Genomic DNA, 57,671 nt, shown 5'->3' with positions numbered 1-57,671 from the left:
AGGAGCAGGGAGTGTCGCTGACCGCGCAGGTCAAGTCCGAACTGGTGAGGGTCCCGGTGGGGAGCTCGGAGACCAGGAAGGCGGAGGTCGCCGCAATCCTGAGGTTCGCGGGAACCCTGCAGGTCCTGTCGGGCCGCCTGGTGATCGAATCGGAGGTCGACTCCGGAGACATCGCCGACCGCCTGGCCGCCGAGCTCGACTCCCTTTTCGGCGTCTCCTGCGAGATTCACCCGATCGGGGGATCCGGTGGCAGGGCCGCGCGGAAGTTCGTCATCCGGGTGATCGACCGCGGCGCCGATCTCGCCCGCCAGCTCGGACTGGTCGACGGTGCCGGGCGCGGGGTCCGCGGCCTGCCGGCCGCCGTCGTGGGCGGCCCCGTCACCGCGGCCGAGGCCGCATGGCGGGGCGCGTTCCTCGCTCACGGCTCACTCACCAAACCCGGCCGGTCATCCGCCCTCGAGGTGACGGCGCCGGGTTCCGAGGCGGCGATGGCCCTGGTCGGCGCCGCGCGCCGACTCGGCGTGACGGCCAAGGCCCGCGAGGTCCGCGGGGGCGACCGCGTGGTGATCCGCGACGGCGAGGCGATCGGGATCCTGCTCGCCCGGATGGGAGCCACGACCACCCGGGACGTCTGGGAGGAGCGCCGCTCGCGCGGCGAGGTGCGTGCGACCGCCAACCGGCTCGCCAACTTCGACGACGCGAACCTGCGGCGTTCTGCGCGCGCCGCCGTCGCGGCGGCCGCCCGTGTCCAGCGGGCGTTGGAGATCCTCGGCGAGGACGTCCCGGATCACCTGCTGGCCGCCGGCGAACTCCGGGTTCAGCACCGGCAGTCCTCGCTCGAGGAACTCGGTCAGCTCGCCGACCCGCCGATGACCAAGGATGCCGTCGCGGGCCGGATCCGGCGCCTGTTGTCCATGGCGGACCGCAAGGCATCCGAACTCGGTATCCCGGACACCGAGTCCGTCGTCACCGAGGACATGCTCGACGACGCCTGACCGCCGGTAGGACCCTGCACAGCGCCGGACGGCGGCGGGTAGTCTGGGTCACGTCCCCGGGCTGTACCCGGCCCCGGTGACGTCCAGCGTTCTCGCACCACCAATAAGGAGACATCGAAGTGACCGTGCGCGTAGGCATCAACGGATTCGGACGTATCGGCCGCAACTTCTACCGCGCGGTGGAGGCTCTCAAGGCCGAAGGCAAGACGGACATCGAGATCGTGGCCGTCAACGATCTGACCACGAACGACATGCTCGCTCACCTCCTCAAGTACGACTCGACGCTCGGTCGTCTCGGCAAGGACGTCACCTTCGACGACTCGTCGCTGACCGTTGGTGGTACCAAGATCGGCGCCCTGGCCGTCAAGGAGGGACCCGCCTCCGTGCCGTGGGGCGACTACGGTGTCGACGTCGTCGTCGAGTCGACCGGCATCTTCACCGACGCCGAGAAGGCCCGCGGCCACCTCGAGGGTGGCGCCAAGAAGGTCATCATCTCGGCCCCCGCCTCCGGCGAGGACCTCACCGTGGTCATGGGCGTCAACGACGACCAGTACGACGGCTCGCAGACCATCATCTCCAACGCCTCCTGCACGACGAACTGCCTCGCCCCGGTGGCCAAGGTCCTGTCGGACGAGTTCGGCATCATCAAGGGCCTGATGACCACCGTCCACGCGTACACGGCCGACCAGAACCTGCTGGACGCCCCGCACAAGGACCCCCGTCGTGCCCGCGCCGCCGCACTGAACATGGTGCCCACCTCCACCGGTGCCGCGAAGGCCGTCGCCCTGGTCCTTCCCGAGCTCAAGGGCAAGTTCGACGGCTACGCCGTGCGCGTCCCCCTGCCCACCGGCTCGCTCACCGACCTCACGGTCGAGCTCGAGAAGAAGGCCTCGGTCGACGAGGTCAACGCCGCCGTCAAGGCTGCCGCCGAGGGGCCGATGAAGGGCATCCTCAAGTACACCGAGGACCCGATCGTCTCCTCGGACATCGTCACCGATCCGCACTCGTCGATCTTCGACGCGCCGCTCACCAAGGCTATCGACGGCCAGATCAAGATCGCCTCCTGGTACGACAACGAGTGGGGCTACTCCAACCGCCTCGCCGACCTCATCGGCCTCGTCGGCAAGTCACTCTGACGGGTCGGAAGACCGAGAAGAGCCACGAGCACCACCACCGGGCCCGGCCCCGGGACGTCCACAGCGTTCCGGCCGGGCCCGGTCCGGCATCACCCACCACCCCGACCACCACACAGCACCTCCCGGAGGAGTCCACCCCATGGCAGTGAGCACGCTCAAGGACCTGCTCGAGGCCGGCGTCGAGGGTCGCAAGATCCTCGTCCGCTGCGACCTCAACGTCCCGCTCGACGGCAACACCATCACCGACGCCGGACGCATCACGGCCTCGCTGCCCACACTCAACGCACTGCTGGACGGGGGTGCCGCCCTGGTGATCACCGCTCACCTCGGACGCCCCGGGGGCCAGGCGGATCCCGAGTTCTCGCTGGCGCCGGTCGCCGAGAAGCTCGGAGACGAACTGGGACGGTACGTGCAGCTCGCGGGTGACGTGGTGGGCGCCGACGCCCGCGAGCGTGCGAACGGGCTGACCGACGGAGACGTGCTGCTCGTCGAGAACGTCCGCTTCGACCCCCGCGAAACGAGCAAGGACGAGTCGGAGCGCGCCGCGTTCGCGGCCGAGTTGGCCGAGCTCGTCGGGGAGGACGGGGCGTTCGTCTCCAACGGCTTCGGTGTGGTCCATCGCGCCCAGGCCTCCGTCTACGACGTCGCCAAGCTGCTCCCGGCCTACGCGGGCGATCTGGTCCAGAGCGAGGTCGAGGTCCTGGCCGACCTGACGGGCGATCCGCAGCACCCCTTTGCCGTCGTGCTGGGTGGCTCGAAGGTCTCCGACAAGCTGGCCGTCATCGAAGCACTCGCCCCGAAGGTCGACACGCTCGTCATCGGTGGCGGCATGTGCTTCACCTTCCTCGCGGCGCAGGGCCACGGAGTGGGTTCGTCACTTCTCCAGGACGAGATGGTCGACACCTGCAAGGACCTGCTCGCCAAGTTCGGGGACGTGATCAGCCTGCCCGTGGACGTCGTGGCCGCTGACGGGTTCGCCGCCGACGCGTCGCACGCCACCGTGCCCGCCGACGCGATTCCGGACGGCAAGATGGGCTTGGACATCGGACCCGAGTCGGTCGCCGCCTTCGCGGAGAAGCTCTCCGTCGCCAAGACCGTGTTCTGGAACGGCCCCATGGGCGTATTCGAGTTCGAGGCGTTCTCCGCCGGCACCCGCGGCGTCGCCGAGTCCATCATCGAGGCCACCAGGAATGGCGCGTTCTCGGTCGTCGGCGGGGGCGATTCCGCGGCGGCGGTCCGCACCCTCGGCCTGGGGGAGGAGAACTTCTCCCACATCTCCACCGGTGGCGGCGCCTCGCTGGAGTACCTCGAGGGCAAGGAACTCCCCGGGGTCACCGCGCTCGAGCGCGGCAACTGACACCGACCGTCGACAACAGGAGAGAACATGGCACGCACCCCGCTCATCGCCGGCAACTGGAAGATGAACCTCAATCATCTCGAGGCCATCGCCCTCGTGCAGAAGGTCGCCTTCGCGCTGCCCGAGAAGTACCTCGAGAAGGTGGATGTGGCATTCATCCCGCCCTTCACCGATATCCGCGGCGTCCAGATCGTGATTGAGGGCGACAAACTCGGCTTCGCCTACGGCGCGCAGGACGTGTCGGTCCATGAATCCGGGGCGTACACCGGCGAGGTCTCGGCGGCGATGCTCGCCAAGCTCGGTTGCACCTACGTCGTGGTCGGGCACTCCGAGCGTCGCGACTACCACGCGGAGTCCGATGAGCTCGTCGCCGCCAAGGCCGCGGCCAGCCACAAGCACGGTCTGACGCCGATCGTGTGCGTCGGCGAGAAGCTGGACGTCCGCGAGGCCGGTCAGCACGTCTCGTACGTGGTCGACCAGCTCAAGGGATCGCTCGCGGGCCTCTCCAGGGAGCAGCTCGCCGGCACCGTGATCGCCTATGAGCCGGTCTGGGCCATCGGCACCGGAAAGACCGCCTCGGCTGCGGACGCCCAGGAGGTGTGCGCCGCGATCCGCGCCGCACTGGCCGAGCTCGCGGACAACGAGATCGCTGAGAAGATGCGCGTACTGTACGGGGGCAGTGTCAACGCCTCGAATGTCGGCGAACTGCTCGAGCAGGCGGACGTCGACGGCGGCCTTGTCGGCGGCGCGTCCCTCAAGCCGGATGAGTTCGCGCAGCTCTCGGCGATCGCCGCCGGCGGCCCACTGCCCTGATAGATTCTCCCCGGCGCGTCCGGCCCTCGGGCCCGGGCGCGCCGGGATTCGCCATGAACATCCGACCGGGTAGTCTGGAGCGGTCGCTATCCGACCGCCCGACCTGACGTGAGGCACGATCTCTACATGAAGCTCGCCCTGGACCTCTTCCTCATCATCTCCAGCTTGCTGTTGATGCTGTTCATCCTGCTGCATCGCGGCAAGGGTGGCGGTCTGTCCTCGCTCTTCGGCGGCGGTGTCCAGTCGAGCCTGTCCGGATCGAGCGTCGTGGAGCGGAACCTCGACCGTGTCACCGTGATCGTGGCCGTTCTCTGGCTGATCGGCATCATCGCGATGGGGCTCGTGGTTCGCTTCGGCTGACCTCCCGGTCGCAGACACACACCGCGCGCGGTTGCCCGCGCAAACGAATGGGGTGCGTCTCCTTCCGTGATCGGAAGGTCACGCGCCCCGTTCGTCATTTCCTGCACAACCGCGTGATGCGGGTCCCGCTCACGACAGCATCGACGCAGCCGGCCCGTCCAGGTGGTACGTCGTGGACACGACGCCCCGCGCTCCCGCGACCGGCCAGTCCACCGGATCCGCGCCCTCGATGCCGCGGGCGACCGCTTCGGCCTTGCCGTCCCCGGTGGCCACCACGATCACGTGCCGCGACCGGCATACGGCGGGAAGGGTGAACGTGAGCCGTTCCGGCGGCGGCTTGGGACAGTCGCGCACGCCGACCACCAGTTGCTCGCTCTCCGCGACCGCCGGGGTGTGGGGGAAGATCGAGTCGATGTGTCCCTCGGGCCCCATCCCGAGAAGCGTCACATCGAACAGCGTCTCGTCCCCGGCGGGCATGGGGTGTGCGGCGCGGAACGCGCTCGCCGCGGCATCGACATCGTCGTGCTCCGCGCCGCGTGCGGGCCAGCGGTGCACCGTGGGTCGTCCGCCCAGTGCATCGAGAAGGACGTCGTCGATCTGGCCGTCGTTACGCTCGGGGTCGTCAGCGGGAACGAATCGCTCGTCACCGAAGTAGATGGTGACCCGCTCCCACTCGATGGCCGCGTCGGCCAGCGCCGCTGCGGTCTTGACGCCCGCGCTCCCACCGGTCAGCGAGAGGACAGCTTGACCGGTGGCGGCGATTCGCTCATTGAGATGGCCGGTGACGGCCTGCGCCGCGGCGGCGGCGAGGCTGTCGATGTCCGGATGGACGAGATGGCGGATGTCTGACATCGGTGCTCCTGTCGTGGGCTTGATTCGGCGTACTGCCCGAGGCCGCGATCTGCGTCAGCGGACCGAGGCTGAGGTGTAGATGACCCGATCGAAGTTGGCCAGTGCGTCGGCGTAGACCCCGTCGGTATCCATGCGTCTGAGTTCTTCCGCCAGGCAGTCGGCGATACTACGACCGACCAGGGCGACCCGGGTGGGCGAGTGTCCGGTGATGTGAAGCTCTGCTGCAGTGGGGCTGACCTGCTTGAGCACGATCGATCCCGAGGCGCGCTCGAGGACGACCATCGACGGGCCCACCGCGCGGTGCACGTCGATCCCCAGGCGGGACGCCAGCCACGCGCCGGCCAGGTCGACCGATGCGGCGCGTTCGGGACCGCAGACCGTGGCGGCCAAGATGGGCTCGTACGGCGGGCGGTCCAGCGTTGCGGCGAGCAGCGACCGCCAGTGGGTGATCCGTGCCCACGCCAGATCGGTATCGCCCGGCGAGTAGCCCGCCGCACGTTTGACCAGCGCGTCAGTCGGGTGCCCCTCCGTGTCGGAGTCGACGATGCGACGCCGTGCCAGCCGCCCGACCTTGTCCTCGGACAACAGGGTCGGGGAGTGCCGGGGCCACCACACCGCCAGGGGGGTGTCGGGCAGGAGCAGGGGAGTGACGATCGCGGCCGATTGCGATGCCAGGCCGCCGGAGGTCCGCAGCACGACCACCTCCGCCGCGCCGGCGTCTCCACCGACCCGGATCTGTCCGTCGAGGCGATCACCGTCGGCGCGGCGTCCGCGGATCACCACGATCACGCGACAAGGGTGCTCGCGGCTCGCCTCGTTGGCGGCATCGATCGCCGCTTCGCTCCCACGGACATGGTCGGTGAGCACGATGAGCGTGAGGACGCGGCCGATGGTGCTGAGGCCGGATTCCTCACGGATCTGGACCAGCTTCTTGGCGATCTCCCGCGTGGAGGTGTCGGGAAGGTCGATGATCACGGTCGCCTCCATGCCCGGCCGCTACGGGCCAGTATCTCGTCGGCGCCCTCCGGCCCCCACGTTCCGGCCTGGTATTGCTCAGGGGTTCCCTGCGACGCCCACTCCCGGAGCACGGGATCGAGCAACATCCAGCTCAGTTCGACCTCTCGGGAGACGGGGAACAGAGACGGCTCGCCCAGGAGGACGTCGAGGATGAGACGCTCGTACGCCTCCGGGGAGGACTCGGTGAACGCCTCGCCATAGGCGAAATCCATGTTGACGTCGCGGACCTCCATAGCCGTCCCCGGGACCTTCGAGCCGAATCGGAGCGTGACCCCCTCGTCGGGCTGAACCCTGATGACAAGCGCGTTCTGGCCCAGCTCCTGGGTCATGGTCGCGTCGAACGGCAGGTGCGGGGCGCGGCGGAACACCACGGCGATCTCGGTGACGCGGCGTCCGAGACGCTTGCCGGTGCGCAGATAGAACGGCACGCCAGCCCATCGCCGATTGTGGACCTCGAGCGTGATCGCGGCATACGTCTCGGTGGTGGACGAGGGGTCGTACCCCTCCTCCTCCTTGAGCCCGACGACGTGCTCGGAGCCCTGCCACCCGGCCGAGTACTGACCGCGCGCAGCGGTCTCGGCGATGGGCAGCGCCAGGGAAGTCGACTCCAAGACCTTGGTCTTCTCCGCCCGGAGTGCTGCTGCGGAGAAGTCGGTCGGTTCCTCCATCGCCACCAGTGCCATCAACTGGATGAGGTGGTTCTGGATGACGTCCCGTGCAGCTCCGATCCCGTCGTAGTAGCCGGCACGGCCACCCAATCCGATGTCCTCGGCCATCGTGATCTGCACGTGGTCCACGTGATTGGCATTCCAGACGGGCTCGAACAGCTGGTTCGCGAACCGGAGGGCCAGAATGTTCTGGACGGTCTCCTTGCCCAGGTAGTGGTCGATCCGGAAGACGGAGTCCTCCGGGAATACCGCCCCCACCACGTCGTTCAGTTCTCTCGCGCTGTCGAGGTCATGACCGAACGGCTTCTCGATCACCACCCGTCGCCAGGACCCGTCCGGACCCCTGGTGGCGCCGGTCCGGTCGAGGTGCCGACAGACCGTGGGGAAGTCGTCCGGGGGAATCGACAGGTAGAACGCATAGTTCCCGGCTGTGCCGCGCTCTGACTCCAGCACTCCCAACTCATCCGCGAGGCGATCGAAGCCCTCGTCGTCGTCGAACGTTCCGGTCACGAACCGCAGTCCGGCGGCGAGTTGGTCCCACACGTCCTCGCGGAACGGGGTCCGGCACTTCTCCCGCGCGCACTCGCGCGCGAACTCCGCGAACTGCTCGCTCGACCATTTCCTACGGCCGAAACCGATGAGCGAGAACCCGGGAGGAAGCAGACCGCGGTTGGCGAGGTCGTACACCGCCGGGATCAGCTTCTTCTTGGACAGATCACCGGTGACGCCGAAGATCACCAGGCCCGACGGTCCGGCGATCCGGGGGAGACGTCGGTCTCGCGGATCGCGTAGTGGGTTGGTCGGCTCCGGAACCTCCGAGCCGACCGCGCCGGGGCGGTGCCCCGGGGCCGACTCGCTCACGAACCCGCCGGGATCTCGTCGATCCGCGACCTCACGGTGTCCGACAGATCGTCCCACGCCGTGACGAACTTCTCCACGCCCTGCTGCTCGAGCAGCGCGAAGACCTCGTCGAGGTCGATCCCGTCCGCGCGGAGGGCATCGAGGGTCGCATGGGAGGCAACAGCCGAGCCACGCACGGTGTCACCCTCGAGTACCCCGTGATCCGCGAACGCCTCCATGGTGGCGAAGGGCATCGTGTTGACCGTCCCGTGCGTGACCAGCCCCGTCACGTACAGCGTGTCGGGGTAGGCGGGGTCCTTGACGCCGGTCGATGCCCAGAGCAGGCGCTGCGGGCGAGCACCGCGATCTGCGAGTGCGCCGAAACGCCCGGACGGATCGAACAGCTCGTCGTAGACCTCCTGGCACAGACGCGCATTCGCGAGCCCGGCCTGACCCCGCAGCGCGGAGTCCTCCGGGAGACGTGAATCGATCTCGGTGTCGAGTCTGGAGACGAAGACGGACGCGACCGAGTGGATTGTCGACAGGTCATGACCTGCCTCCGCTGCCTGTTCGAGACCGGCGATGTACGCCTGCGCGACATTGCGGTACTGATCGACCGAGAAGATCAGCGTGACGTTGACGTCGATGCCCTTACCGATCACCTCGGTGATGGCCGGCAACCCGGCCGCGGTGGCGGGAATCTTGATCATGACGTTCGGGCGGTCCACGACGTCGGCGAGCTCCACGGCCTGGGTGACCGTGGCCTCGGTCTGATCCGCGAGGCGCGGATCGACCTCGAGAGACACCCGTCCGTCGACACCGTCGGTCGACCGGAAGGTCTCCGCCAGAACATCGCACGCATCGCGGACATCCGCGGTGGTGAGCGCACGGAGGACCGCATCGACGTCGCGGTCGGCGGCCACCGCCTCCGTGAGAGCCGACTCGTACGCCGACGAATCGGACAGAGCCGACTGGAAGATTGCCGGGTTGGTGGTGACACCCACCACCGAGTAGGTCGACATCCGCGAAGCCAACTCACCCGAGCCGATGAGCTGGCGCGACAGATCGTCGAGCCAGACGGACACGCCGGCCGCGCTGAGCGCGGCGAGATTTGCGTTGGTCATCATGCCTCCTCGGCAACAGCCGCGAGCGACTCACGGGCGGCCGCGACCACCGCGTCGGCGGTGATCCCGAACTCGGTGAACAGGGCCTGATAGGGCGCCGAGGCGCCGAAATGCTCCAGCGAGACGGCCCGGCCGGCATCACCGAGGAAGCGGTACCACGGCATCGCGATTCCCGCCTCGACCGAGACACGGGCGCGGACGGCCCGGGGCAGCACCGACTCGCGGTACTCAGCGTCCTGCTGATCGAAGAACTCGACACACGGCACCGAGACGACCCGGGTCGGCACACCCTCGGACTCGAGGACCTCGCGCGCGGCCACCGCGAGCTGCACCTCGGAACCCGTGCCCATCAGGATCACCTCGGGGACGGCAGTGGACGCCTCCGCGAGCACGTACGCACCGCGCTCGACGCCCTCGCGCGCCGCCTCGGCTGTGCCCTCGAGAACCGGAACGTCCTGACGGGTCAGGCACAGCCCCTTGGGGCCGTCGAGGGCCATCAGCATGGCCCGCCACGCGGCTGCCGTCTCGTTGGCGTCGGCCGGACGCAGGATGGCCAGACCGGGGATGGCGCGCAACGCGGCCAGTTGCTCGACAGGCTGGTGCGTGGGCCCGTCCTCGCCGAGGCCGATCGAGTCGTGGGTCCACACGTAGTACGCGTTACTGCCCTGGAGGGCGGCCAGCCGGACCGCCGGCCGCATGTACTCGCTGAAGATGAGGAACGTCCCGCCGTACGGCCGGGTGGGACCGTGGAGGGCGATCCCGTTGAGGATCGCACCCATCGCGTGCTCGCGGATACCGAAGTGGAGGTTCCGTCCGTAGGGGGACGCGGTCCAGGTGTCCGTGGAGATGGTGGTGGGTCCGAAGGAGTCCGCGCCCTTGATCGGGGTGTTGTTGGATCCGGCGAGGTCCGCGGAGCCACCCCACAACTCCGGGAGGGTGGCCGCGAGGGCCTGGATGGCTGCGGCCGAGGCCTTACGGGTGGCCACGCCCTTCGCATCCGCCTCCCAGGTCGGGAGTCCGGCGTCCCAACCCTCCGGCAGCGCGCCGGAGTAGAGCCGGTCGAACAGCGCCTTGCGCTCCGGGTTCGCCTCGGCCCAGGCGTGGAACATGTCGCTCCACTGCGCATGGACCCTGGCACCGCGGTCGCGGGCACCGCGCGTGTGCGCGATCACCTCGTCGGCCACTGTGAACGGCTCGGTGCCGCCCATACCCAGAGCCGTCTTGACGGCATCGACCTCCTCCTGACCCAGAGCGGCGCCGTGGGACGCGCCCGTGTTCATCAGCTTCGGGGCGGGGAAGGCGATGATCGTGCGGAGGACGATCAGCGAGGGCCTGTCGGTGACGGAACGGGCATTGGCGATCGCCTCTTCGATCGCCTCGACGTCCTCGCCACCGTTGACCGTCTGGACGTGCCAGCCGTAGGCCTCGTACCTGGCCGCGACGTCCTCGGTGAAGGCGATCTTCGTATCGTCCTCGATCGAGATCTCGTTGTCGTCGTACACCGCGATGAGATTGCCCAGCTTCTGGGTCCCCGCCAGCGACGACGCCTCCGCGGTGACGCCCTCCTGGAGATCACCGTCGGAGGCGACCACGTAGATGAAGTGGTCGAACGGGCTCTTGCCTGCCGGGGTGTCCGGGTCCAGGAGGCCACGCTCATACCGGGCCGCCATGGCCATGCCCACGGCCGAGGCGAGCCCCTGGCCGAGCGGGCCGGTCGTGATCTCCACACCGTCGGTATGGTTCCACTCCGGGTGCCCGGGGGTGCGGGAGCCCCACGTACGCAGCGCCTTCAGATCGTCGAGCTCCAGCCCGAATCCCGCGAGGTACAGCTGCACGTACTGGGTGAGCGAGGAATGTCCGCAGGACAGGACGAAACGGTCACGGCCGATCCACTTCGGATCAGTCGGGTCGTGCCGCATCACACGCTGGTAGAGCGTGTAAGCCAGGGGAGCCAGGCTCATCGCGGTGCCCGGATGGCCACTGCCGCAGTTCTGCACTGCTTCTGCGGCGAGGACACGCGCGGTGTCCACGGCTCGGGTGTCCAGTTCAGTCCAATCGGACGGGTGGCGGGCGGTGGTGAGCTCGGTGATCTCCGACGCGCTGGTCACTTGTGGTTCTCCCGGGTCGAGGGTGCGGCGCGGATCCGCGCGTATGTCGTCCACCACCTTAGTGGTCGGCAGCGGCCGGGGTCGCCAGGTCCCCGCCCCCGCTCTTTCGCGGACGCCGAGGGCGGCACGTAGTATCGGCCGAGTAGTGCGTTCACGTCTGCGGCAAGGAGTTACGGTGCACGATTCCACCCCGACCCGGAGTGGGGGGCCGTCAGTCTCTCCTCCCGCGCTTTCGGGGCGACCGGCTCGGTCCGGCGGACCCTCCCGCGTCCTCGACGTGGTGATGGCATACATCGCCCTCACCAAGCCGCGGGTCATCGAGCTCCTCCTGGTCGCGGCGATCCCCGCACTCCTGCAGGCCGATCGCGGCCACATCCACCTCTCACTGGTGCTGTTGACCCTCGTCGGTGGCTGGCTCGGGGCGGCGAGTGCGAACTCGCTCAACATGGTCGTCGACTACGACATCGACCAGGTGATGAAGCGCACCGAGCGCCGCCCGTTGGCCCGCCACGCGATCACGCGCCGCGCCGCGTTGATCTTCGGCCTGGTGCTCGGTATGGCCAGCATGCTCTGGCTGGGGCTACTGGCGAAGAGCTGGCTCGCGGCCTTCTTCATCCTCATCACGATCCTCTTCTACGTGATCGTCTACTCGATGATCCTCAAGCGCCGCACCGCGCAGAACGTCGTCTGGGGCGGAGCCGCCGGATGCATGCCGGTGTTCGTGTCGTGGGCGGTCATCACGGACCACCTGCCCGAGGGCCAGCCGCACAACTGGTGGCAGGCGGTCGTGCTGTTCCTGGTCATCTTCTTCTGGACTCCGCCCCACACGTGGGCGCTCGCGATGCGCTACAAGGAGGACTACAAGGCGGCCGGCGTCCCGATGCTGCCGGTTGTCATGTCCGAAGAGGGAGTCACCAGGCGAATCACGATCTACACCTGGGTCACGGTCCTGTGCACGTTTGCTCTCGTCCCCGCGGCGGGATGGGTGTACGCACTCGGCGCCGTCGGTTTCGGTGTCTGGTTCATCGTGATGGCGCACCGCTTGGAGGCAGGCGTCCGCCGTGGCATCGAGGTCAAGCCGCTGAAGCTGTTCATCCTGTCGAACAACTACCTCGCGGGGGTGTTCGTCGCACTGTCCATCGACGCCGTCCTGGGACTGCAGACCATCTCGGAGATGCTGCCGATCCTCTGATCGGCCACAGGGATCCCGACCGGGGCGGCGCCCGGGGTCCCACTTCGCTTACCGGCCGGAGACCCGACAGGGTCTCCGCCGGGCCTTTTCACCGGGTCGGATCGAGAACCAGTGAGCCCGTCGTGCTCCGAGACTGCAGGGCCCGGTGTGCCTCAGCAGCCTCGGACAGACCGAACCGCGCGCCTACGGTCAGGCGCAACGAGCCGTCGACTATCCCCTCGAGGACCTCGGAGGCCCGCTCGCGGTAGTCCTCCGTGGACGCGATGTAGTCGGCCAGCGTCGGCCTGGTCAGGAACACCGATCCGGCCTCATTGAGCCGCTGGGGATCAACCGGCGGCACGGGACCACTCGCAGCACCGAAGAGAACCATCGACCCCCGGCGGGCCAGCGACGCGAGACTGTCATCGAAGGTGTCCTTTCCGACCCCGTCGAACACGGTTGCCACACCGCCATCCGAGAGTTCACGCACACGTTCCGGCGTCGCATCCGGGTACAGCAGAACGTGATCCGCACCGAGTGCGCGACACAGCTCGGCCTTCTCCGCGGTCGAGGTGGTGGTGACGACGCGGAAGCCGCGACTCACGGCGAGTTGGATGAGCAACTGCCCGACCCCGCCGGCGCCCGCGGTGATGAGAACGGTGTCACCCTCCGTCGCCCGATGCGTGTCGGAGATGAGGTAGTGGGCTGTCAGGCCCTGAAGGAGCATCGAGGCGGCGACGTCGTCGTCGATTCCCTCGGGCACCGCCACGAGCGAGTCGGTCGGTGCCACGACGTACTGCGCATAGGAGCCCGGGACCTGACACCAGGCCACGCGGTCGCCCACGACCAGATCCGTCGCGTCCGGGCCGACCGCCTCGATCACCCCCGCGCCCTCGCTTCCGGGGATGAACGGCAGGTCCCGCGGGTAGATGCCCTCGCGGAGGTAAGTATCGATGTAGTTCACACCCACCGACGTCGTCCGCACCAGAACCTCACCCGGCCCGGGCACCGGCACATCGATCTCGACGGGGGTGAGGACCTCGGGGCCGCCGTGCTGGGCGATCTGAATGGCTCGCATGTCGCCCAGTATCCGGAACCATGGAAGATCTCGCAGGAGAAGGATCGTCACCTCTCCGGTCGGGGGACGGGAGTGGCGGACTGCGGGGGAGAGCCGAGGCGATAAGGTACACCGTATGAGCCTGCAGATCCTTTCCCAGTACGCCGGGGGACCGCACGTCAGGGCGACCGGCTGGCCCGCCATCGTCATCAGCGGCTCCGGCGGGACACCTGCGGCTGCGGCACCCGCGGCTGCGGCGCCGGCGGCTCCCGCCGAGCAGACCGCGGAGACCGCGGCGTCGGCTGAGGCGGCTGATGCTGCGGCGCCGGAGTCCACGACTTCTGAGACCGCTACCGTTGAGACAGCGGCCGCAGCAACTGCTCCTGTTGCTGCAGCGGCGGCTGCTGGCGGCGCGATCACGCTCGGGCGGCGCGCCCCGAAGGCGCCCGGTGGTGGGGCGTCGACGCTCCACGGGTCTCGTATCACGGAGTCCGAGGGCGCGGCGCCCGCTCCGAAACCCGCGTCGGCGGCCGAGGCGGAGCCTGCGACCGAGGCGAAGGCCGATTCGGCAGCCGAGGCGAAGCCCACATCGGCAGCAGGCGATGCCGCCGAGCCCACCACCGAGGCACCGGCAGTCGAGACGCCTGCTGACGCCGGCCCACCGAAGCCTGCCACCGCCACGGGCGGGGGGCTCCAGCTGGGCGGCGGTTCTAAAGCCAAGGCACCCGGCGGCGGATCTGCGGGCAAGCTCGTTCTCGGCGGTGGCGCCGCCGCCGCGGCTGCAGGTGCGGACACGGCCGACACCGTCGGTGACGCCGAGGCCGAGACCGGCGCACCCGCTGATGCAGGAGCGCCCACCGACGCGCCGGCCGCCGAGTCCGCCGAGACGGCGCCGGCAGCCAAGCAGTCGTCGGAGACGACCGCCGGGGCCACTGCCGCGAAGGCCCCGGGTGGCGGGAAGTCCGGCGGGCTGACCCTCGGTGGCGGCTCCGGCGCCAAGGCCCCCGGCGGGGGCAAGTCCGGCGGGCTGCCCCTCGGTGGCGGCTCCGGCGCCAAGGCGCCGGGCGGCGGGAAGAGCGGCGGGCTGACCCTGGGCGGCGGTGCCGCAGCGAGCGGCGCCTCGGCGGCGGGCGCTGCCGCAGCATCGTCGACCGAGGATGACAAGGCTGACGCCGCCGCGAAGGAGACGCAGGCGGACGAGGCGGCGGCGAAGTCCGCCACCCCGGCGCCCGCCCGAGAGCCGGAGAAGGAGGCCGCCGCCGAGGACTCCACGTCCGCCGCATCGGCCGAGAAGGCCGCCTCGGAGAAGATCGAGGCGACGCCGACTCCCGCCGCTCCGGCTCCTCCCGCCAGGGCCGCCAAGCTCGTGAGCAGGTTCCTGTCCCGCCACGGCGGCACCGCGGACGTCGTCCTGCAGCCGACCGGCCGTCGGGGTGTCCGCGTGACCCTCGTCGGCGCCGACGGTGTCATGGGCGATGTCATGGTCGACACGCTGTCCCAGGCCGAAGCGGTGCGCGACGGCATCCAGGGCCTGACCGGCTCGGACTGGACCCGCGAGCTCATCTCCCGGGCTGATGTGCCGGCCGGCCACTGGAAGCGTATGGCCGGCTCCGGGTCACTTCTCTAGAGGGAGTACGAATCGACGGCGGCCCCGCCACCAGGCGGGGTCGCCGTCGTCGTACCGTCCGACGCCACCCGGCAGCGCATCCGGCCGGTGGCCGGGGCCGGCCGGAATGCGATGGGGCGGAAGATCAGGCGGTGATGCGTTCCCGAATGGTCCCGGCGGCCCACAGCGCCCCGGTGACCGCGGTGATGGCGCCCGCGAGCGTGACGTGGACGATCACCAGCAGTTCGGGCACACCGAGCTGGTACTGGGTGATACCGATGACCGCCTGGGCGGCGATCAGCCCGATGAGGATCGCAGCACGCCGGACGGCGGGGCCCGGGGTACGCAGTGCGATGAGGCCCGCGAGCAGCCCGATGAGCAGGCAGACGTATCCGATCATCAGCTCCGCGTGGAAATGCACCAACCACTGGATGGGCAGCTGCAGTCGGTCGGCAGCGCCGATACGGGCGTCGCCGGCGTGTGGCCCGGCGCCGGTGACCATCGTGCCCGAGACGAGTACGCCGGCGAGCAGCACCACGGACAGCCCCGTCAGCCAGGTCAGCGGCCTGGGGATGACGCGTCGGGCGGGCGCGGAGTCGTCCTCGCCGATCCGGACGAAGACTATCCCGGCGAACCACGCCAGGAACATCGACGGCAGCAGATGTAGCGCGACCGTCCACCAGGCCAGCCCGGCGAGCACGGTGATCCCGCCGATCACGGCCTGGGCCACGATGCCGAACGGCATCAGCCAGGCGAGCAGGAGAAGGTCCTGGCGCCGCCCTGCGCGGTGGAGGGCCAGGATCAGCGCGACGGCGACGGCCACCAGCACGAACGTCAGCAGGCGGTTACCGAACTCGACGGCCTGGTGGAGCGCGGGAGCCGCGCCGGCGACGGGGACGAAGCTGTCCTGATTGCAACGGGGCCAGGTCTCACAGCCGAGCCCGGACGCGGTGACGCGGACGGTGACGCCGGTCGTCATGATGCCGATCTGGGCGAAGACGTTCGCCAGGGCGATGCCCTTCTGGACCCGCAGCGACGGCATCGGCAGCCTGGACAGCAGCCCTCCGGGCTTCGCCGGTGTGGTCTCGGCCGGGGTTCCGGAGGACGGGGCGCGCGATGTCGAGGTCACGTTCCCGATTCTAGGCCGCGAGCTGTCGGGGTCTGCTATCAGGTGAAAGAGAAGTGACGTACGGCAAACCAGCCGCACACGGCGGTCCAACCGAGCAGGACCGCCGCGGCGAGCGCGGGGAGGCCGCCGCTGTCGGCGGTGAGGAGCGCGTCGGTCAGTGCGTAGGAGGGGACGACGACGAGGAGGTCGGCCACCCGGGCGGGGAGGTCGACCACCCCGATAGCGAGTCCCGCGGCTCCGATGAGCACGAACCAGATGAGGTTGGCCAGTCCGAGGACGATCTCGGCACGCATCGTGCCGCCGAGGAGGAGGCCCATCGACGAGAAGGCGGCGGATCCGAGCGCGATCATCACCGCGCCCACCAGGGCACCGGCGAGGGAGGGCCGCCACCCCATCGCGATGGCGATCGCGCCGAGGATGACCGTCTGCCCGGCCACCAGGATGAGCGTGGCCAGGATCTTCCCCGCGATGATGACGGCCGGCGGGAGAGGCGTGCCCCCGAGCCGCTTGAGCGCGTCGTACCTGCGGTCGAAGGCCACGGCGATCGCCTGCCCGGTGAACGAGGTCCCCATCACCGACATCGTCAGAACCGCGGTGATCGCGTGGTCGACGCGAGGTTCCGGAACGGCCCCGAAGTCGATCGCGACGAGGGCGATCAGCGCGGCGAGCGGAATGATGAGAGCTACCAGCAGCTGCTCTCCGTTGCGCAGGAACAGGGTCAGTTCCATACGGGTCTGGGCGGCGGCCATGCGCCGGACCGGTGCCGGGGCCGAGGGCCGGGCGAAGGTACCGGGGGCGAACCGGTTGTGCGCGGTCTGGGGGTGGCTCATCGCAGATCCCGTCCGGTCAGGTCGAGGAAGACCTCCTCGAGACTCCTGGTCCGTGTGGCCAGGGAGGTGAGTTGGACGCCGGCCCGCTCCAGTGCGGTGCACAGCGCGGTCATCAGTTCCGGGGAGACAGGGCCGTGGACCTCGAGCACGCCGGCGGCGCTGCCGGCCGTGACGGTGTGGTCCGGCCCGAGCACGCCGTCGAGGAGGGACGGGACCACGTCGGTGTCGACGACGAGGGTCACGCCCTCGGTCGTACCGTCCCGTTCTAGTTCGGCGGGGCTGCCGGAGGCGACCTGCCGCCCGCGGTCGACGATCACCACCTCGTCGGCGAGCGCCGCGGCCTCGTCCATGAGATGGGTGGTGAGCAGGACCGCCACCCCGTCAGCGCGGAGCGCCCGGACCAGGTCCCAGACCGCGTGTCGCGCCTGGGCGTCGAGCCCGGCGGTCGGCTCGTCCAGGAACACCAGCTCGGGCCGGCCCATGACGGCGATCGCGAGGGAGAGCCGCTGCTGTTGGCCGCCCGACAGCCGTCGGTACGGCGTGTTGACGTGATCGCTCAGTCCGAGCTCGTCCAGTAGCCAGTCCGGGTCCAGGGGGTCGGAGTAGTACGCGGCCACCAGTCGGAGCATCTCGCCGGCGCGGACTCCGGGATACGCCCCTCCGCCCTGCAGCATCATGCCGATCCGGTTTCGGACACCCTGACGATCTGTGACGGGGTCTATCCCCAGTACCCGTACGGTCCCGGCATCCGGGCGGAGGAAGCCCTCGCAGATCTCGACCGTGGTGGTCTTGCCCGCGCCGTTGGGCCCGAGCAGGGCCATGACCTGACCGCGCTCGAGGGTCAGATCCAGACCGGCGACGGCAGTGGTGGCGCCGAACGTCTTGACAAGTCCTTCGACCTGTAGCGCGGGGGAGTGGGTCGATGGGGTCACGGCTGCCGATTGTAGGCCGACGCGCCTAGCGGTAGCGCAACAGCCCGGGCCACCGGAAGAGGGCGACGAGCACGATCAGAACGGTCACCACCGTCGCAGCCCAGGCCTGGACTGTCACGAAAGGGGGCAGACCGGCACCGGGCGGGAGTGTGAAGCAGGCGAGCACCGCACTGACGGCCACCACCGGGATGCGGAATTCCACACGCGATGCCCATGCGGCCAGGGGCACGAGGGCCCACAGTACGTACCAGGGGTGGACGACGGGGAAACACAGGACGATCGCGGCCATGGACACGCCCAGTCCGCCCACCGGGTTCATCCGGCCGGCCTGGACCGCGAACAGCATGCGCACCGTGAACGCCGCGGCAGCGATGAGGGCCGCGGTCTGCACCATGACGAGGATCTGCTCGGTGTGATCGCCCAACCCCAGGTACTGGCCTGTTCCTCCGGCGATCACGCCGAGAGCGGTGGGGGGCGAGAGCCAGCTCCGCAGCGAGGTGGCCGCCCCGAGCTTGGTGATCCATCCCAGCCCCGAGGAGGTCACGAGCATGGCGACGCCGGTGGTCACCCCGCTCACCGCGAGCATCGCGAGAGCCGCCCTGACGGTGGCGCGCCACCCCGCACCCCACCGTCGCGCGAGCGCCATCCCGACGAACCCGAGCGCGACCACGGTCGGCAGTTTCACCAACGCCGACCCGGTAACCAGGACCGTGCCGAGGACGAACATGGCGGTGGTGCGTCGACCCGGTGGGGCCTCGACGGCCCGCAGTGCCAGCACGAGCCCGATCGCCAGCAGCCCCATCATGAGCGCTTCCGAGTGGATGCCCGAGACCAGGTGGAACAGGACGAGCGGGTTGGCCACGGCCAACCACAACGCGGCCACGTCCGAGACCCCGCAGTACTCGGCGAGGCGGGGGACGGCCCAGCCGAGCATGAGGATGCCGATCACGGCCACCACGCGGTGCAGGATGATGGCGGGCACGACCTCCTCGCCGGTGATGGCGTGGATGAGTTTCTGGACGCCCAGGAACAGCGGCCCGTACTGGTTCGGGGTGTCACGCCAGATGTCCGGCACGTTGATGGCCAGGGCGTGCGAGGTGCCCAGCGCGGACACGGGGCCGAGCGCGTAGGGGTCGTCCTGCGAGTTCCCGATCGCCCCCTGTGCGAGATAGCTGTAGACGTCCTTGCTGAACATCGGTGGGGCCACCGCCAGAGGCAGCGCCCACGACGCGATGATGCGGTCCAGGGTCGCCCGGTCGATCCGCCCGCTGAGTCGCCCGCGCCTGTCCCGGCCCAGGACGTACGGGGCGAGCAGCAGCCAGCAGATGACCACCACGACCATTCCCGCCATGACGACGGTCATCGAGGACTGCTGCAGCCGGAGCCACAGACCGAACAGCCGCTCCCCCGCAGCGGGGTTCTGAAGCACGGGCAACGCGCCGGCGCCCAGCGCACCGACCGCCATCGCGACCGCAGCGGTGGTCCCGGTCAACCGGATGCGCCGGAGCCGCGCCATCTCGGCGGACATCGGCGAGCCGGTGGGCAACTCCGCGGTGTGCAACCGGGCGGTCACCGCACCCGCGCCGCGCAGGGGGAATTCGCGTGCCACTGTCCCGACCTTCCTCCACCGCAGGCGCCGTCGGACCACCCTCGACCACCCCTGTCGGACGCGCCCGGGGGTGGGGGAATATTTCCGACACAAGTTTGTTGCGTAATATCAGGTGGTGCGTCCCACTCGGGGCGCAACGAGCATAACCGGAAGGGAGTGACGCATGAGCGTGCAGCACGCATACGCCACCAGCGCACGCCCGGACACGCGCTCGGCGATCCGTGAACTTCTCCTTGCCCGAGGAGCGCTCACCGCGACGGAGATCGGACGCGAACTCGGCCTCACCGCCGCAGGCGTCCGACGACACCTCGACAACCTCGTCGAGGTCGGCGAGGTGGAGCCCGCGCACACGCGTCCGGCCGGAACCCGCGGCCGACCGGCGAAGGCCTTCCAGGTCACGGCCTCCGGACGCAGCACGGCCAAGCACGGGTACGATCACCTGGCCGTCGAGGCACTCACGGCGCTGCGCCGGATCGGCGGCTCCGAGGCGGTTATCGACTTCGCCCGAGAGCGAGTCCGTTCGGTGATCGGACACGTCCGACCAGCTGAGGGGCCGCACGATGTCGAACGCGCCGCGTCCGACATCGCGTCCGCGCTGTCCGAGGCCGGATACGCCTCGTCCGTCGAGGAGGTGGGGACCGGCCTGCAGGTCTGTCAGCACCACTGCCCGGTCTGGAACGTCGCCTCTCGTTTCCCGGAACTGTGCGAGGCCGAGCAGGAGGTGGTGTCCGAGATAGTGGGCACCCACGTCCAGCGCCTCGCCACCATTGCGGGCGGCAACTGCGCCTGCACCACGAACATCCCGACAGGGACCGTGTCCGCGGAGTTCCTCGCGGCCACGATCCCCGCACCGGCCGGCGCACCCGCGCCGGCTTCGACCGCCGAAAGGACAGTGCGATGACCATCACCCCAGACCAGGTGACGGCCGACGTCACCGAGCCGACCACCGACGAGGAGCGGATCGCCTCCATCGGTCAGTACAACTATGGCTGGCACGATTCGGACGACGCCGGTGCCACCGCGCAGCGTGGACTCTCCGAGGCGGTCGTGCGTGACATCTCCGCCAAGAAGAACGAGTCCGACTGGATGCTCGAGAAGCGACTCAAGGCGCTGAGCATCTTCGACAAGAAGCCGATGCCGGCCTGGGGTTCCGACCTCTCGGGGATCGACTTCGACAACATCAAGTACTTCGTCCGTTCGACCGAGAAGCAGGCCACCAGCTGGGAGGACCTGCCCGAGGACATCAAGAACACCTACGACAAGCTCGGCATCCCCGAGGCCGAGAAGCAGCGTCTGGTGGCCGGTGTCGCGGCGCAGTACGAGTCCGAGGTGGTCTACCACCAGATCCGTGAGGACCTGGAGAGCCAGGGCGTCATCTTCATGGACACCGACACCGCCCTCAAGGAGCACCCGGAGTACTTCGAGGAGTACTTCGGCTCGGTGATCCCGTCGGGCGACAACAAGTTCTCCGCGCTCAACACCGCGGTGTGGTCGGGCGGCTCGTTCATCTACGTCCCCAAGGGCGTGCACGTCGACATCCCGCTGCAGGCCTACTTCCGCATCAACACCGAGAACATGGGCCAGTTCGAGCGGACGCTGATCATCGTGGACGAGGACGCCTACGTGCACTACGTCGAGGGCTGCACCGCGCCGATCTACAAGTCGGACTCGCTGCACTCGGCCGTGGTGGAGATCGTCGTCAAGAAGGGCGGTCGCTGCCGCTACACGACCATCCAGAACTGGTCGAACAACGTCTATAACCTGGTGACCAAGCGTGCCCGTGCCGAAGAGGGCGCCACCATGGAGTGGATCGACGGCAACATCGGTTCCAAGGTCACCATGAAGTACCCCGCCGTGTGGCTGACCGGTGAGCACGCCAAGGGAGAGGTCCTCTCCGTGGCGTTCGCCGGCGAGGGCCAGCACCAGGACACCGGCTCGAAGATGCTGCACCTGGCGCCCAACACGTCGTCGAACATCGTCTCCAAGTCGGTGGCGCGCGGCGGCGGGCGCTCCGCCTACCGCGGGCTGATCCAGATCAACCCCGGCGCCAAGGGCTCCAAGTCCAACGTCGAGTGCGACGCGCTGCTGGTGGACAACATCAGCCGCTCGGACACCTATCCGTACATCGACATCCGCGAGGATGACGTGACGCTGGGGCATGAGGCCACGGTCTCCAAGGTGAGCCAGGACCAGCTGTTCTACCTCATGAGCCGCGGCCTGGCCGAGGAAGAGGCCATGGCGATGATCGTCCGCGGATTCGTGGAGCCCATCGCCAAGGAGCTGCCGATGGAGTACGCCCTCGAGCTCAACCGCCTGATCGAACTGCAGATGGAAGGATCGGTGGGCTGACCACCATGACCGACACCACCACCACCCCCACCCCGGCCTCCGCGCCGGCCCCGGTGACCGACCGCTACGGGATCCCCGTCGGCGCGACGAAGGGCGACCAGTTCTCCTCCTTCGACGTAGGCGCCTTCGAGGTCCCGAGCCACAAGGACGAGATCTGGCGGTTCACCCCGCTGCGGCGCCTGCGTGGCATCCACGACGGCTCGAACGTCGAGGCCACCGGCCGGATCCTCGTGTCCCTCGCCGAGCAGGACGGACTGACCGTCGAGACCGTCACCACCGGTGACAAGCGCGTCGGCGAGGCCGGTGCGCCCCGCGATCGGGTCGCGGCCCAGGCCTTCACCGCCGCGGACGAGGCCACCATCATCACCGTGGCGAAGAACAAGGTGATCGACGAGCCCGTCTACGTCACCGTCGACGGCCCGGGCGAGGGCAACGTGGCGTTCGGCCACACGCAGGTCCGTCTGGAGCCGTTCGCCAACGCCACATTCGTGGTCGATCAGCGCGGCGGCGGCACCGTCGCCGAGAACGCCGAGTTCATCGTCGGCGATTCCGCCCACCTCGAGGTCGTGCTCATCCAGGACTGGGATGACGACGTGGTGCACCTGGCCGGCCATCACCTGCAGGTCGGCCGCGACGCCACCGTGACGTACACCGCCGTCACCTTCGGTGGCGAGGTCGTACGAATCGCCCCGTCCGTCCGGTACACCGCACCCGGCGGCACGGCCCACCTCAATGGTCTGTACTACGCGGATGACGGGCAGCACATCGAGCACCGTCTCCTCGTCGACCACGAGGTCCCGAACTGCACCTCGCGGATCCTCTACAAGGGCGCCCTCCAGGGCGACGCGAAGTCGAACCTGCCGGATGCGCACACCGTCTGGATCGGTGACGTGCTCATCCGGTCGCAGGCGCTCGGCACCGACACCTACGAGATGAACCGCAACCTCGTCCTGACCGACGGGGCGCGTGCGGACTCGGTGCCCAACCTCGAGATCGAGACCGGTGAGATCGCCGGCGCGGGCCACGCCAGCGCCGTCGGCCGGTTCGACGAGGAGCACCTCTTCTACCTCATGTCGCGCGGTATCGCCGAGGACGTCGCACGACGCCTCGTCGTCCGCGGCTTCTTCGGCGAAGTGATCAACCGAATCGGTGTGCCCGAGGTTCGCGACCGGATCACCGAGGCCGTCGAGCTGGAGCTGCAGTCCTCCGGTATCTGACGTCCGGCCCCGAGTAATTCCCCAAGACCTTTCACACAGATTGCGAGCACTGAAATGACCATTCTCGAGATCAAGGACCTGACGGCCCGCGTCGCCGCCACCGAGGACGCCCCGGAGACCGTCGAGATCCTCAAGGGCGTCAACCTGACCATCGAGTCCGGCCAGACCCACGCCATCATGGGCCCCAACGGCTCCGGCAAATCGACCCTGGCATACGTCATCGCCGGCCACCCCAAGTACGAGGTCACCGGCGGAACCGTCACCCTGGACGGCGAGAACGTCCTGGAGATGGAGGTCGACGAGCGGGCGCGCGCCGGCCTGTTCCTGGCCATGCAGTACCCGACCGAGATCCCCGGAGTCTCCACCGCCAACTTCCTGCGCACCGCGGCTACCGCCGTGCGTGGCGAGGCCCCGAAGCTGCGCCACTGGGTCAAGGAGGTCAAGGAAGCCATGTCCGACCTGGACTTCGACCCGGCGTTCTCCGAGCGCAGCGTGAACGAGGGCTTCTCCGGCGGCGAGAAGAAGCGCCACGAGATCCTTCAGCTCGACCTCCTCAAGCCGAAGATCGCCGTTCTCGACGAGACCGACTCCGGCCTGGACGTCGACGCCCTGCGCGTCGTCTCCGAGGGCGTCAACCGCTACAAGGCGGAGGAGAACGGCGGGATCCTGCTCATCACCCACTACACGCGGATCCTGCAGTACATCAAGCCCGACACGGTTCACGTGTTCGTCGACGGCCGCGTCGCCGCCTCCGGTGGCGCCGAGTTGGCCGACGAGCTCGAGGCGAACGGTTACGAGAAGTACCTGACGCCCGCGAACGCCTGATCAGACAGCTGGGAGACCATGACCACGACTCTCGATCTCACCGCGGTCCGCGCGGACTTCCCGATCCTGCACCGGACCGTCCGTGACGGAAAGCCCCTGGTGTACCTGGACTCCGGGGCCACCTCGCAGCGCCCCGTCCAGGTGCTCGACGCGGAGCGGGACTTCCTCCTGCACTCCAACGCGGCCGTGCACCGTGGCGCCCACCAGCTGGCTGAGGAGGCGACGGACGCCTATGAGGGCGCCCGCGCCGATATCGGTCGGTTCGTCGGCGCTGACGTCGACGAGTTGGTCTTCACCAAGAACGCCACCGAGGCCCTGAACCTCGTCGCGTTCGCCCTGGGGGACCCCCGCTTCGGCGAGTACACGCTCGGGCCGGGGGACGAGGTGGTGATCTCTGAACTCGAGCACCACGCGAACCTCGTTCCGTGGCAGGAGCTGTGCCGGCGCACCGGCGCCACCCTGCGCTGGTACGGCGTCACCGATGACGGACGCATCGACCTCGACTCGGTCCGGCTGACCGATGCGGTCAAGGTCGTGGCCGTGACCCACCAGTCCAACGTGACCGGTGCGGTCACCGACGTCGCACGCGTCGTCGAGTCGGCACGGGCGGTGGGCGCGCTCGTCGTCCTGGATGCGTGCCAATCGGTGCCGCACATGGCCGTCGACTTCCACGCTCTGGGTGTGGACTTCGCGGCGTTCTCGGGCCACAAGATGCTCGGCCCCACCGGGATCGGCGTCCTTTACGGGCGTCGAGAGCTCCTGCAGGCGATGCCTCCGGTGCTCACCGGGGGATCGATGATCGCCACGGTGACGATGGAGGAGTCCACGTACGCGGATCCCCCGCAGCGCTTCGAGGCCGGCGTGCCGATGGTGTCGCAGGCCGTGGGCCTGGCCGCCGCCGTGCGCTACCTCGAGGGGGTGGGCATGGAGACGATCGCCCGCCACGAAGAGGCGCTGACCGTGGCCGCGCTCGACGCGCTCGCCTCGATCCCGGGTATCCGGATCGTCGGGCCGACTGACATGGTGTCGCGCGGCGGCGCCGTCTCCTTCGTCGTCGACGGGATCCACGCCCACGACGTGAGCCAGGTCCTCGACGACGACGGCGTGGCCGTGCGGGTCGGGCACCACTGCGCGTGGCCGCTCCATCGGCGACTCGGGGTACAGTCCACGGTCCGCGCCTCGTTCGCGCTGTACAACACGCTCGACGAGGTCGAGGTGCTGGCGCGGTCGCTGCGCAGGGCGCAGGAGTTCTTCGGCGTTGGAGGTCAGGGTCTGTGAAGCTCGAGCAGATGTACCAGGAAGTGATCCTCGACCACTACCGCCGCCCGCAACACAGCGGGTTGCGGGAGCCCTTCGGGTGCGAGGTGCATCACGTCAATCCGACCTGTGGTGACGAGTTGACGCTGCGCCTGCAACTCTCGGACGACCAGTCCACGGTCGCCGACGTCTCCTACGACGCCCAGGGCTGTTCGATCAGCCAGGCCTCCACGTCGATGATGGCCGAACTGCTGGTCGGCAGGCCGGTCTCGGAGTCCCTCGAGATCTTCGAGGCGTTCCACGCCATGATCTCGTCCCGCGGCCAGGACGAGGGCGACGAAGAACTTTTGGACGATGCCGTGGCACTGGCCGGAGTGTCCCGCTACCCGGCGCGCGTCAAGTGCGCCCTACTGGGCTGGATGGCGTTCAAGGACGCCCTCGCACAACAGACCGAACACCAGGAGTGATGTGACATGACCGAGCAGATGACACCTGCCAACGACCCGTCCGTCGACGATCCGATGTCGGGGGCGGAGAACGACACGGACCCGGGCACTGCCTACAACGGCGAGTTCCGGCCCGACCCCAACCGGCCGGAGCAGTCCGAGGACGACCTCGCGTTGGTGGCCGATCTCGAGGAGGCCATGCGTGACGTGGTCGACCCCGAACTCGGCATCAACGTCGTCGACCTGGGCCTGGTCTATGACATCTGGGTCCGACCGGGCGAGACCGAGGGGTCGACCATCGCACGCGTGGACATGACACTCACGTCCGCCGCGTGTCCGCTTACCGACGTGATCGAGGACCAGGCGCGCAGCGCCACCGTCGGTTCGGACCTCGTCAACGAGCTCGAGCTCAACTGGGTCTGGATGCCGCCGTGGGGCCCCCAGATGATCACCGACGACGGCCGCGAGCAGCTCCGCGCCATCGGGTTCACCGTCTAGTCAGAACCCGACGAGCCGGCATGGTCGCGCGGATCCTTCTTCAGGACCGCGGCGATCATGCCGGCTTTCTGCTGTACCGGCATGTCGGCCCACATGCCCCACATCGCCGATCCCACCTGATACGACGGGCTGGCCGCGTCGAGGAACCACCGCTGCTTACGGGACTCCAGCCTGCCGAAGGCGGAGAACAGTTCCCGTACCGTTTCGTGATCCGCGCGCAACAGTGCCCGCAGTCCCAGGGAGTGCAGAGCTGTGGTCAGGGGGGAGCGGGGCTCAGGAATCGGCCGGCCGGTACCCAATGCCACGACCGCCCCCGGGACCGCCCCGAGCGCGGCCGCGACCGAGTAGCCGGTCGCAGCGTGACCGTACCCACCGGCGGTGCCGAAGGCCTCAACCCGCGGGTTCGCGGCGTAGCGGGGGCGGGGCGTGAGCGGGATGCGTACACGCTCCACCGCGAGCGGCTCGTCGAGCGCGGCCCGGTCCACGCCCCGACGCCGCAGCCGCGAGCGCAGGCGGGTCTCGAGGACGGCCGGTCTCGGGGCCGGCCACCCGGCGAGGCACGTCTCTTCGAGGAGGACACGGCCCGGGCCCACGGGTATCGCGTACAGGAATCCGGGGCCGGCCTCGTCGTCGTCGTGATCGGAGCGCCAATCCATGAACAGCGCGGACTCACCGCCGAGGGCGGGCGCCGCGGCGTCGGCCTCCACGACGATCCCGTAGGCGGTCTGTAGCGGGCCACGGTTGCGCTGGCCACCGGCGCCGCGACAGTCCACGACACGATGCGCCCGCTCGGTGAGGGCGAGCACCCCGGAGTCGTCAAGGGTGTCACGCTCGACGGTGACCCCGGGGCCGAGCGGCAGGGCGGCGTGCAACTCCTCGGTGTCGAGTACCGCGTACTCCCGCTCGAGGACCGCTCGCTCGGGCGCGTACATCGCGGGGCCGTACACCCGGTTCGCGAGAACGTCGGTGCCACAGGCGTCCGCGCGTAGCCACGGGGGAACCTGATCGGCCCACAGCGACAGGGTCTGACGCCACACCGCATCCGGCGCCGGGTCCACCGCCAATACCGTGAGTCCGGCGCCCGCGCACCGGGAGGCCAGCGCGCGACCGGCCGGACCCAGGCCGACGATCGCGACGTCGAACAGCCCGCTACCCGTAGCATCCATGGGGATCGACCCTACCGCCGTCGCCCGAAGGGAGTCCCATGTCCGGTTCGTTCTACCAGCAGGTTGACCGGGGGCGATTCGAGTCGACGCCGTTGACCGCCGGCCCCTGGTCGGCCGAATCGCAGCACGCGGGACCCCCGAGTGCGCTGCTGGTACGGGCACTGGAGCAGTTCGAGGCCGAGCCCGAGGTGCGGCTGGCGCGGCTGTCGGTCGACGTACTCGGGCCCGTGCCGATCGCACCACTGGACATCGAGGTGCACCGGATCCGGCCCGGGCGCAGCGTGGAGCTGCTCGAGGCCACTGCGTCTGTCAACGGCCGGCCCGCGCTCGTCGCCCGGGGATGGCGGATGCGCCGCACGCCCGCGGATTTTCCGACCGTCGGCACACATGCGGGACCGCCGGCTCCCGATGTCCTGGAGCGTGGGGCGATGATGAGTTACGCCTATCAGGACGGGTATTTGTCGGTGGTGGATTTCGCGTTCATCTCCGGCAGCGGTGACGAGCTCGGCCCCGCCCGGGCCTGGGGCCGCTCCCGCGCGGACCTGATCGAGGGGGAGGCCATGACCGGCTGGCAGCACACCGTCGTGGTGGCGGACTCCTCGAGCGGCGTGTCGATGGGCAGTAATCCGCTGACCCACCCGGCGATCAACTGCGACCTGGTCGTGTCGCTGCACCGCGATCCCCGCCCCGGGTGGGTCCACCTCGACACCGAGACGATCGGCTCACCGGAGCAGGGCGTCCTCACCGACACCAGGATCTCCGACGACCACGGCAGCCTCGGGCGGTGCGTGCAGAACCTGTACGGGCGACGCTCGGGGTGACCCTCTGCCGACGGCCCGTGACGTCGGCGCGGAGACCCAGGTCACCGGACTCGTCGCCGCGCTCGGAGCGCCGGTAGAGTTGCGAGTCGGCCCGAAAACCCCCCGAGAACAAATGAGGTACCCGCGCACGTGATCACCATCGACGACCTGGAGGTGCGCGCCGGCGTACGCACCCTGCTCCACATGGACGGGTCCTCGTTGCGGGTCCAGCCCGGCGACCGGATCGGCCTGGTGGGACGTAACGGCGCGGGGAAGACGACGACGATGAGGATCCTCGCCGGCGAGGGTGAACCCTACGCGGGGTCCGTCACGAGCTCCGGCGAGGTGGGTTACCTCCCGCAGGATCCCCGCGAGGGCAACATGGACCAGCTGGCCCGGTCCCGCGTGCTCTCCGCCCGCGGACTCGATGTGCTCATGGCGGATATGGCCACGGCGCAGGCGCAGATGGTCGACGCCCCGGACGATGCGGCGATGGACAAGGCCGTCCGTCGATACGGTCGGCTAGAGGACGAGTTCTCCGCGCGCGGCGGATACGAGGCCGAGAGCGAGGCCGCCCGCATCTGCAGCAGCCTGGGGCTCGAGGACCGCATCCTCACCCAGAACCTGGGAACGCTGTCCGGCGGACAGCGTCGACGCGTGGAGTTGGCACGGATCCTGTTCGCCGCGTCCGACGGCGCCGGCAAGTCGCGGACGATGCTGCTCCTCGACGAGCCGACCAACCACCTCGACGCCGACTCCATCACCTGGCTGCGCCAGTTCCTGGAGAAGCACGAGGGCGGATTGATCATCATCTCCCACGACGTCGAACTCCTCGAGGCCGTCGTGAACAAGGTGTGGTTCCTCGACGCCGTCCGCGGCGAGATCGACGCCTACAACATGGGGTGGAAGAAGTACCTCGACGCCCGTGCCACCGATGAGGCTCGGCGCAGGCGCGAGAAGGCGAATGCGGAGAAGAAGGCGTCGCAGCTCAAGATGCAGGCCGCCAAGCTCGGGGCGAAGGCCACCAAGGCCGCGGCCGCCAAGCAGATGATCCGTCGCGCCGACGCGATGATCGACGATCTCGACGAGGTCCGGGTGGCCGACAAGGCCGCTCGGATCAAGTTCCCCACGCCCGCCGCGTGTGGCAAGACGCCGATGTTCGCCAAGGGCCTGACCAAGATGTACGGCTCGCTCGAGGTGTTCGCCGGCGTGGACCTGGCCATCGACCGCGGTAGCCGCGTTGTGGTGCTGGGATACAACGGCGCCGGCAAGACGACCCTTCTCAAGCTGCTTGCCGGGGTGGAGCGCACGGACGGCGAGGGCGGCGTGGTGTCCGGCCATGGTCTGAAGGTCGGCTACTTCGCGCAGGAGCACGACACCCTCGACATGTCCACGAGCGTGTGGGAGAACATCCGTCACGCCGCCCCGGACGCGGGGGAGCAGGACCTGCGGGGGCTGCTCGGCGCGTTCATGTTCTCCGGTCCGCAGCTCGATCAGCCGGCCGGAACGCTGTCGGGCGGTGAGCGGACCCGCCTCGCGCTCGCCGGCCTCGTCTCGTCCGCCGCGAATGTGTTACTGCTCGATGAGCCGACGAACAACCTCGACCCGATCTCGCGTGAGCAGGTCCTCGATGCGCTGCGGACCTACGAGGGCGCCGTGGTTCTGGTGACGCACGACCCCGGCGCCGTGGAGGCCCTGGAGCCAGAGCGGGTCATCATCCTGCCGGACGGCACCGAGGATTTGTGGAACCAGGAATATATGGAGATCGTCGAACTGGCGTGAGCGTGCGAACGCCACGTTCGCGTATGTGACCGTCGAACTGGCGTGAGCATGCGACTCTGGCCACGCGATGTGTAGCCCCCGACACTTAGCAGACCCTTACCTCCTGCGCAGTGTGGTTGCCCTGAGACTATGAGGGCATGGACATCGCCATCAAGATAGTTCTCATCCTGCACTTCGTCGGTCTCGCCGGCATCATCGGTGGCTGGATGGCCACGATGAAGGCGCCCGCGGTCAACAAGGCAATTCTCCACGGCTCCATCCTTCAGGTCGTCACCGGCCTCATCCTCGTGGGCCTGAACGAGATGAACGATGCCGACATGAATCACATGAAGATCGGCATCAAGCTGGTCATCGCGATCGTCATCTTGGTGCTCGCCATCGTCGGCACCAAGAAGGAGGCCAAGGCTCCCGGCAGCACCGGCACTCTGGCGATGTCTGCGGGCCTTCTCGCCATCCTCAACGTGATCATCGCGGTGTTCGTCTGACACCTCGAACGTCTCAGCGTCGCGCGCCCCCGGACATCACGTCCGGGGGCGTTGCTTCATGTGGCTCGGTCGCCCAGATCCGACCGGCGGATATGCGTCGGCCGGCTCGGCGCTGGCCGCCGGCGATGTGATCGAGCCACCGTCTCAGAGCCCTGCCCGGACCATTGCCGCGAGAAGCGCCGGAGATCGTGCGGCGAACCCCCGGCGAGGGAGCCGGTTCAGTTCCGCCGCCTGCTGCTCGAGCTGCGCGTGTGTCCCTGCGGCCAGCGACCCGGCCACCGCGAGCAGCGCCTCGGGGTGGGTCTCCAGCGCGCTGTGGCCGTTCTCGATGCGAACCAGCGTCGTGCCCGGCGCCGCCGACGCCACCCGCTCGGCGATCGCGGGAGGGGTGCGCAGATCCCGATCACCGGTGAGAAGCACTATCGGCCAGGTGAATCCGGTGGCTGCGGACTTTAGGTTCATCAGCTCCGCCTCGAAGGTCGGGAACCTGGGTGCGAGCGGTGCGTAGGTGAGCGCCGGATCCAGCGGCAGTCCGTCCGCCTCGGCCCCGTACCCCAGTTCGCGGAACCCGATCGCCCCGACGAGGTCGAACTCGTAGACACCGGGGACGTGGACGATCGACTCTCCCCGGGAGGCGTAGGCCTCCACAGTCCGCCACGCCACACCGCCGCGCCGACGAACCTGCGAACGGAGCAGCGGGCCCAATAGGTCCGGCCCGCCGAGTTCGTACGCAGCGCGGGAGACGTCGAGGAGCTCGCGCCCGCCCACCCCGTCGGCGTGCAGCCGCCGGATGTCCGCGGCGATGTCGGTGTCGGCGTCCCAGAACAGCGATCTGACCGCTCTCCGCTCGACGTCGATGTCCGCCGCTGACTGCAATGCCGAATCCAACACCATGCCGGCAACACGATCGGGGTGCAGCGCACCGAAGCTCGACGCGAGGTAGCTGCCGTAGGACGACCCGACCAGCAGCGCCGACTCAACCGACTCGCGATCCAGGACGGCGGCGATGTCGTCGACGACCGCCCGGATCCACATCGCCGACATCGGCAGGTCCCGGCCGGTGAGGTCGACCCGGGACAGTCCGACACCGCGGTGCTCGATCATGATCACGTCATGTCCGAGGCTCGCGGCCCGCCGTCGGAACGACCGGTAGGGCACCACCGATCCGAGCCCGGGCCCTCCGGGCACCACGACCAGCGGGGGCGCTCCGTTCCGCGGACCGACTCGGACATAGGCCAGATCGAAGGCGGGGCCGTTCTCGTCCGCCGGGCGTCTGACCCGGTCGAGGCCCGTAGTTCGCGCTGTCAACGCGCGCAGAAAGCCGCTCCGCACGGTCATCCCCGCACCGATCCTCGGTGGGGGATGACCGTGGCAGGAATCGAGGAGATCGTCAGACCCTCTGTTCGTGAACGTCCTCGAGCAGGGCCGCGTCCTCGTCGGTCATCCCGCTGATCGGCTCACCGTTCCACACGATGTCGTCGCCCAACGCCTCGAGCACGGCCTCGTGCTGGCCGCGACTGAGCTTGGCGCCGTGGACGAGGGTGGCGGGGCTCCACATCATCGCGATGGAGTCGTGCCACCCGGCGCCCACGTTCTTCACGTGGGTCAGGTCGTGTAGCGAGATCGGCAGGTGCTTGAGCGGCTCGGCGAACGCATCGGCGAGCACTGCCAGGCTGATCTGGCGCTCCACGCCGGGCTCGACGACGAACGTCTCCGCATTCTCTCCGGTGAGTGCCTGCTCCAACTGGTCCGCTTCCAGGAGGATCACGCCGTTGGTCGGACGGGGGTTGCATTCGATCGCGTAGAGCTGACCGTCGTTGTCCACGAAGTCGAACGAGAGCTGACCCGTGAAAGTCGGATCGAGCGCGTCGATGATGCGCTGCGTGTAATCGAGGGTGTCGGTGCTGTCCACGGCCAGGAACGCGATCCCGGTACTGTGCGCCCACTGTTCCGGCGCCCGATAGGTGCACTGCGAGGTCACCCGGCCGTTGACGACGGTGCTGTAGGTGCAGACCATCGGGCCGTCCACGAACGGCTGGACCAGCCAGGGCTGATCCTCGGTCGGGTGGCACTCCTCCACGGTCATCTTCCCGGCCAGCGGCCCGGTGTTCGTCAGGAGGGCGACACCGCCACGTGAGAACGCCGCCCGGGCGAAGTAGCGGGGATATTTGGCGATGGCGGCCGTCAGCGAGTCGTGATCCGTCGCTACGATCGTCTCGGGGATCGGCACACCCGCTTCCTCCACCAGTCGCTGGAAACTGGCCTTGTCGTGCAGTCGTGCGAGCTTCGCGAACTTCCCGGCGAACAGTGTCACGCTCTCGGGCAGGTCCGCCGCCCGGGCGGCGAGGTAGAACGCCTCTTCGAACGTCGGGATGATCAGATCGATGTCGTACTGCGCGACGATCTTGTTCACATCCGCGATGAACTGATCGGTGTCGTATCGGGGAGAGGCCGTCACCGCATGACCCGCGAGGTACTTCGAGTGGCTGCCCGACGCACCGCCGTAGGTGTCCGCGGCCACGACCGTGTGGCCACGACTTCCGAGCTTGCGGATGATGTCCAGGGCGAAGGTGTTCCTGGAGCTGGTGACGAGTACGCGCATTGCCGACCTCTCGACGTGGGGTTTGATGCGCTTAGGTTAACTGTGAACCGGCGGGTCCACTTCCGCCTTGAGTGTTAACCGCCCCTGAAGGGAGCGAGCGCAGATGACGCACGTGACGACCTGGTTCGCCGCTGTACCGACGCTCGTCGGTCTGGGACTCGCCCTGGGTATGAATCCGGTGCTCTACGGGGCCACCGCCGACACGCTGGCGCGTGGCCGGGGTGTCCGGTCCGGACTCGCCGCGCTGCTTGCCGGGGTGATGACCGGGGCGACGGTTCTGGTGTTGGTCGTCCACGGTCTCAATCCCGCGAACCTGGTCTCGCGGGTCCAGCATCGTGCGGACGACGTGGTGGAGGATCGGGCGGTTGACCTGGTCGTCGGCGTGATCGTTCTGGTTGCCGCGGGTGCGATCGCCGTATGGGCTCGTCTGGCGCCCGCCCCTGCCTCTGCCCCGACAGCTCGCGACGGCGCCGCGGGAGCGTCCGGTCCGGCGCCCCACCCGGCTCCCGATTCTCATAAGAACTCCAAGGCCACCAGCTTGTTCGTTCTCGGAGCCACCTCGTCTGTGGTGGGGTTCACCACCCTGCCGATCGCCTATCTGGTCGGGCGGGCAGTCGAGAGCGTCAGCTCCGATCCCGTGCTCAGACTCCTTGTCTACGCCGTCTTCCTCATGTCGCTGATCGCACCTTTCGTCCTCTTGGCCTGGGTGTGGTCGCGTTTCCCCGCCGCCACGCGGAAGGTCACGGCGACGTACGACCGGATGCTGGCGTGGGATTCGCGGCTCGTCGCGGTGGTGATCATGGTGATCGTCGGTCTGATCCTGCTCGCCCTCGCCTTGTTCGGCCATCACTGAACCGGCCGTCGAGCCCTCCTCCGCGATGCGCGGGTCGCATTGTCACGTCTCCGTGACAGCCGCGAGATAGGCGCGGACGAGCCGCGACCCGACCTCGTCAGGGAGGCGCTCGATCGCGGCGATCAGTGTCGCCATCCCGGCCTCGTCATCGTCGTCACCGGTCAGAACATCGACGATCATCGCGTGGACGTCGTCCTCGGGCAGTGCGAGCACGTCCGCCGAGGAGAGGTCCCCGGATTCGAGGGCGTCCAGGACGCCGGCCAACCCCGGCGGTGGGGTGGGGGCCGCCAGGCCGCGGACGTCGTCCGCCGCCGCGACCGCGACCCGGAGGATCTCCTCGACCATCCGGTGGGTCACGGGGGTGATGGTCAGGTGCGACGACGACGGCAACGTGCCCCGCTCCTGACGGAACGCCGGTTGCGCCTGCACGGCTATGCCGAGACGCCCGCACGCGTCCGCCCACAGGTGAGGATGAACGCGTCGATCGTCGGGAACCGATTCGTCGATCGCGACCGCGATGATCGGACCGGGGTCGCGATCCAGGATGGCCAGCCCCTCGATGGCGCCCAGCCCTTCCAGGAGTTCATCGGTGGCCCGGGCCGTGCGCGCCACCAGTTCGCATTGCCCCTCCTCGCCGAGTGCCTCCATCACGACCCACGCCGCCGCCGCGGGTTCGAGAGGCTTGGACCCGGCCAGGGTGGGGTTGACGACCGGGTACCCCGGCCAGTCGACGGTGGCGAACCACGAGGCACGGTGCCGTGCCCTTCCCCGGGACAACAGCACCGAGCTTCCCTTGGGTGCGAACCCGTACTTGTGCAGGTCCGCAGAGATGCTGGTGACCCTCTTCAGACGTAGATCCCACGCCGGCGCCGTCCGTCCAGGCGGGGCCGGCCAGTGGGGGAGCACCAGGCCGCCGAGGCACGCGTCCACGTGCAGACCGATCCGGGCGTCATGGGCTGCCTCGAGTCCGGTCGCCACCTCCGCGACGGGATCGATCACGCCGCTGGGATAGGCGGGAGCCGAGCACACGACGAGCACCGTGTCCTCGTCGACGGCCGCGAGGAGGTTCGCTGCCGCGGCTCGGCCACTGCGCGGGTCCACCTCGACGCCTTTGAATCGCAGGCCCAGCAGGTGCGCGGCCTTCCTGAATGCGGCATGCACGCTCACCGGCGCGACGATCGTCCCACCGTCCCCGGGGGCACGGCCCATGACCTCGCGGGCAGCGAGGCACGCCAGGAGGCAACTCTCGGTCCCTCCCGAGGTCACTGTGCCGAAGACTCCGTCATCGCCGTTGAGAAGCTCTCGGATTCGCGCGACGATCCCTTTGTGGATGTGCGCGACCGATGCGAAGACAGTGGGGTCCAGCCCGTTCACGCCGTGAGCCAGGCGCGCGGCCCGGATCGCGAGGTCGTCCAACTCCGGCAGACCCGAGTCGTATACGTAGGAGAGAACCCGCCCGCCGGTGGTCGGTGGATCCTGCTCCCGAAAGGCCGCCAGTCGCGCCAGCGCGTGTTCGCCGCGGTCGATGACCCGGGTGGTCAGGGAATCTGAACTCATGCTCTCTCCGTCCATCGGGGGTAGGAGTTACCCAGCGCACGGATCATCAGCAGGCTCGCACCCGCCAGCAACGCGGGAACCAGCGAGAAGGCGAGCACTATCGCCCAGACCGCCGACCCCGGCTGTTCGTCCACCCCGCCGGAACGGAAGCCACCGACTGCCAGCAATGCGAGTACGAGAACCGGGCCCAGTGCCATCGATCCGGTCTCGGATGCGGTCCACAGTCCGCTCATGGCGCCACTTCGTCGCCGACCACCCAACGCACGGTCGAGGTCGGTCGCGTCGGGCAGCATCGACATCGGTAGGGCCTGCATCCCCGCGTAGGCGACTCCCGCCAGCGCCACCGGAACGTGCACCCACGCCCCGGGCGCGATCCCGGCGGGGATCAACAACAGCGCGGCCACGGTGAACAGTCCGGTCGACGCTGCGAGCGCCCGCACCTTCCCCCGCGCGTGTGCCAGACGGGTCCACAAGGGCATCACCACCAGCGCGGGACCGACCAGCGCCAGGAACAGACCCGTCAGCGCGGACTCGTCTCCGAGTACATACGTGGCCACGTACTGCCCACCTGCGAGCATCACCGCCGTGGCCACCGCCTGCAGGCAGAACACCGCGACCAGCAGTCGGAACGGCCGGGTCACCCGCAGCGCGTCGATCCCGTCACGATAGGCGAAGGCGAGATTCCGGGCGGGGGCGTCGGCACGCATGATCGTGCGGCGACCTGCGACGAACGTGGACCACAGCATCCCGAGCAACATCAGGGCGGCGACACCGATCGCCATCACCACATATCCGCGCGCGCCACCACCCGCGGCGTCCCTCAGTGCCGGGCCGCCTCCGCCGGAGACGAGGATCGCCGCCGCCAGCACGGCCACACGCCAGGCCAGCAGCGTCACGCGACGGGCGGAGTCGTCGGTCAGTTCGGCCGGCAGCGCCAGATACGGCACCTGGAAGCACGAGTACGCCAGCGATGCCGCGAGAAAGAAACCCATCACCCACAGGCCGGCGGCACCCGTGCTCCAGTCCGCCGGCGCCGAGAACGTGGCGATGAACAGCAGCGGTAGCGCCAGTGCCCCGAACAGCATCAGCCCCGTGCGGAAACCGGTGCGGTGCGAGGCCCGATCGGAGAGCGCGCCGATGAGCGGGTACGCCAGAACGTCGATCAGCTTGGGAACCAGCACCAGAACCGAGGCCAGCGCCGCGGCGACCCCGATCGAATCGGTGAGGTAGTACGCCAACACCAGCCCGGGCAGCGTGCCGAACGCCCCGGTGCCCAGGCTGCCCGCCGCGTAGGCGGCCAGCACGGGCGCGGTCGTGGAGCGGTCCGGCGGCGCGTGGCCGGGCGCGCCCGCATCGGAGGTGGGCATGGCATGACTCTAGGCCGCTCCGCGGCCCCGGCGAGCGCGATTCGTCACCCCTCGCCGGGCTCAGCCGCGCCAGTCGAAGGAGTCCGGGTCCGGGCCCGATCGGGACCCGTTGTGCAACGACGAGATCGAGGCCATCTGTTCCTCGGTCAGCTCGAAATCGAACACCTCGAGGTTCTCGCGCATCCGTGCCGGATCAGAGGACTTGGGAAAGACGATGTCACCGCGCTGCACGGTCCAGCGCAGGACCACCTGTGAGACGCTGCGACCGACTTGTCGTGCCAGCGCCTCGAGCTGGGGATCACCGAACACCGTGCCCTGGGCCAGCGGGCTCCAGGCCTCCACCGCGATCCCGCGGGCGGCGCAGGATTCCCGCAGCTCGTCGTTGACGAAGTAGGGGTTGGACTCGATCTGGTCGACGACCGGCGTACTCAGGCCGGCCTCCGCCAGCCTTGCGAGGTTCGCGTCCGTGAAGTTGGAGACACCGACCGAGTCGACGGGAAGGTCGGCCCTGATCTCCTCCATGACCTCCCAGACCCGGGCGACATCCCCGTGCATGGCCAGCGGCCAGTGCACCAGGTACAGGTCGATGCGACCGCCGAGGGCCTCCAGAGAACGTTCGGTGGCCCCGCGCGCGGCATTTCTCTCGTGGAACGGGTTGTTGAGCTTGGTCGTGACCCACAGATCCCCGCGCTCCAGCCCCGAGGCCGCGATAGCGCGCCCCACTCCCTCCTCGTTGCCGTACATCTGCGCGGTGTCGAGGTGCCGGTACCCGGCCTCGAGCGCGTGGGACACCACCCTCTCCGTGTCCTCGGGCGGGACCTGGAACGTGCCGAACCCCAACTGCGGGATCGCGCGCCCGTCGTCGAGGAGGATGGTGGGGATCTGCGACTCCGTGGTGCTCATGCACCCCAACCTACGCCGACCGCTCAGTCGCGGTTGACACGGAGCGACGCCTCCACCAGATCCAGCATCTCGGCCACATGGTCGGTGCCGCGCCCGGTGGCCAGGTGGGTGATGAGGCCGTCCAACACGATGTCGAGATAGACCCGCAGCACGTCGGCGGGGATATCGGTGCGCATACGGCCCGAGGCCTTCTGCTCTCGGAGCCGGGCGACGATCGCGGCATCGACCTCCGCCTGACGGTCCGTCCAGCGCTCGCGGAACTCGGGGTCGGTGCGGATCCGCCGGGCGATCTCCAGCCGGGTGCCCAGCCAGGAGAACTCCAGCGGGTCGGTGAGGATCTCCCGCATCACCTGGACCAGCCCCTGCTCGGCGACGGTGGCGGCCATCGCCGCGGCGTCGTCGTCCGCCAGCGCGAGGAAGAGCGCGTCCTTGTCGTCGAAGTGGTGGAAGATCGCGCCCCGGCTCATCCCGGTGGCCTCCTCCAGCCGGCGCACGGTGGCACCCTCGAACCCGTACTCCGCAAAGCACCCGCGCGCCCCGGACAGGATCTGGCGACGTCGTGCGTCGATGTGGTCCTGGCTGACCCTGGGCAATGTCAGTCACCTTCCTTCAGATACACCGCGGCGGTGCGCAGTCGCCCCGCATCGAGCAGGTCGACCACACACCGCCGTCGATGTGAGAGGGGATCAGCCCTTGATCATGTTGCGCAGCACGTACTGCAGGATGCCGCCGTTGCGGTAGTAGTCCGCCTCGCCCGGGGTGTCGATGCGCACCTTGGCGTCGAACTCGACGGTTCCGCCGTCCTGCTTGGTGGCGACGACCTTGACCGTCTCGGGCGTGGTGCCGTTGTTCAGCTCCTCGATGCCCGAGATGTCGAACGACTCGGTGCCGTCGAGGCCGAGGGTCTCGTGCGACTCGCCCTCGGGGAACTGCAGCGGGATGACGCCCATGCCGATGAGGTTGGAGCGGTGGATACGCTCGAACGACTCGGTGATCACGGCACGCACGCCGAGCAGACGGGTGCCCTTGGCGGCCCAGTCACGGGACGAACCGGTGCCGTACTCCTTGCCGCCGAGCACGACGAGCGGGATGTCCTGCGCCGCGTAGTTCTGGGCGGCATCGTAGATGAACGCCTGCGGCGAGCCCTCCTGGGTGAAGTCCCGGGTGTAGCCGCCCGACACACCGTCCAGCAGCTGGTTCTGCAGACGGATGTTGGCGAAGGTACCGCGGATCATGACCTCGTGGTTGCCACGACGCGAACCGAAGGAGTTGTAGTCCTTCCGCTCCACGCCGTTCGCGTCGAGGTACTGCGCAGCCGGGGTACCCGGCTTGATGGTCGAGGCCGGCGAGATGTGGTCGGTGGTGACCGAGTCGCCGAGCTTGGCCAGGACGCGTGCGCCCTTGATGTCCGAGACCGGGTCCGGCTCCATCTCCATGCCGTCGAAGAACGGGGCCTTGCGCACGTAGGTCGACTTGTCGTCCCACTCGAAGGTCTTGCCGTCCGGAGTGCTCAGGCCACGCCAGCGCTCGTCACCGGCGAACACGTCGGCGTACTTCTCCGTGTACTCCTTGGAGGAGATGGAGGCCTTGATGGTCGACTCGATCTCCTCGGAGGAGGGCCAGATGTCCTTGAGGTAGACGGGGTTGCCGTCCTTGTCGTTGCCCAGGGCGTCGGCCTCGAAGTCGAAGTCCATCGTGCCGGCGATCGCGTACGCGATGACCAGGGGCGGGGACGCCAGGTAGTTCATCTTGACGTCCTGGTTGATCCGGCCCTCGAAGTTGCGGTTACCGGACAGCACCGCGGTGGCGGTGAGGTCGTATTCCTGAATCGCCGACGAGATCTCCTCCGGCAGCGGGCCCGAGTTGCCGATGCAGGTGGTGCAGCCGTAGCCGACCAGGTAGAAGCCGAGCGCCTCGAGGTCGGGCCACAGGCCGGCGCGCTCGTAGTACTCGGTGACGACCTGCGAGCCCGGGGCCATGGACGTCTTGACCCACGGCTTGGCGGTGAGGCCCTTCTCGTGGGCCTTGCGCGCGAGGAGACCGGCGCCGATCATGACCGACGGGTTGGAGGTGTTGGTGCACGAGGTGATCGAGGCGATCGTGACGATGCCGTGGTCCAGGATCATCTCATTGCCGCCGTCGACCGTGACCGGCACGGGCAGCGAGGGGCGGCCGTCGGACCCGACGGAGGCGTCGGCTCGCACGGAACCGTCGTCCGCGAAGGACAGCTTGGCGCCGTGGGGGACGGGCGGGGTGGCCCCGCCCTCGGCGACCATGTCGCGGACGTCGTCGTTCCCGCTGCCGCTGTGGACGTAGTTGTGGATGTCCTTGCGGAACGCGCTCTTGGAGTCGGACAGCTCGATGCGGTCCTGCGGGCGCTTGGGGCCGGCGATGGACGGCACGACCTCGCCCAGGTCCAGCTCGAGGTACTCGGAGAACACCGGCTCGGTGCCCTCGGGGTCGAGCCACATGCCCTGCTCCTTGGCATAGGCCTCCACGAGGGCGAGCTGCTCCTCGTCGCGACCGGTCAGGCGCAGGTAGTCGATGGTCTCGCCGTCGATCGGGAACATGGCACAGGTCGAACCGAACTCCGGGCTCATGTTGCCGATGGTGGCGCGGTTGGCGAGCGGCACGGCCGCGACACCCGCACCGTAGAACTCCACGAACTTGCCCACCACACCGTGCTTGCGCAGCATCTCGGTGATGGTGAGTACCACGTCGGTCGCGGTGACGCCCGGCTTGATCGAGCCGGTGAGCTTGAAGCCCACGACGCGCGGGATGAGCATCGAGATGGGCTGGCCCAGCATGGCGGCCTCGGCCTCGATGCCGCCGACGCCCCAGCCGAGCACGCCGAGCCCGTTCTCCATGGTCGTGTGCGAGTCGGTGCCGACACAGGTGTCCGGGTACGCCTGGCCGCCCCGCACCATAACCGAGCGGGCGAGGTACTCGATGTTGACCTGGTGGACGATGCCGGTCCCCGGGGGGACGACCTTGAAGTCGTCGAAGGCGCCCTGGCCCCAGCGCAGGAACTGGTACCGCTCCTCGTTGCGCTGGTACTCGATCTCGACGTTCTTCTCGAAGGAGTTCGGTCCGCCGAACGACTCGATGATCACCGAATGGTCGATGACCATCTCGGCGGGCGCCAGCGGGTTGACCTTGTTCGGGTCGCCACCGAGGGTCTCGACGGCCTCACGCATGGTGGCCAGGTCGACGATGCACGGCACGCCGGTGAAGTCCTGCATGATCACGCGCGCCGGCGTGAACTGGATCTCCGTGTCGGGTTCGGCGCTCGGATCCCAGCCGGCGAGCGCCTCGATGTGCGCCTTGGTGACGTTGGCGCCGTCCTCGGTACGAAGGAGGTTCTCCGTCAGTACCTTGAGGGAATAGGGGAGCTTCTCGGCTCCCTCGACCGCCGAGAGGCGGTAGATCTCGTAGGCCTCGCCGCCGACCTCAAGGGTCCCCTTGGCGCCAAAGCTGTCAATGCTTGCTGTCACGTCAGCTCCACTCGTGGTGTGAATGTCGGTTAGTCATCCCTCCCGGTGTCGCCTGTGTCGTACTTCGGGCGACGCCGGGTCGGACACAGGATCCATTGTGAACCCTCTGCCCGGTCTGCGACCACCAATTTAGCAGTACGCCCGTCCTGTTTAGCGCCCGGCACGCCCGAACGTGGGGAGCGGTACCGGATCTGACGCCGTTCGGCGCGTGCGCTCCCGGACGACGACGACGAGGTGGCACCATGTCCGACGTGGACGACCCCGATGACGCCGTGACGACCCTCGCCTATGTGGACGAGCCCCTGTTGTCGTTGCAGTTGGGCGAGGTCCCGTACTGGCTCGACTACCAGGCCGTCGTCGCCGACCTCGCGGACGACGGGGTGGCCGCGCCGGAGCCGTTCGTCGACGGGCTCCGCACCGTGGTGGACGACGCGGCCGAGCGCGGCCTCGACCTGAAGGTCGTCTACACCGAGGCGCCCGCCGCCGTATACACCGACGCCAGGGATCTGGCGGCGTTCCTCAACGAGGAGTTCGAGGGCACCATCTTCGTCCGGACGCCGGCATTCGTGGGCAGTTCCAGCGACACGATCCCGCGCCACCGCCTCGAGGCAGGGCAGGACGACGCATGGGAGGAGTTCGATCCGGTCGCCTCGGCATCGGTCTTCGCCCACAAAGTCGCCGCCCCCGCCCCGCCCTGGGGTGCACTCACCGCGATCACCCTCGTCCTTGCCATCGTGGCCGTGATCGCGTTCGCCACGGTCCTGCGCCGCCGACGCCGCTGACCCACCCGGAGCACGTCTCACCTCCGCGTTCACGACCGGCCGCTCCACCGCCGCCCCGCCGCGTCTCGCCCGCCATCGGAGGCGAGGCCAGCGGTACCACATCCACGGCGACACGCCGCCGCGAAACCGGTTTTTCAAGTTACAGCAGTGTATTTTGCCGCCTGATGTTTCACATGTGCTCGCTGTGACCTACGGTGCTTAAGGAACCATAGGTTCTACCGAGCCGGTTGTGACTCCAGTGGCGCAGGGGAAGGCATCACGGGACGTCCTCCACCGACTCGGGCACGCGACCCGTCGAACGGGCCGCGCGAGACGCCGCACCCCGGTGCGGTCAGCGGAAGGTGAAACGTGGAGCCCGACCATTCGTCGCGGCGCACCCGTGGGGTGCGCAACCGTAGAAGCCCCGGCCGTGCGCCCGGGCGCGCCGCCGTCGCCGCGGCTCTCGTCCTGGCGACCGGCACCGCCGTCGTCCAGGTACCTGTCGCCACCGCCCAGGAAGCCACCCGGGTCGCCCCGGGTGACATCAGTGGTCTGATCCGTGCGGTCGCCGACGCCACAGCTCGTCTCGATGCGAAACGCGAGGGGATCGCCGTCGCGCGCGAGGACGTCAACAAATCGCTGGTCGATCTGCAGATGGCCCGCGTCGAACTCGATCGCGCCATCGCGGATGCCGACCGCACCGTGACCGAACGCGAGAAGGCCGAGTCGGGTGTCGAGTCGGCGCGCGGAACCCTGGACGACTACTCGCGGCTCCTGCACCGCCAGGGCACCGCCCCTGGCGCCGCATCAGCGCTACTCGACCCCGGCGACCCGGCCGACGCCGGCCTCCGCCAGGAGTACCTGCAGCGGGCAGCAGCCGATCAGCGGAGCGTGGTGGGCGACATGGTCGCCGCCGCCGATGAGGCCGCCCGCAGGGAGAGTGAAGCGCTCGGCGCCCGGGAGGCGGCAGCGCAGCGATACGACGACGCCTCGGCTCGCCGTGACGGCGCAGCGGCCCAGGTCACGTCAGTCTCGAGCGAGGTCACCACCCTCGAATCGGAGGTCGAGCAGCTCACCCGCGACCTCGAAGAACAGCAGACCGCACTCGCCGCCGCCGGGGCGTCCCCGGCGGGGCCCGCCACAGGCGGCGCGAACGAGGTCACCGTCGACGAGACCGCGATGCGCGAACATGCCGTCCGTGCGCTCGCCGACCAGCCCGAAGCCGGCCGGCAGGCGGCTGACATCGCCTTTGCCCTGCCCTCCCACCTCGATCTCGGCGCCATCCGGCAGTTCGCCGGCGGGTCCTCGGATGAGCTCACCCGTGCTGCGGGCGGGGCGATCGACGCCGGCAGTGTCGGGGCAGCCGTGGACGCCGGCATCAACGGCGACACCGAGGCCATCGTCCAGCAGGTCGCCGACGCTATCAGCGCGGCCGACTTCGGCTCACTCGCCGACGGTCCGGCCGCCCCGACCAGGCCGGGCCAGGGCAATGGCGGCGTCGACGCCGGCACACCGTCGAGCTCGGCCCGCGTGGAGACCGTCGTCAACCGTGCGCTGTCACAGCTCGGCGTGACCTACGCCTGGGGCGGCGGCGACGCCAACGGCCCCACCAAGGGCATCCGCGACGGCGGCGTGGCGGACAGTCACGGGGACTACAACAAGGTCGGCTTCGACTGCTCCGGACTGATGATCTACGCGTTCGCAGGTGTCGGGAAGGCGCTGCCGCACTACACCGGCTACCAGTACACCGCGGGACCGCAGGTTCCCGTGGCCGATCGCAAGCGCGGCGACATGCTGTTCTGGCCCGGGCACGTCGCCCTCTACCTCGGCGACGGGAAGATGGTCGAGGCACCGCAGTCCGGCGACGTCGTCAAGATCTCACCCGTCCGTATGGCCGGCATCAGCCCGATGGCCGTCCGACTGGTCTGACGCCGTACCGCGGTGACGCGCCCGCCGGGCGACGGTGACCGGTCGGTGGCAGGCGCATCCCGGTAGGGTCGTCCCCATGTCCGCCCGACGGCAGCGCCCCGGGCGACCGGAACATCCGATCACGCGAAGGAGCCCGCCGCGGTGAGCGATACCCACCCCGACCAGTTGACGTCCCAGGGCGAGCCTCCCGCCGGATCCGCGGCCTCCGCGGCCGAGGACGCGCGGCTGCTCGAGCGGGCGGTCTACGAGGTCAAGAAGGTCGTGGTGGGCCAGGACCGGCTCATCGAGATGATCCTCGTCGGTCTGCTCTCCCGCGGACACATCCTTCTCGAAGGTGTGCCGGGCGTGGCTAAGACCCTGACGGTGGAGACCTTCGCCACGGTGGTGGGCGGGTCCTTCCGGCGCCTCCAGTTCACCCCGGACCTGGTGCCCGCCGACATCGTCGGCACCCGGATCTACCGGCAGGGCCGCGAGGAGTTCGAGGTGGAGCTCGGACCGATCCTGGCCAATTTCGTGCTGGCCGACGAGATCAACCGCGCCCCCGCCAAGGTCCAGTCGGCGCTGCTGGAGGTCATGGCCGAAGGGCATGTCTCGATCGGCGGACAGACGTTCCCCATGCCGTCACCGTTCCTGGTCATGGCCACCCAGAACCCGATCGAGAGCGAGGGCGTCTACCAACTCCCCGAAGCACAGCGCGACCGGTTCCTGTTCAAGCTCGTCGTGGACTACCCGAGTCCAGAGGAGGAGCGGGAGATCGTCTACCGGATGGGCGCCACCCCGCCAGAGCCGACCCGGATCCTGGGTGTGGACGCGCTGCAGCGACTACAAGCGTCCGTACGCGAGGTCTTCGTCCACCACGCACTCGTCGACTACGTGGTGCGCGTGACGATCGCGACCCGCGAGCCCGCGCGCCACGGACTCGAGGACGTGGCCCGGTGGCTCGCCTACGGCGCCTCGCCCCGAGCCACCCTGGGAACGGTCACCGCGGCGCGCGCCCTCGCCCTTGTCCGCGGACGCGACTACGTGGTGCCCCAGGACATCGTCGACGTCCTGCCCGCCGTGCTGCGCCATCGGCTCGTCCTCACCTACGACGCGCTCGCTGACGAGATCACCGCGGACACGGTCGTCCGCCGGGTGCTCGAGGCCGTCCCGCTGCCGCAGATAAGCGCGGTCCCGGCCCAGGCCGGCCCGCCGCCCTCACCGTGACCTCCGCGGAGGGGGAGCGGCGCGACGACCGGGGCGACGTGTCGTCCCGTGCCGCCCTGAACCAGCTCGAGTTGCTCGTCACACGGCGACTGGACGGTGTCCTCAACGGCGATCACCGGGGTCTGCTCCCCGGCCCCGGTACCGAGCCTGGGGAGGCCCGCGCCTACGAGCCCGGTGACGACGTCCGGACGATGGACTGGTCCGTGACCGCCCGGACGACCATCCCGCATATCCGACAGACCATCGCCGACCGCGAGCTGGAGACGTGGCTCGTCGTCGACCTGTCCGCGTCGCTGGACGTCGAGGGCCGGCACGGCGCCAAGCGCCGGCTCGTGGAGGCCGCTGTCGCGACGGTCGGATTCCTCTCCGCCGGTGGCGGCAGTCGGGTGGGCATGATCCTGACCGGTGACGGTCGGCCCCGCGTACTGCGCGCCACCGGGGGGCGGGACCACGTCCGGCGGCTGCTCGAGGATGTCTCCCGCGCCGCTCCGGAGGTCGCACCGGGAGGTGCGCTCGTCGACTGCCTCCACGCCGTCCGCAACGCGGCGCGGCGGCACGGACTGGTCGTGGTGATCTCGGATTTCCTGTCCGAGATCGACTGGGAGCGCTCGCTCCGCGTCCTCGGCACCCGCCACGAGTTCCTGGCCGTGCACGTGGCCGACCCACTCGACATCGCCCTTCCGGCCGTCGGCGCCGCGCTGCTGCAGGATCCCGCAACCGGAGAGGTCCTCGAACTCGAGGTGGACGATGCTCTCGCGGCGGATTATCGGCGTGTGGCCGCCGAGCATCGCGCCGCGGTTCACACAGCGCTACGCCGCTGCGGCGCCCCCGTCCTGGCGCTGCGCACCGACCGCGACTGGGTCCGTGACGTGATCGACTTCGTCGGTGTCCGCAGGCAGGGCGGGCTGCCCACCGGGGAGAACCTGGACCGCGACCTGCCCGGTGAACAGCCCGCGGAGGAGGCGACCCCATGAGCTTGTCCGAGTTCCAGCACCCGCTGTGGTTGCTCCTGCTCGCCGCGCCGTTGGCCATCACGATCGGGTACATCATCGCCCTGCGGTCCAAGAAGCGCAGGACGGTCCGCTTCGGCAACTTCGGCGTTCTCCGGTCGGTGGACACCCGGGGCCGGCGGTGGTTCACGCATGTACCGGCGGTGCTGCTCATCCTGTCGATGGTCAGCCTCGTGATCGCGATGGCCGCGCCCCAGAAGGAGCAGAAGGTCCCCCGTAACCGGGCGACGGTGATGCTCGTCGTCGACGTCTCCCTCTCCATGGAGGCCACCGACGTCGCCCCCTCGAGGATCGAGGCCGCGCAGCAGGCGGCGACGACCTTCGCCAACAACCTCACCCAGGGCGTCAACCTCGGCCTGGTCTCGTACGCCGGGACCGCCTCGATGCTCGTGGCACCCACCACCGACCGGGGCCCCGTGGTGCGCGCGGTCGAACGACTACGCCTCGACGAGCGCACAGCCACCGGCGAGGCCATCTACACCGCCACCCAGGCCATCACGACCTTCACCGAGAGCCTCGGCGGCCCGGATCAGGCGCCGCCGGCACGGATCGTGCTCCTGTCCGACGGCAAGGAGACGGTCCCCGCGCAGCCGACCGAGGAGCGGGGCGCCTTCACCGCGGCCGAGCGCGCCGCTGAGGCCGGGATCCCCGTGTCCACGATCTCGTTCGGCACCATGTACGGCACCGTCGACATCCAGGGACGCCCGCAGCCGGTGCCGGTCGATGACGCCTCCCTCAAGACCATCGCCGAGTTGTCCGGCGGCGACTTCTTCACCGCCTCCAGCCTCGAGGAGCTCGACTCGGTCTACCGGACCCTCGAGGAGCAGATCGGCTACGAGTGGAAGAAGGCGGACGCCTCCCGGCCGTGGCTCATCGCCGGTTCGCTCTTGGCGATGCTCGCGGCCGCCGGCTCGCTCACCGCACACAGGCGTATCCCCTGACGCCGACCCCCCTGCGTAACCGGAGCACTCGCGGTCCGACCCGGGGGAGCCGCTCGCTAGGGTGGGCACATGGTTTCCGAGAGCAGGCGCGACACCGCGCCACGGACAGTCCTCGTCACCGGCGGTAACCGGGGGATCGGCAGGGCGGTCGCCGAACGACTCCGCGCGGACGGCCACCGGGTCGCGGTCACCCACCGCGGCTCCGGCGCCCCCGAGGGCCTGTTCGGGGTCCGGTGCGACGTCACTGACGCCGACTCGGTCGATGCCGCGTTCACCGCGGTCGAGGCGGAGTTCGGGCCCGTCGAGGTGATCGTCTCCAACGCCGGCATCACCGACGACACCCTGCTGATGCGCATGAAGGACGAGCAGTTCACGCGAGTGGTCGAAGCGAACCTCGCCGGGGCGTTCCGGGTCGCCAAGCGCGCATCGCGCGGGATGCTGCGGGCCAGGTTCGGGCGGATGATCTTCATCGGCTCGGTGGTCGGGCAGTCCGGCACCGCCGGCCAGGTCAACTACGCCTCCTCGAAGGCGGGGCTGATCGGCATGGCACGGTCGCTGACCCGCGAACTCGGTTCGCGCAACATCACGGCTAACGTCGTGGCCCCCGGGTTCATCGACACCGACATGACCGCGGACCTCGACGACAAGACCCAGGAGCTCGCAGTCGCGGCGATCCCGCTCGGCCGCAAGGGCTCGGCGGACGACGTCGCCGGGGCCGTGAGCTTCCTCGCCGGTGACGACGCCGGCTACATCTCCGGGGCCGTGATCCCGGTCGACGGCGGAATGGGAATGGGGCACTGACATGAGCCGGACCGACACCGACACCGACACCGACAACACGGGCGCGGGCACCGGGCTGCTCGCCGGTAAGACGATCCTCGTCACCGGCGTCATCACCGACGCGTCGATCGCCTTCCACATCGCCAAGCACTGCCAACTCCACGGTGCGAAGGTCATCCTCACCGCGTTCGGACGGCCGTCGCTGGTCAAGGCCATCTCCAAGCGACTTCCGGAGCGCCCGCCGGTGGTCGAGCTGGACGTGCAGAGCGACGAGGACCTGGCGGCTCTGACCGGCCGCGTCCGCGAGCACACGGGTTCACTGGACGGCGTGGTGCACTCCATCGGCTTCGCTCCGCCGAGCTGTCTCGGCGACCCGTTCCTCGACGCCCCGTGGAAGGACGTGGCGGTGGCGCTGGAGGTCTCCGCCTATTCCTACGCGTCCCTGGCCAAGGCCGTTCGACCGCTCCTGAACCCGGGTGCGTCGATCATCGGACTGGATTTCGATCCGCGGTTCTCGATGCCGTTCTACAACTGGATGTCGGTCGCCAAGAACGCCCTCGAAGCAGTGAACCGCTACGTCGCCCGGGAGCTGGGGCCGGATCAGGTCCGCTCCAACCTCATCGCGGCTGGGCCGATCAAGACCCTCGCCGCCAAGGCGATCGCCGGTGATGCGCTCGGTCCGGGCGGGGAGCTCGACCAGATGCAGGGGGAGTGGGCGCGACGGGCGCCCCTCGGTTGGAACGTCGAGGACCCGACCGCAGTCGCCACCACCGCCGTCGCCCTGCTCTCGGACTTGATGGCGGCGACCACAGGCACCGTGGTCTATGCCGACGGCGGCGCCGGCACCGTGTCCTTCAGCGAACAGGGACAGTGACGTGACAGACCCGAACCCGGCCGCGGGCCCGGTGGACGCACTGCTGCTCCTGTCCTTCGGCGGCCCCGAGGGGCAGGAGGACGTGATCCCGTTCCTCGAGAACGTCACCCGGGGTCGCGGTATCCCGAGGGAGCGGCTCGAAGAGGTGGCCACGCATTACCGGCACCTGGGCGGGCGTAGCCCTATCAACGACCTCAACCGCGAGATCATCGCCAACATCGAGGCCGAGTTGGCCGATCGGGGACGCGACCTGCCGGTGTATTTCGGCAACCGGAACTGGACGCCGATGGCCGAGGACACCGTCCGCCGGATGGTGGCCGACGGCGTTCGCCACGCCGCGGTGTTCGCCACCTCCGCATGGGGCGGCTATTCCGGGTGCGCCCAGTACAACGAGGACATCGAGCGCGTCCGACAGCAGGTCGCGGGCGCGCCCACGATGATCCGGCTACGTCAGTTCTACGACCACCCGCTGTTCGTGGAGCGCTTCGCCGCGGACCTGCGCCGGGCGATCGACGCCGCGGCCCCGGGTGCGCGGGTGGTCTTCACCGCCCATTCCGTCCCCGATGCGGCCGACGAGGTGGCCGGCCCGCCCGCGCTGGGCGGCCACCTCTACAGCCGTCAGGTCCAGGAGGCCTCGCGGCTCGTCGCCGGGGCAGCCGGGGTGGCGGAGTACGACGTCGTGTGGCAGTCGCGCTCCGGGCCGCCGAGCGTCCCGTGGCTCGAGCCGGACGTGGTGGACCACGTCAGCGATCTCGCCACCAGCCGCGGAGTCCGCGATGTCGTCGTCGTCCCGATCGGGTTCATCTCCGATCACGTGGAGGTCATCTGGGACCTCGACACCGAGCTCGTGGACGAGGTCCGCGAGCTGGGCGTGACCGTCACCCGCTGCGCGACGCCCGGCCCGAGCCGGGAGTTCGCCCGGATGGTCGTCGAGCTGCTCGACGAGGTCGAGTCCGGCACCACGCAGCCACGACCGGGCAGCGTTCCCGCGCTCGGTCGCAACCGCAACGGGGCCCGCTGCGGGATCGGCTGCTGCGCCCGCTGAACAGTGACGTTCAGCGGGGTCCCCACTCCCGTAGCGCCGATTCGCCGGCGGCGGCCACGGCGGACCGACGCGCCGCGTCCTTCACCGCCACCAGGCGGCGCAGGATCGGCTCGCGCGTCGCGGGGTCGACGCCGAGCCCCGGCCGGGCCAGGGCGAGCGAGGTGATCGCCTCGACCCTGTCGATGCGATCGACGAGTTCGAGCACGCGCGCGGGCAGTCCCGCGGGGACGCGGGTGACGGCTGCGTGCACGTCTATCGGGCCGGCGGCGCCTGCCCCCTGAGCGGCCGCGGACCGTTCGATGAGCTCGGCGGCGTCCTCCACGGCACGGCCGAGTTCGTACAACGCCTCCGACGGCCCGGCCGGCTGGGGCGCCACCGGGCAGTCGGTGACGCCCCGGATCCGCCACCGTAGGACGTCGACATGCGGCCGCACACAGGTCAGGCACAGCCCCTCGCGGCTCTGCGGATCCCGGATCAGAGCGCCCCATCCGGCCTCCGCCACATCGGCACGCACCGCGGGAACGGGCGGAAGGCTCGACGAGTCGCCGGGCGCGGTGGTGAGGAGCGAGAGGATCTCCGCGGCGGGGTGGGACGCGCCGACACGGCGCAGGTGCCGCACGATGTCCGGCAGCATCCCCACTGCCCCGGCCGCCGGATCCACGTCGGCGAGCCCGGCGACCGGCTCGCCGACGATCTCGACCAGGTGGGACTGGGCGAGGCCGCTGACGTACGAGCTCAGGGCATCGAACGGTTGGTCCGCCCACGCGGTGCGCAGCAGGTGCAGGGGCAGCGCCCACGCGGGGGAGAGCGCGGTACTGGTGGCGAGGGGTCGTGACATGACGATCGATCCTACCGCCGGTGCGCCACCGCCCCGATCGTCGTCGCGGCGGCTACGGTGTCACGCCATGGCTGATATGTACGGCTCCGACGTCCTGTCCGGAACTGCGCGGCGACGCCGCCCGCAGGTCCCCGTCGTGGACGCCGAGCGGGATCTGGTGGTCGAGGACGCCGGGTCGGGATTCTGCGGCGCGGTCGTGGGCTTCGACCGGAGTTACGACGGCGAGTTCGTCAAGCTCGAGGACCGACACGGCCGGGTCCGCCTCTTCGCCATGACGCCGTCGGCGTTCCTCGTCGACGGATCACCGGTGACACTGCGCAAGCCCGCGCCCCGAGCGACCACCGGGCCCGCGGTGACGGCCTCGGGTTCGCGGAAGGTCGAGGGACTCCGCGCCCGGACCGCCCGTGCGGGCCGGATCTGGGTGGAGGGGATCCACGACGCGGCGCTGGTGGAGAAGATCTGGGGCCATGACCTCCGGGTCGAGGGCATCGTGGTGGAGCCGCTCCACGGCATCGATGACCTGCCCGGGCTCGTGGCCGACTTCGGCCCGACGCCGCAGGCGCGCCTCGGCGTCCTGGTGGACCACCTGGTCGAGGGCAGCAAGGAGTCGCGGATCGTGGCCGGGCTGGGCGGGGACGTCCTGGTGACCGGTCACCCGTACGTCGACATCTGGCAGGCGGTCAAACCCGCCGCCGTCGGTATCCGCGAGTGGCCGGTCGTCCCCCGCGGCGAGGACTGGAAGACCGGCATCTGCTCCCGCCTGGGTTGGGGCGAGCCCGCCGACGGGTTCCGTCACGTGCTGTCGTCGGTCAGCAGCTACCGCGACGTCGAGCCGACGTTGCTCGGCGCGGTGGAAAGGCTGGTGGATTTCGTCACGGAGCCCGCGTGACCGGCATCCGCGCATCCAGCGCCATCCCCGCCAGGCCTACTGCGGCGAACCCGGCGGTCGCCCACAGTGCCGCGGTGCCCTCGCCCGCGGTGAGCGAGTTGCCGAGCATGACCGCGGCGACCGTGCCGGGTGCGCTGCCGATCACGGTCGCCGGCAGGAACTGACGTCGCCGGATCGAGGTCAGCGCGGCGGCGTAGTTGACGACCGCGAACGGCACGGCCGGGACGAGTCGCAGGCTGCCCACCGACAACCAACCCCGGCGCTGCAGGCGCGCGTCCACCTTCGCGATCCGCGGGTCGGCGCGCAGCGCCGCGGTGCGTTTGTGTCCGAGCCGCCGTACGAGTTCGAAGGCGAGCGCTGCGGCGATGCCGGTCGACACGAGGGACCACGGGATGGCCACCGCGGGCGGGAAGAGCACCGCCGCCGAATAGGTGAACGTCGAGCGGGGGACCGGCGCGACGGCGACCACCGCGTACGCCGCGAAGAACGCCGGTGCGAACCACGGTCCGAGATGGCCCGCCCAGGAGCGAAGCTGTTCCAGCCCCGGGGCGGGAACGAGGGTCGCGAGGACGACGACGACAACGACCGCCACCACCCAACCGATCACCCGTCCGCGCACCGGGATGACTGTAGCCCCACGGGCCCCGGGGTTCTCCCCCCCAAGAACTCCCCGCACTCCAGGGCGTGTTCCTGCGGTGTGAAGCGCTGCACTAGAGTCCCGAGGTGACCCCCTTCACTCCACAAGAGAACGAGGTACCGGTGACCAGTCCGACCCCAGGTCCTGACCTTCACTCCTGGTACGCATCTGTGGGAGCCGTCCTCGCGAAGGCCGCCCGCAAGGATCCCGCCGACATGCCTGATGACGCCTGGCGTTCGCTGATCGCGACCACGCGGGACGGGATCGAGATCAACCCGCTGTACACGCGGGCGGACGAGATCGCAGAGCGTCCGGCGCCGGGGGAGTTCCCCTACGTCCGTGGCGGGAACCGTGCGGGACTTCCGGAGAACGGCTGGCACGTCAGTGCCCGCGTCGAGGCCACCGGTGACGTCTCGCAGGTCAACACGCGGATCCTCGACCAGCTCGAGCAGGGTGTCTCGGCACTGTGGCTCACCGTCGAGGCCGCCGATCTGGCCGCCGTCCTCAAGGACGTCTACCTGGATCTGGCGCCGGTGACCTTCGAGTCCGGAACCGATCTGGTGGAGGTCGCCGAGGCCTACCTCGAACTACTCGACCAGCGCCGGACCGCCGGTGACGGGGTGCAGGACCGCTCGGCCGTGGTCGCCGATCTGGGTGCCGCCCCGGTCACCGCCGCCTACGCCGGGGTCGGCTCCATCGGACTGGACGCCGCCGTGCGTCTGGCCGCCCGGGTCTCAGAGCGCGAGGAGACCATCCGGACGTTCGTCGCTGACGGCACCGTGTTCCACGCCGAGGGCGCCGGGGACGCCCAGGAGCTCGCCTACGCCGTCGCGGCCGGGCTCGAGTACGTGCGTGCCCTGATCTCGGCGGGAATGCCCGCCGACGCCGCCGTCCGCCAGATCTCGTTCCGGTTGGCCGCGACCGACGACCAGTTCGCCTCGATCGCCAAGTTCCGCGCCGGTCGCCTCATGTGGGCCCGTGCCGCGGAGCTCCTCGGCGCCCCGGAGGCCGGCGGCGCCGCGCAGCACGCGGTCACCTCCTCTGCGATGATGTCGCGTCGCGACCCGTGGGTGAACATGCTCCGCACCACGCTCGCCGCATTCGGGGCGGGCGTCGGCGGTGCCACCTCCGTCACGGTCCTGCCGTTCGACGCCTCGGTTCCCGGCGGTCTCCAGAGCACGTCCCGCTCCTTCGCCGACCGCATCGCCCGCAACACCCAGCTGCTGCTTCTCGAGGAGTCCCACCTGGGCCACGTCGTGGACCCCGCCGGTGGCTCCTGGTACGTCGAGTCGCTCACCGACTCGCTTGCCGACGCCGCGTGGTCCGTCCTGCAGACCATCGAAGCCGCGGGCGGCCTCACCGCCGCGATCGGCTCCGGCTCCGTGGCCGAGTCCATCGCCCGGGTTCGGGACGCCCGTGACGCCGACATCGCGCACCGCAAGGCCCCGATCACCGGTGTCTCGGAGTTCCCGAACCTCGGTGAGCCCGCGTTCGACGAGTCCCGTCGAGGAGGCGGGGGCTACCGTTACGGTCGCGCCTTCGAGGACCTGCGTGACCGCTCCGACGCCCATCTCGAATCAACCGGATCGCGTCCGACGGTCCTCGTCGCCGGCCTCGGCCCGCAGGCGGAGACCACGCCCCGCGTGACCTTCGTCGCCAACCTTCTCGCCGCCGGCGGAATCGAGGCCCGCAACCCGGGCGTCACCGAGGCCGGTCAGTACGCCGATGCTCGCGAGAACGCCGAGGTCGCCGTGATCTGTGGCGCCGACAAGCGCTACGCCGCCGAGGGCTCGGATGCCGTCGCCGCCCTGCGCGCCGCCGGTGTGACGACCGTGTACCTCGCGGGTGCCGAGAAGGGCTTCCCCGCCGACGCCACCGACCGCCCCGACGGGTACCTGGGTCTCGGCATCGACGCCGTCGCCGCCCTGTCCACCCTCCTCGACCAGCTGGGAGTGAAGTGAGATGACGACCTTCCCCGATTTCAGCACCGCCCCCCTCCGCGAGGCCGCCGCCGACACCGAGGCCGCAGGCACCGCGGTCGAGGGCGGCGTCGCCGCCGACGCACACTGGGAGACCCCGGAGGGCATCGACGTCAAGCGCGTGTACACCAAGGCCGACCGTGACGGCGTGGAGAAGGGCACGGCCGGCGCCGCGACCGAGGAGGCCGCAGGCGACGAGGTCACCCCCTTCCCGCTGGACACCGTGCCCGGCGCCGCCCCGTTCCTACGCGGGCCGTACCCGTCGATGTACGTCAACCAGCCGTGGACGATCCGCCAGTATGCGGGCTTCTCCACCGCCGCAGAGTCCAACGCCTTCTATCGTCGCAACCTGGCCGCCGGCCAGAAGGGCCTGTCGGTCGCGTTCGACCTGGCCACACACCGTGGCTACGACTCCGATCACCCGCGCGTGGCGGGCGACGTCGGTATGGCCGGCGTCGCGATCGACTCCATCCTCGACATGCGTGAGCTGTTCGACGGCATCGACCTGTCGGCGGTGTCGGTGTCCATGACGATGAACGGCGCGGTGCTACCGATCCTGGCGTTCTACGTCGTGGCGGCAGAGGAGCAGGGGGTGACGCCGGAGCAGCTCGCGGGGACCATCCAGAACGACATCCTCAAGGAGTTCATGGTCCGCAACACCTACATCTACCCGCCCAAGCCGTCGATGCGGATCATCTCGGACATCTTCGCGTACACCTCGCAGAAGATGCCGCGGTTCAACTCGATCTCGATCTCCGGCTACCACATCCAGGAGGCCGGGGCGACGGCCGACCTCGAGCTCGCGTACACGCTGGCCGACGGTGTCGAGTACATCCGCGCCGGGCTCGAGGCCGGACTCGACATCGACCAGTTCGCGCCGCGGCTGTCCTTCTTCTGGGCCATCGGTATGAACTTCTCGATGGAGATCGCCAAGCTGCGTGCCGGCCGCCTGCTGTGGAGCGAGCTCGTCGAGAAGTTCGGTCCGAAGAATGAGAAGTCCAAGTCGCTGCGTACCCACTCGCAGACCTCCGGCTGGTCGCTGACCGCCCAGGACGTGTTCAACAACGTCGCCCGCACGGCGATCGAGGCGATGGCCTCCACGCAGGGCCACACGCAGTCTCTGCACACCAACGCCCTCGACGAGGCGCTCGCGCTGCCGACCGATTTCTCCGCACGCATCGCCCGCAACACCCAGCTGCTCCTGCAGCAGGAGTCGAACACCACCCGGCCGATCGACCCGTGGGCGGGTTCGTACTACATCGAGTGGCTCACGGCTCAGCTCGCCGACAAGGCCCGTCTCCATCTCCTCGAGATCGAAGAGGCCGGCGGCATGGCGCAGGCGATCGGGGAGGGCATCCCCAAGCTGCGTATCGAGGAGGCCGCGGCCCGCACGCAGGCCCGTATCGACTCCGGCCGCCAGCCGGTCATCGGCGTCAACAAGTACGTCGTCGACGAGGACCAGGAGATCGAGGTCCTCAAGGTCGAGAACTCCCGGGTGCGCGCCGAGCAGGTCGCCAAGCTCGAGAAGCTCCGTGCGGAGCGCGACGAGCAGGCCTGCCAGGCCGCCCTCGCCCGCCTGACCGAGGCCGCCTCGGGCGGCCCCAGCAGCGACCTCGAGAACAACCTGCTCGCGCTCGCGATCGACGCCGCCCGGGCCCAGGCCAGTATCGGTGAGATCTCGGACGCTCTCGAGAAGGTCTACGGTCGACACAAGGCCGAGATCAAGACCCTGTCCGGTGTGTACCGGCAGGAGGTCACCAAGGAGGGCGCCGTGGACAACGTCACCCGGGCCATGCAGATGGCCGACTCATTCGCCGAGCAGGAGGGACGTCGTCCCCGCATCCTGCTGGCCAAGATGGGTCAGGACGGTCACGACCGCGGCCAGAAGGTCGTGGGCACCGCGTTCGCCGACCTCGGCTTCGACGTGGACATGGGCCCCCTGTTCCAGACACCGGAGGAGGTGGCCCAGCAGGCCGCCGACGCCGACGTCCACGTCGTGGGCGTGTCCTCGCTTGCCGCCGGCCACCTCACGCTGGTCCCGGCGCTGCGCGCGGCGCTGGCCGAGGTGGGCCGTGAGGACATCATGGTCACCGTCGGTGGTGTCATCCCACCGGGCGACTTCCAGGAGCTCTACGATGCCGGCGCGGCCGCGATCTACCCGCCCGGCACCGTGATCGCGGAGGCCGCGATCGAGTTGCTCGGTTCGCTGGCGGGCGAGCTCGGGCACGAGCTGACCGCCTCGGGCGAGGAGGCCGGCACGGAGGTGGGGTCCTGACCCGCCTCGGCTCCGGACCCGACCCCGCGGGGTCGGGCAATTTCTCGGGCAGTCTGTCCACCACCTTGGGCACCGGTACGGTGCGCGGGCCGGTCCCGGCGGCGACCGGTCCGCGCCCGCGTCGTGAGATCGACGTCGACGCCCTGCTGGCGGGCGTCCTCGAGGATCGCCGCCCGACTCTGGCCCGGGCGATCACGCTGCTCGAGTCCACCAACCCGACGCACCGGGAGAAGGCGCAGCAGCTCCTGCTCGGGGCCTTGCCCCACTCGGGCGGCGCGCTACGGATCGGGATCACCGGGGTACCGGGGGTCGGCAAGTCAACGTTCATCGAGTCGTTCGGGTTGTACCTCGTCGAGCAGGGACACAAGGTCGCGGTCCTGGCGGTCGACCCGTCATCCACCCGGACCGGTGGCTCGATCCTCGGGGACAAGACCCGGATGGCGACGCTCTCCACGGAGCCTCGCGCCTACATCCGGCCGTCTCCGACGTCGGGAACCCTCGGTGGCGTCGCCAAGGCGACCCGGGAGTCGATGGTGCTGCTGGAGGCCGCCGGTTTCGACGTGATCCTCGTGGAGACCGTCGGCGTGGGCCAGTCCGAGGTCACCGTCGCCGGAATGGTCGACTGCTTCACGTTTCTCACCCTCGCGCGCACCGGCGACCAGTTGCAGGGCATCAAGAAGGGCGTGCTCGAGCTCGCGGACCTGGTGGCCGTCAACAAGGCCGACGGACCGCACGTCAAGGACGCCCAGCGGGCCGCGCGTGAACTCGGCGCCGCGCTCCGGCTGGTCCGCCCCGCCGATGCGGTGTGGAAGGTCCCGGTCCTCACCATGTCGGGGCTCGAGGGAGAGGGACTCGACGGCTTCTGGGACGCCGTGCAACGGCATCAGTCCGAGATGGACAAGGTCGGGGAGGTCGTCGGCCGTCGTGCCCGGCAGCAGGTCGAGTGGACGTGGTCGATGGTGCGCGACACGCTCATGGCGCGGCTCGAGGCCGATCCCGACGTGCGGAAGACTGCCACGGACGTGGAGAGGCAGGTCCGCGAGGGCACCCTCACGGCGGCGCTGGCGGCCCAGGCGATCATCGACGCGTTCGACTCCTGACCGCGCGCACGTTTCCGGTCGAGCCTCGCCCACCCCTGGCGTCCGCGCCAGCGCGTGTGCACCACACGCACAGCCGCTCCTCTTCGTGAACTCCCGCGTGCCCCGAGCGGTAGTTGTCAACCTGTTTTGGACAGGTGGTTGATTCCGGTTGTGGTGGGCAGTGGTGGTGCTTTTGGTGGTGTGCGGAAGCGTTCGGGGTGTT

50 protein-coding genes are annotated in these 57,671 nt (G+C 69.4%); 30 read left to right on the top strand and 20 right to left on the bottom strand.

Annotation, left to right across the window (positions count from 1 at the left end):
- Window positions 1-11 precede the first annotated feature (11 nt).
- From whiA to secG, 5 genes are all read left to right on the top strand, one after another.
- Window positions 12-995: a DNA-binding protein WhiA gene (whiA, locus tag ACWIFB_RS12745; RefSeq protein ID WP_344991432.1), complete on the top strand. Its 984-nt coding sequence runs from the start codon at window positions 12-14 to the stop codon at window positions 993-995.
- A 119-nt stretch (window positions 996-1,114) separates the two neighbouring features.
- Entirely contained in the window at window positions 1,115-2,131 is a 1,017-nt protein-coding gene (gap, locus tag ACWIFB_RS12740) for a type I glyceraldehyde-3-phosphate dehydrogenase (RefSeq protein WP_344991234.1), read from the top strand.
- A 139-nt stretch (window positions 2,132-2,270) separates the two neighbouring features.
- The gene (locus ACWIFB_RS12735) at window positions 2,271-3,488 is read left to right on the top strand and encodes a phosphoglycerate kinase (protein WP_454058429.1); all 1,218 of its coding nucleotides are present in this window, start codon (window positions 2,271-2,273) and stop codon (window positions 3,486-3,488) included.
- Window positions 3,489-3,515: 27 nt separating this feature from the next.
- Window positions 3,516-4,301, top strand: coding sequence for a triose-phosphate isomerase (gene tpiA / locus ACWIFB_RS12730; RefSeq protein ID WP_454058428.1), 786 nt, complete (start codon window positions 3,516-3,518; stop codon window positions 4,299-4,301).
- A gap of 126 nt (window positions 4,302-4,427) precedes the next feature.
- Window positions 4,428-4,661 (top strand): preprotein translocase subunit SecG, encoded by a 234-nt coding sequence (secG, locus tag ACWIFB_RS12725; RefSeq protein ID WP_230928899.1) that lies wholly within the window; start codon window positions 4,428-4,430, stop codon window positions 4,659-4,661.
- Window positions 4,662-4,790: 129 nt separating this feature from the next.
- Here secG and pgl read toward each other — a convergent pair whose 3' ends face one another.
- Genes pgl through tkt form a run of 5 tightly spaced genes read right to left on the bottom strand, consistent with a single transcriptional unit; the run spans window position 4,791 to window position 11,270 of the window.
- The gene (gene pgl / locus ACWIFB_RS12720) at window positions 4,791-5,513 is read right to left on the bottom strand and encodes a 6-phosphogluconolactonase (RefSeq protein WP_454058427.1); all 723 of its coding nucleotides are present in this window, start codon (window positions 5,511-5,513) and stop codon (window positions 4,791-4,793) included.
- Window positions 5,514-5,567: 54 nt separating this feature from the next.
- Window positions 5,568-6,488 (bottom strand): glucose-6-phosphate dehydrogenase assembly protein OpcA, encoded by a 921-nt coding sequence (locus ACWIFB_RS12715; protein WP_454058426.1) that lies wholly within the window; start codon window positions 6,486-6,488, stop codon window positions 5,568-5,570.
- Entirely contained in the window at window positions 6,485-8,059 is a 1,575-nt protein-coding gene (gene zwf, locus ACWIFB_RS12710) for a glucose-6-phosphate dehydrogenase (protein WP_454058425.1), read from the bottom strand. The genes ACWIFB_RS12715 and zwf overlap by 4 nt, the downstream gene beginning before the upstream one ends.
- A complete protein-coding gene (gene tal, locus ACWIFB_RS12705) occupies window positions 8,056-9,165 on the bottom strand; it encodes a transaldolase (protein ID WP_454058424.1) in 1,110 nt (369 codons plus the stop codon). The genes zwf and tal overlap by 4 nt, the downstream gene beginning before the upstream one ends.
- Window positions 9,162-11,270 (bottom strand): transketolase, encoded by a 2,109-nt coding sequence (gene tkt / locus ACWIFB_RS12700; RefSeq protein ID WP_454058423.1) that lies wholly within the window; start codon window positions 11,268-11,270, stop codon window positions 9,162-9,164. Before tkt ends, tal begins: the two co-directional genes overlap by 4 nt.
- 283 nt (window positions 11,271-11,553) lie before the next feature.
- On the opposite strand from tkt, the gene ACWIFB_RS12695 reads away from it, so the two are divergent.
- Complete coding sequence (locus ACWIFB_RS12695) at window positions 11,554-12,462, top strand: heme o synthase (RefSeq protein ID WP_452098893.1); 909 nt, start codon at window positions 11,554-11,556, stop codon at window positions 12,460-12,462.
- Between the two features lie 88 nt (window positions 12,463-12,550).
- On the opposite strand, the gene ACWIFB_RS12690 is transcribed toward ACWIFB_RS12695, so the two are convergent.
- Window positions 12,551-13,519, bottom strand: coding sequence for a quinone oxidoreductase family protein (locus ACWIFB_RS12690; protein WP_454058422.1), 969 nt, complete (start codon window positions 13,517-13,519; stop codon window positions 12,551-12,553).
- A 115-nt stretch (window positions 13,520-13,634) separates the two neighbouring features.
- On the opposite strand from ACWIFB_RS12690, the gene ACWIFB_RS12685 reads away from it, so the two are divergent.
- Window positions 13,635-15,125, top strand: a complete 1,491-nt coding sequence (locus ACWIFB_RS12685; RefSeq protein ID WP_454058421.1) for a hypothetical protein — start codon at window positions 13,635-13,637, stop codon at window positions 15,123-15,125.
- Window positions 15,126-15,249: 124 nt separating this feature from the next.
- On the opposite strand, the gene ACWIFB_RS12680 is transcribed toward ACWIFB_RS12685, so the two are convergent.
- The 4 genes from ACWIFB_RS12680 to mptB form a co-directional block, all read right to left on the bottom strand.
- Window positions 15,250-16,146: a COX15/CtaA family protein gene (locus ACWIFB_RS12680; RefSeq protein WP_452099060.1), complete on the bottom strand. Its 897-nt coding sequence runs from the start codon at window positions 16,144-16,146 to the stop codon at window positions 15,250-15,252.
- 125 nt (window positions 16,147-16,271) lie between these two features.
- A complete protein-coding gene (locus ACWIFB_RS12675) occupies window positions 16,272-17,063 on the bottom strand; it encodes an ABC transporter permease (protein ID WP_454058420.1) in 792 nt (263 codons plus the stop codon).
- On the bottom strand, window positions 17,060-17,995 hold the full coding sequence (locus ACWIFB_RS12670; RefSeq protein ID WP_454058419.1) for an ABC transporter ATP-binding protein: 936 nt from the start codon (window positions 17,993-17,995) through the stop codon (window positions 17,060-17,062). Before ACWIFB_RS12670 ends, ACWIFB_RS12675 begins: the two co-directional genes overlap by 4 nt.
- 25 nt (window positions 17,996-18,020) lie before the next feature.
- Entirely contained in the window at window positions 18,021-19,604 is a 1,584-nt protein-coding gene (gene mptB / locus ACWIFB_RS12665) for a polyprenol phosphomannose-dependent alpha 1,6 mannosyltransferase MptB (RefSeq protein ID WP_452098888.1), read from the bottom strand.
- 163 nt (window positions 19,605-19,767) lie between these two features.
- Between mptB and ACWIFB_RS12660 the strand changes: the two genes are divergently transcribed.
- The 7 genes from ACWIFB_RS12660 to ACWIFB_RS12630 are packed head-to-tail and all read left to right on the top strand — an operon-like array spanning window position 19,768 to window position 26,196.
- Window positions 19,768-20,505, top strand: a complete 738-nt coding sequence (locus ACWIFB_RS12660; RefSeq protein WP_452098887.1) for a helix-turn-helix transcriptional regulator — start codon at window positions 19,768-19,770, stop codon at window positions 20,503-20,505.
- Entirely contained in the window at window positions 20,502-21,953 is a 1,452-nt protein-coding gene (sufB, locus tag ACWIFB_RS12655; protein WP_230928912.1) for a Fe-S cluster assembly protein SufB, read from the top strand. The genes ACWIFB_RS12660 and sufB overlap by 4 nt, the downstream gene beginning before the upstream one ends.
- A gap of 5 nt (window positions 21,954-21,958) precedes the next feature.
- Window positions 21,959-23,170: a Fe-S cluster assembly protein SufD gene (gene sufD / locus ACWIFB_RS12650; RefSeq protein WP_452098886.1), complete on the top strand. Its 1,212-nt coding sequence runs from the start codon at window positions 21,959-21,961 to the stop codon at window positions 23,168-23,170.
- A 54-nt stretch (window positions 23,171-23,224) separates the two neighbouring features.
- A complete protein-coding gene (gene sufC, locus ACWIFB_RS12645) occupies window positions 23,225-23,995 on the top strand; it encodes a Fe-S cluster assembly ATPase SufC (RefSeq protein ID WP_230928914.1) in 771 nt (256 codons plus the stop codon).
- An 18-nt stretch (window positions 23,996-24,013) separates the two neighbouring features.
- Window positions 24,014-25,273, top strand: a complete 1,260-nt coding sequence (locus tag ACWIFB_RS12640; protein WP_452098885.1) for a cysteine desulfurase — start codon at window positions 24,014-24,016, stop codon at window positions 25,271-25,273.
- Entirely contained in the window at window positions 25,270-25,719 is a 450-nt protein-coding gene (gene sufU, locus ACWIFB_RS12635; RefSeq protein ID WP_230928916.1) for a Fe-S cluster assembly sulfur transfer protein SufU, read from the top strand. Before ACWIFB_RS12640 ends, sufU begins: the two co-directional genes overlap by 4 nt.
- Before the next feature lie 6 nt (window positions 25,720-25,725).
- A complete protein-coding gene (locus tag ACWIFB_RS12630) occupies window positions 25,726-26,196 on the top strand; it encodes a metal-sulfur cluster assembly factor (protein WP_230928917.1) in 471 nt (156 codons plus the stop codon).
- Here ACWIFB_RS12630 and ACWIFB_RS12625 read toward each other — a convergent pair.
- Entirely contained in the window at window positions 26,193-27,362 is a 1,170-nt protein-coding gene (locus ACWIFB_RS12625) for a lycopene cyclase family protein (RefSeq protein WP_454058418.1), read from the bottom strand. The genes ACWIFB_RS12630 and ACWIFB_RS12625 overlap by 4 nt on opposite strands.
- A gap of 38 nt (window positions 27,363-27,400) precedes the next feature.
- Here ACWIFB_RS12625 and ACWIFB_RS12620 point away from each other — a divergent pair, with 38 nt between their 5' ends.
- The 3 genes from ACWIFB_RS12620 to ACWIFB_RS12610 all read left to right on the top strand — a co-directional run bounded on the left by ACWIFB_RS12620 (window position 27,401) and on the right by ACWIFB_RS12610 (window position 30,429).
- Window positions 27,401-28,183 carry a thioesterase family protein gene (locus ACWIFB_RS12620; RefSeq protein ID WP_454058417.1) on the top strand — a complete coding sequence of 261 codons (783 nt, stop codon included), beginning with the start codon at window positions 27,401-27,403 and terminating at the stop codon, window positions 28,181-28,183.
- Between the two features lie 129 nt (window positions 28,184-28,312).
- Window positions 28,313-29,944: an ABC-F family ATP-binding cassette domain-containing protein gene (locus ACWIFB_RS12615; RefSeq protein ID WP_452098882.1), complete on the top strand. Its 1,632-nt coding sequence runs from the start codon at window positions 28,313-28,315 to the stop codon at window positions 29,942-29,944.
- 137 nt (window positions 29,945-30,081) lie between these two features.
- Entirely contained in the window at window positions 30,082-30,429 is a 348-nt protein-coding gene (locus tag ACWIFB_RS12610; protein ID WP_452098881.1) for a hypothetical protein, read from the top strand.
- Window positions 30,430-30,573: 144 nt separating this feature from the next.
- Here the strand turns inward: ACWIFB_RS12610 and ACWIFB_RS12605 are convergent, their stop codons facing one another.
- Together ACWIFB_RS12605 and ACWIFB_RS12600 are read right to left on the bottom strand one after the other, a co-directional pair.
- On the bottom strand, window positions 30,574-31,767 hold the full coding sequence (locus ACWIFB_RS12605; protein WP_454058416.1) for an alpha/beta fold hydrolase: 1,194 nt from the start codon (window positions 31,765-31,767) through the stop codon (window positions 30,574-30,576).
- Between the two features lie 52 nt (window positions 31,768-31,819).
- The gene (locus ACWIFB_RS12600; protein ID WP_454058415.1) at window positions 31,820-33,031 is read right to left on the bottom strand and encodes a carbamoyl-phosphate synthase large subunit; all 1,212 of its coding nucleotides are present in this window, start codon (window positions 33,029-33,031) and stop codon (window positions 31,820-31,822) included.
- 103 nt (window positions 33,032-33,134) lie between these two features.
- Here ACWIFB_RS12600 and ACWIFB_RS12595 point away from each other — a divergent pair, with 103 nt between their 5' ends.
- A complete protein-coding gene (locus tag ACWIFB_RS12595; protein ID WP_454058414.1) occupies window positions 33,135-33,884 on the top strand; it encodes a GAP family protein in 750 nt (249 codons plus the stop codon).
- A gap of 42 nt (window positions 33,885-33,926) precedes the next feature.
- Here ACWIFB_RS12595 and ACWIFB_RS12590 read toward each other — a convergent pair whose 3' ends face one another.
- The 5 genes from ACWIFB_RS12590 to ACWIFB_RS12570 all read right to left on the bottom strand — a co-directional run bounded on the left by ACWIFB_RS12590 (window position 33,927) and on the right by ACWIFB_RS12570 (window position 41,205).
- Entirely contained in the window at window positions 33,927-35,441 is a 1,515-nt protein-coding gene (locus tag ACWIFB_RS12590; protein WP_454058413.1) for a pyridoxal phosphate-dependent decarboxylase family protein, read from the bottom strand.
- Window positions 35,438-36,808, bottom strand: a complete 1,371-nt coding sequence (locus ACWIFB_RS12585; protein ID WP_452098875.1) for an MFS transporter — start codon at window positions 36,806-36,808, stop codon at window positions 35,438-35,440. Before ACWIFB_RS12585 ends, ACWIFB_RS12590 begins: the two co-directional genes overlap by 4 nt.
- Before the next feature lie 60 nt (window positions 36,809-36,868).
- Window positions 36,869-37,711, bottom strand: a complete 843-nt coding sequence (locus ACWIFB_RS12580) for an aldo/keto reductase (RefSeq protein ID WP_454058412.1) — start codon at window positions 37,709-37,711, stop codon at window positions 36,869-36,871.
- Window positions 37,712-37,734: 23 nt separating this feature from the next.
- Window positions 37,735-38,304: a TetR/AcrR family transcriptional regulator gene (locus ACWIFB_RS12575; RefSeq protein ID WP_454058411.1), complete on the bottom strand. Its 570-nt coding sequence runs from the start codon at window positions 38,302-38,304 to the stop codon at window positions 37,735-37,737.
- Window positions 38,305-38,397: 93 nt separating this feature from the next.
- The gene (locus ACWIFB_RS12570) at window positions 38,398-41,205 is read right to left on the bottom strand and encodes an aconitate hydratase (RefSeq protein ID WP_454058410.1); all 2,808 of its coding nucleotides are present in this window, start codon (window positions 41,203-41,205) and stop codon (window positions 38,398-38,400) included.
- Between the two features lie 242 nt (window positions 41,206-41,447).
- On the opposite strand from ACWIFB_RS12570, the gene ACWIFB_RS12565 reads away from it, so the two are divergent.
- The 8 genes from ACWIFB_RS12565 to ACWIFB_RS12530 all read left to right on the top strand — a co-directional run bounded on the left by ACWIFB_RS12565 (window position 41,448) and on the right by ACWIFB_RS12530 (window position 49,751).
- The gene (locus ACWIFB_RS12565) at window positions 41,448-41,987 is read left to right on the top strand and encodes an Rv1476 family membrane protein (RefSeq protein ID WP_452098870.1); all 540 of its coding nucleotides are present in this window, start codon (window positions 41,448-41,450) and stop codon (window positions 41,985-41,987) included.
- A 348-nt stretch (window positions 41,988-42,335) separates the two neighbouring features.
- Window positions 42,336-43,895: an NlpC/P60 family protein gene (locus ACWIFB_RS12560; protein WP_452098869.1), complete on the top strand. Its 1,560-nt coding sequence runs from the start codon at window positions 42,336-42,338 to the stop codon at window positions 43,893-43,895.
- 141 nt (window positions 43,896-44,036) lie between these two features.
- The gene (locus tag ACWIFB_RS12555; protein WP_372459525.1) at window positions 44,037-45,101 is read left to right on the top strand and encodes an AAA family ATPase; all 1,065 of its coding nucleotides are present in this window, start codon (window positions 44,037-44,039) and stop codon (window positions 45,099-45,101) included.
- A complete protein-coding gene (locus ACWIFB_RS12550) occupies window positions 45,098-46,075 on the top strand; it encodes a DUF58 domain-containing protein (protein WP_452098868.1) in 978 nt (325 codons plus the stop codon). The genes ACWIFB_RS12555 and ACWIFB_RS12550 overlap by 4 nt, the downstream gene beginning before the upstream one ends.
- Complete coding sequence (locus ACWIFB_RS12545; protein WP_452098867.1) at window positions 46,072-47,052, top strand: VWA domain-containing protein; 981 nt, start codon at window positions 46,072-46,074, stop codon at window positions 47,050-47,052. Before ACWIFB_RS12550 ends, ACWIFB_RS12545 begins: the two co-directional genes overlap by 4 nt.
- A gap of 69 nt (window positions 47,053-47,121) precedes the next feature.
- Window positions 47,122-47,853, top strand: a complete 732-nt coding sequence (gene fabG1 / locus ACWIFB_RS12540; RefSeq protein WP_230928934.1) for a 3-oxoacyl-ACP reductase FabG1 — start codon at window positions 47,122-47,124, stop codon at window positions 47,851-47,853.
- Window position 47,854: 1 nt separating this feature from the next.
- On the top strand, window positions 47,855-48,706 hold the full coding sequence (gene inhA / locus ACWIFB_RS12535; protein WP_454058409.1) for an NADH-dependent enoyl-ACP reductase InhA: 852 nt from the start codon (window positions 47,855-47,857) through the stop codon (window positions 48,704-48,706).
- Window position 48,707: 1 nt separating this feature from the next.
- On the top strand, window positions 48,708-49,751 hold the full coding sequence (locus ACWIFB_RS12530) for a ferrochelatase (RefSeq protein ID WP_454058408.1): 1,044 nt from the start codon (window positions 48,708-48,710) through the stop codon (window positions 49,749-49,751).
- A gap of 10 nt (window positions 49,752-49,761) precedes the next feature.
- On the opposite strand, the gene ACWIFB_RS12525 is transcribed toward ACWIFB_RS12530, so the two are convergent.
- Entirely contained in the window at window positions 49,762-50,589 is an 828-nt protein-coding gene (locus ACWIFB_RS12525; RefSeq protein ID WP_454058407.1) for a hypothetical protein, read from the bottom strand.
- Window positions 50,590-50,656: 67 nt separating this feature from the next.
- Between ACWIFB_RS12525 and ACWIFB_RS12520 the strand changes: the two genes are divergently transcribed.
- Window positions 50,657-51,478: a DUF3097 domain-containing protein gene (locus ACWIFB_RS12520; protein ID WP_454058406.1), complete on the top strand. Its 822-nt coding sequence runs from the start codon at window positions 50,657-50,659 to the stop codon at window positions 51,476-51,478.
- On the opposite strand, the gene ACWIFB_RS12515 is transcribed toward ACWIFB_RS12520, so the two are convergent.
- Window positions 51,462-52,097 carry a TVP38/TMEM64 family protein gene (locus tag ACWIFB_RS12515; protein ID WP_454058405.1) on the bottom strand — a complete coding sequence of 212 codons (636 nt, stop codon included), beginning with the start codon at window positions 52,095-52,097 and terminating at the stop codon, window positions 51,462-51,464. The two genes, ACWIFB_RS12520 and ACWIFB_RS12515, sit on opposite strands and share 17 nt — an antisense overlap.
- A gap of 233 nt (window positions 52,098-52,330) precedes the next feature.
- On the opposite strand from ACWIFB_RS12515, the gene ACWIFB_RS12510 reads away from it, so the two are divergent.
- The 3 genes from ACWIFB_RS12510 (at window position 52,331) to meaB (ending at window position 57,469) form a co-directional block, all read left to right on the top strand.
- Window positions 52,331-54,076, top strand: a complete 1,746-nt coding sequence (locus tag ACWIFB_RS12510) for a methylmalonyl-CoA mutase family protein (RefSeq protein ID WP_454058404.1) — start codon at window positions 52,331-52,333, stop codon at window positions 54,074-54,076.
- Window position 54,077: 1 nt separating this feature from the next.
- Window positions 54,078-56,369 (top strand): methylmalonyl-CoA mutase, encoded by a 2,292-nt coding sequence (gene scpA, locus ACWIFB_RS12505; RefSeq protein WP_454058403.1) that lies wholly within the window; start codon window positions 54,078-54,080, stop codon window positions 56,367-56,369.
- A 65-nt stretch (window positions 56,370-56,434) separates the two neighbouring features.
- Window positions 56,435-57,469, top strand: coding sequence for a methylmalonyl Co-A mutase-associated GTPase MeaB (gene meaB, locus ACWIFB_RS12500; RefSeq protein WP_452098859.1), 1,035 nt, complete (start codon window positions 56,435-56,437; stop codon window positions 57,467-57,469).
- Window positions 57,470-57,671: the final 202 nt, after the last annotated feature.

The sequence above is a fragment of the Dietzia sp. NPDC055340 genome, assembly GCF_053645335.1.
This window is presented reverse-complemented; position numbering and strand designations above follow the sequence as displayed.

Coding starts and splice junctions, on each gene's coding strand:
- ACWIFB_RS12735 (WP_454058429.1), top strand. CDS start 2,271: ATGGCAGTGAGCACGCTCAAGGACCTGCTCGAGGCCGGCGTCGAGGGT.
- tpiA (WP_454058428.1), top strand. CDS start 3,516: ATGGCACGCACCCCGCTCATCGCCGGCAACTGGAAGATGAACCTCAAT.
- secG (WP_230928899.1), top strand. CDS start 4,428: ATGAAGCTCGCCCTGGACCTCTTCCTCATCATCTCCAGCTTGCTGTTG.
- pgl (WP_454058427.1), bottom strand. CDS start 5,513: ATGTCAGACATCCGCCATCTCGTCCATCCGGACATCGACAGCCTCGCC.
- tal (WP_454058424.1), bottom strand. CDS start 9,165: ATGATGACCAACGCAAATCTCGCCGCGCTCAGCGCGGCCGGCGTGTCC.
- ACWIFB_RS12695 (WP_452098893.1), top strand. CDS start 11,554: ATGGCATACATCGCCCTCACCAAGCCGCGGGTCATCGAGCTCCTCCTG.
- ACWIFB_RS12690 (WP_454058422.1), bottom strand. CDS start 13,519: ATGCGAGCCATTCAGATCGCCCAGCACGGCGGCCCCGAGGTCCTCACC.
- ACWIFB_RS12685 (WP_454058421.1), top strand. CDS start 13,635: ATGAGCCTGCAGATCCTTTCCCAGTACGCCGGGGGACCGCACGTCAGG.
- ACWIFB_RS12680 (WP_452099060.1), bottom strand. CDS start 16,146: ATGCCGTCGCTGCGGGTCCAGAAGGGCATCGCCCTGGCGAACGTCTTC.
- ACWIFB_RS12675 (WP_454058420.1), bottom strand. CDS start 17,063: ATGAGCCACCCCCAGACCGCGCACAACCGGTTCGCCCCCGGTACCTTC.
- ACWIFB_RS12660 (WP_452098887.1), top strand. CDS start 19,768: ATGAGCGTGCAGCACGCATACGCCACCAGCGCACGCCCGGACACGCGC.
- sufB (WP_230928912.1), top strand. CDS start 20,502: ATGACCATCACCCCAGACCAGGTGACGGCCGACGTCACCGAGCCGACC.
- sufD (WP_452098886.1), top strand. CDS start 21,959: ATGACCGACACCACCACCACCCCCACCCCGGCCTCCGCGCCGGCCCCG.
- sufC (WP_230928914.1), top strand. CDS start 23,225: ATGACCATTCTCGAGATCAAGGACCTGACGGCCCGCGTCGCCGCCACC.
- ACWIFB_RS12640 (WP_452098885.1), top strand. CDS start 24,014: ATGACCACGACTCTCGATCTCACCGCGGTCCGCGCGGACTTCCCGATC.
- ACWIFB_RS12630 (WP_230928917.1), top strand. CDS start 25,726: ATGACCGAGCAGATGACACCTGCCAACGACCCGTCCGTCGACGATCCG.
- ACWIFB_RS12625 (WP_454058418.1), bottom strand. CDS start 27,362: ATGGATGCTACGGGTAGCGGGCTGTTCGACGTCGCGATCGTCGGCCTG.
- ACWIFB_RS12620 (WP_454058417.1), top strand. CDS start 27,401: ATGTCCGGTTCGTTCTACCAGCAGGTTGACCGGGGGCGATTCGAGTCG.
- ACWIFB_RS12610 (WP_452098881.1), top strand. CDS start 30,082: ATGGACATCGCCATCAAGATAGTTCTCATCCTGCACTTCGTCGGTCTC.
- ACWIFB_RS12605 (WP_454058416.1), bottom strand. CDS start 31,767: ATGACCGTGCGGAGCGGCTTTCTGCGCGCGTTGACAGCGCGAACTACG.
- ACWIFB_RS12600 (WP_454058415.1), bottom strand. CDS start 33,031: ATGCGCGTACTCGTCACCAGCTCCAGGAACACCTTCGCCCTGGACATC.
- ACWIFB_RS12595 (WP_454058414.1), top strand. CDS start 33,135: ATGACGCACGTGACGACCTGGTTCGCCGCTGTACCGACGCTCGTCGGT.
- ACWIFB_RS12590 (WP_454058413.1), bottom strand. CDS start 35,441: ATGAGTTCAGATTCCCTGACCACCCGGGTCATCGACCGCGGCGAACAC.
- ACWIFB_RS12585 (WP_452098875.1), bottom strand. CDS start 36,808: ATGCCCACCTCCGATGCGGGCGCGCCCGGCCACGCGCCGCCGGACCGC.
- ACWIFB_RS12580 (WP_454058412.1), bottom strand. CDS start 37,711: ATGAGCACCACGGAGTCGCAGATCCCCACCATCCTCCTCGACGACGGG.
- ACWIFB_RS12565 (WP_452098870.1), top strand. CDS start 41,448: ATGTCCGACGTGGACGACCCCGATGACGCCGTGACGACCCTCGCCTAT.
- ACWIFB_RS12545 (WP_452098867.1), top strand. CDS start 46,072: ATGAGCTTGTCCGAGTTCCAGCACCCGCTGTGGTTGCTCCTGCTCGCC.
- fabG1 (WP_230928934.1), top strand. CDS start 47,122: ATGGTTTCCGAGAGCAGGCGCGACACCGCGCCACGGACAGTCCTCGTC.
- inhA (WP_454058409.1), top strand. CDS start 47,855: ATGAGCCGGACCGACACCGACACCGACACCGACAACACGGGCGCGGGC.
- ACWIFB_RS12525 (WP_454058407.1), bottom strand. CDS start 50,589: ATGTCACGACCCCTCGCCACCAGTACCGCGCTCTCCCCCGCGTGGGCG.
- ACWIFB_RS12520 (WP_454058406.1), top strand. CDS start 50,657: ATGGCTGATATGTACGGCTCCGACGTCCTGTCCGGAACTGCGCGGCGA.
- ACWIFB_RS12510 (WP_454058404.1), top strand. CDS start 52,331: ATGCCTGATGACGCCTGGCGTTCGCTGATCGCGACCACGCGGGACGGG.
- scpA (WP_454058403.1), top strand. CDS start 54,078: ATGACGACCTTCCCCGATTTCAGCACCGCCCCCCTCCGCGAGGCCGCC.